We start from the raw sequence: 54,910 nt of genomic DNA on the forward strand, positions 1-54,910 counted from the left end.
CGACGCCGAAGGTCTCCACGTGCGCGGCGGCCAGTTCGATGGCCAGCGGCATGCCGTCGAGGCTGGCGCAGAGCATGACCACGCCGGGCGCGTCGGCGTCCGGCAGCTGGAAGGTGTCGGCGCTGTGGATGGCGCGCTCGACGAATAGCTGCACGGCCGGGTAGCGCATCGCCTCGTCGGCGCTGATTTCGTTGCGCGGGGAGGGCAGGGCGAGCGGCGGCACGCGTTGGACCCATTCGCCCTCGCATTGCAGCGGCTCGCGGCTGGTGACGAGCAGGTGGACGTCCGGCGCCCCCTGCAGTAGCGCCAGCACCAGCAGGGCCACGGCGTCGATCACATGCTCGCAACTGTCCAGCACGATCAGCATGCGCCGGTGCCGCAGCGCATCCACCAGCGCCGCGCGCGCGGTGGGGCCGGCCGTCATGCCGAGCGTGGCGGCCAGCGCGGCGTCCACCAGTCCCGGGTCGGCCACGCGGCCGAGATCCACGAAGCGCACGCCGTCCGCATAGTCCGGCAGCAGCCGTTCGGCCATGGCCAGCGCGATGGTGGTCTTGCCCATGCCGCCCGCACCGCACAGCGTGAGCAGGCGCCGCTGCGGCAGGCTCTGGGCGAGCGCGGCGATCAGGGTTTCCCGGCCGATGACGCGGGTCACGCGGGCGGGGAGGTGGGCGTCATGGGCGGGGGCTGCCGGGAGTGCGCCGGGCGCACCTTCGGCGGTGGCGCGTGCCACCGGCGCGACGAAGCAGTAGCCGCGTCCGGCCACGCTGGCGATGTAGCGCGTGCCGCCCTGGCCATCGCCGAGCACCTTGCGCAGCGCACCCATGTGCACGCGCAGCGTGGCTTCCTCGGCATCGCCGTCGGGCCAGGCATAGGCGATCAGCGCGGCCTTGCCCACTACCTCGCCGGCACGTTCGACCAGCGCGGCGAGGATGCTGCGCGCACGCGCACCCAACCGCACGGGGCGGCCGGACTCCAGCAAAAGGCGCTGCGCGATATGCAGCGTAAACGGACCAAAGGCGACCGGTGGGTCGGCTTTGACGGCAGGGGCGCGGCTAGTCAAGATGGATTCCTCGCCGGCGGGGGCGAGCCGGACGAAGCGCTATTCTGAATGGCCTGCCCGCGATGAGCAAATCCACCGCACGATGGAGGATAAAAAAATAGCCCGGCACGTCCTTGCGGGCGTGCCGGGCTTGCCGGGTATCAGGCGCCGGATGTCACGGGCGGCTGGCTTGCCGCCTGACGGTTGGCCTTACTTCTTGGCGCCGTCCGTGTACGGATCGGGCTTGCCGGTCTTGGCGCCGTCCAGGTACGGGTCGGGCTTGCCGCTCTTGGCGCCCGAGGTGTACGGGTCCGGCTTGCTCGGCGCCAGGTCGGTCTTGGTCGACGACTTCGCGCCATCCGTGTACGGATCGAACTTGCCGGACTTGGCACCGTCGGTGTACGGATCGGGCTTGCCGACCTTGGCACCTTGCGTGTACGGGTCCACGGGCTTTTGTTGGGCGTGGGCCAGCGGCATCGCGACGATGGCAGCGGCGGCGACGAACATGCTGGAGATAAGGGTCTTGCTCATAAGGGCCTCGCGGGATGGGGCGCGATTCAGATACCTGCCTCGACTGCGCCCTCAACAGCTTTATAAGCCATCGGGCAGGTGGCGCTTTGTGTCTCGATCAGCATACTGACTAAACAGTAGACGCATCAATCGTGCCGATCGATTTGTGATGCAAACGTCGCGTCAGGGCCGTGCGTTGCAGAAAATACCGTGTAAAGCCCGGGGAACCTGTCGGCTTCAGTGACGGTTTTCAGACACTTTTGCCCTTGCGCGGGGTCTCGCGCACGGCCACGGCCGGTACGTCGACGATGTCCCCTTCGGATGTCGCCACGGCGGCGATGTCGGGCATCACCGGCATCGCGGGCAGCAGCGTCGGCATACCGAACATGCCGAACATGCGGCCCCAGTTGTCGAGCCAGGCGCGCTGCATGGCCGCGCCTTGCTCCAGCATGGCGGTGGCGTAGTGCATCGGGATCGAGAAGAAGGGCATCTGGTTGGTCCACTGCCGCGCGTACAGTTCCTCGGGGTCTTGCGGCATGAAGCAGGAGGCCCAGTCGAACTGGGCTTCATCCATCCAGGATTTCGCGAAATCGGAGTTCAGGCCCATCATCTTGCGCCAGTTCTCGATCATCTTGTCGTCCAGCGCGTAGGCGCCCTGGAACGAAAAAGCGGGGAAAGGCCACAGCGTCGGTGGAAGGCTGTTCATGGTGGAAAGCTCCGGTGGATACCTTGGGTGGAAGGTGGGTCCTGCGCAGGGGTTGCCTACATGCTTATCCAGTATGGACGCTCGGTCAACCAGCGTATGGATGACTTCTGTGAAGTTTGGTGATCCTGGCCCGCTTTGTCCGCCCAGGCGGCCCGGCACAGGCACAATACCGGCTCCGCGTGACAGATCTGGGATGAAGACGATGGAATTGCGCCAATTGCGCTACTTCGTGCATGTGGTGGAGTTGGGCAGCATGGGCCAGGCGGCCCAGCGGCTGGGCGTGGTCACGTCCGCGCTGAGCCAGCAGATCAGCCGGCTCGAAAGCGAACTGTCCACGCGGCTGCTCCAGCGCACCTCCACCGGCGTGGTGCCGACCGACGCCGGGCTCGCCTTCTGGCGCCAGGCCCAACTGGCGCTGCGCCATGCCGATGACGCCGCTCGCGCCGCGCGCACCGCGCGCCTCTCGGGCCATGTCAGCGTGGGCATGGCGCCGAGCACACTCTCCGTCATGGGCCCGCCGTTCATGCTGGCCATGCGCGAGCGCTACCCGGACATCCGCCTGCATCTGGTGGAGAGCCTCTCGGGCAACCTCGCCACGATGATCGGCGCGCGCCAGCTCGACCTCGCCGTGCTGTTCCAGCTCGAACCCGGCCAGCGCTGGAGCGTGGTGCCGCTGCTGGAGGAACGGCTGTTCGTGATCGCCCGGCCGGACCAGCCGGGCCTGCCGACCACCGATCCGGTGCATCTGGAGGCACTCGACGGCCTGCCGCTGATCCTGCCCAGCAACGCCCACGGGCTGCGCGCGGTGCTGAACGCGGCCTTCGCGCGTAGTGAGCGCTCTCTCAACGTGGTGGCGGAGATCGACGGACTGGCCGTGCTGATGGATGCGGTGCGTGCCGGCCTCGGGGCGACCATCCAGCCCGGCGCGGCCGTGGCGCGGCATCTGGGCGAGCCGCTGGTGCTGATCGAGATTGCCGATGCGGGCGTGCGCCGGCCCAACCTGCTGGTCAGCCTGTCCGACGACGAACTGTCCCCGGCCGGCCTGGCCGCCCGCAGCGTGCTGGACAGCGTGGCGCGCGGGCTGGTAACGGCGGGCCGCTGGCCCGGGGCGACCCTTCACAAATCCTGAAGACCTCCCGCCGGCGTGGGGCTGGTTGTGACGCGGACGTCTCAGTACAGTGGGGGGATTACATATCCAGAAAGTCCCCCGGAGACCCGCATGACCATCCGCATGCCGCGCCGTGCCGTGCTCAAGGCCTGCCTTGGCGCCGCCGCCACCCTTGCCGCCCTCCCTGCCATCCCCACCTTCGCCGCCGATAGCTGGCCGTCCAAGCCGATCACGCTGGTCGTGCCTTTCGCCTCGGGCGGCACCACCGACATCATCGGCCGGGCCGTGGGCCAGAAACTGGGCGAGGCGCTGGGCCAGCCGATGGTGGTGGACAACCGCCCTGGCGCGGGCGGCACGATTGGCGGGTCCATCGTGGCGCGCGCCAATCCGGACGGCTACACCTTCCTGCTGGCCACCGTCGCCCACACCATGGCGCCGGGCATCTACAAGACCCTGCCGTACGACTTCCAGAAAGACCTGGAGCCGATCGGCATGGTGGCGCTGACGCCGAACGTGCTGCTGGTCAATCCGTCGATTCCGGCCAAGACGGTGCAGGAGCTGATCGCCTATATCAAGGCGCATCCGGGCAAGGTGAACTACGGCTCGGCGGGCATCGGCAGCACCGAGCACCTCTCGGGCGAGTTGTTCCGCGCGGCGACCGGCACCGACATCGCCCACGTGCCGTACAAGGGCGGCGCGCCGATGATGACCGACCTGATCGCCGGCCAGATCCAGATGGCCATCGAGACCAGCCCCTCGGCCAATCCGCATGTGAAGAGCGGCAAGGTGAAGGCGCTGGCAGTGACCACGGCCAAGCGCTCGGCGGCCTATCCGGGCGTGCCGACCGTGGCGGAAAGCGGCGTGCCGGGCTACGAGGTGACCACGTGGTACGCGCTGATGGCGCCGCACGGCACGCCCGAGGCCGTGCGCCAGCGCATGAGCGCCGAGCTGGCCAAGGTGCTGAAGCAGCCGGACGTGCAGAAGCGCTTCGAGGAACAGGGCGTGACCGCCGGCGACATGACGCCGCCGCAGCTCGCCGGCTTCATCAAGACCGAGACCGTCAAGTGGACCAAGGTGGCCAAGGACTCGGGGGCCAAGGCGGAGTAAGCGCCCAACGCGCCTAGATCGACCGCCGGATCTCCGCCACGCCGAACGCGGCCAGCGCGAGGCCGGTGACGCGGTCGATCCACTGCCGCACGCGCTGGCCCAACGCGTGGCGGGCGCCGGTGACCATCGCCACCAGCACGCACCACCAGGCAATCGATCCGCAGAACACCCCCAGCACCGTGGTCAGGGCGATGGGGGTCGAGAACGGCCCGCGCGGCGCCAGTGTGGCGAACAGCGCGGCGAACATGATGATGGTCTGCGGGTTGGTCAGCGTCAGCAGCAGGGCGCTGGCGAAGGCCCGGCGGCGCGAGCCGTTGCCGCGCAGCGTGGCCACGGTCTCGGTCGGCGTGTGGAAGAACGTGCGCAGGCCCAGGTAGACCAAAAACAGCCCGGCCGCCAGGTGGAGCGGCTTGTCATAGGCCAGCATGAACTGCGAGATGCCGACCAGCCCCAGCGCCGCCACCATCCCGTAGACCGCATCGCCGCAGGCAATGCCAAGCCCGATCGCCAGCCCGGCACGCGGCCCCTCGGCCAGCGTGCGGCGAATGCAGAGCATGCCCATCGGGCCGACCGGGGCGGCCACCGCCAGGCCAACGCCGGCAGCGGTCAGGAACAGGGTGGACAGGGACATCGGGCCTCCTTTTTTTATCGATCTTGGGGTTTGCGTCAGGCCGGCGCCGGTGCCGCCGGCGCGGCGTTCTTGCTCAGGAACTGGGCCAGCTCCACGGCCGGCACGGGCCGCCCGAACAGCCAGCCCTGCCCGTAGTCCACGCCCTGCTCGCGCAGGTAGTCGGCCTGGGCGCTGTCCTCGATGCCTTCGGCCACCACCTCCAGCCCGAGCGAGCGCGCCATGGCGATGATATGCGGCGCCACCGTGCTGGAGGCCGCCTCCTGCCCCATCGTATCCACGAAGGACTTGTCGATCTTGAGCGCATCCACCTTGAAGCTCTCCAGGTAGGAGAGGCTCGAGTACCCCGTGCCGAAGTCGTCGATATAGACCGGATGGCCGGCGTCCCGGAAGGCCTGGATGGTGTCGCGCGCCACGTCCGGCTCCAGGAAGCCGCGCTCGGTGGCCTCGATGCGGATCTGCGCCGGCGCGATGCCGGTGTCCCGCAGCCGCGCGTCGAGCACGCTCAGGAAGCGCCGGCTCTTCAGGTCCTCCGCGCCCACGTTGATCGAGACATAGAACGACGGATGCCGCCGCAGCAGCGTGCCCAGCTCGGTCAGCACGATGTCCAGCACCTGATCGGTGATCTGCTGGATCAGCCCGGCGTTCTCGGCCATCGGGATAAACAGGTTGGGACGCACCAGCCGGCCGTTACGGCGCCAGCGCACGAGCGCCTCCACGCCCACGCAGTGGTTGTCCGAGAGCGCGACGATGGGCTGGTAGTGCACCGCCATCTCGTGGCGCCGCACCGCGCCGCGCAACTCGCCCTCCAGGCTGAAGCGCCGCGTGGCGCGCCGCCAGACCAGGATGCCGAATGGCACCCCGGCGGCCAGCCCGACAATCAGCCCGCCCACCAGCAGCGCCTTCCAGTTGGTCAGCAGTGCCGCGCGCGGGGCCAGCACCACCACCGCGAACGGCATCGTGCGTGACTTGCGCAGCACTACGGCGGCGTCGTCCTCATGCTCGGCGGCGCCGCCGGTGCCGTAGGCATGGTCGGCGTAGGCGCGCTGCAGCCGGGCGAGGTTGGCGCCCTGCGTGGTGGCGAAGATGCGGCCGGCATCGGTATGCACCACGGCCAGCATGCGCGTGTCGCGGTCCACCACATCGACGAAAACCTGCGGATCGATCGACACATGGTTGCCGTTGCGGCCCATCAGGATGGTCCGGCGTGGCGCGCTGAACGGGTTGGCGAGGTCGAACCAGAAGTCGTAGCCATCGGGCGTGCGCCAGTCGGGCGGCGGCAGCGGCAGGGTGCGCGCCTGCACCGGGCCCAGCAGCGCCGAGCACAGGCGGCGGCCGCGGCCATAGACGCCGGCGTCCTGGAGGAAGCGATAGCTGTAGGTGATGCGCCGGAGTTCGACGAGATTCGACGGGGAGCAGGGCTCGTCGCGGAGCTGCTCCATGTCCTGGATGGCGCTGATGGCCTGGCTCATGACCGCTTCGCCGCGCCGCAGCGCCGCGTCGGCGAACACCGCGAGTTGGTCGGCTTCGCGCCGATTGGCCTCCAGCTGCGCCATGAACACGCCGATTCCCACCGGGAACAGCGTAGCCAGGGTCGCCAGGGCAATCGTCAACGCGAGAAACCAGCTGCGCTGCATCGGAGAACATCCCCTCCTGGAGAACCGCGCCGAACGCGGCGCTCCCAAGGATGCGCCGCTCCCCATGATGTACCGGATCGCCAACGCCCGGTTGATCGGCAGGCCATCGGCCCGCCCCTGGGGAGCATAACTAACAATTACGGGTCATGTCTGGTCATTGCCGTGGATTTTGCATTTTTTCCATGGCGGGCATTGATGGAGACCTTGGCCGGATGGTGGATGGCGGCCGGAGGCCAGGGGGCCTACAGCCGCACGCCAGGGATGAGCGCGGCGGCGCGGGCGCTGCCTGCCTCCGGGGCGGCCTGCTCGCCCTGGCCGGGGGGAGGGGGCGGGCGGCGGCCATCGCGGGACAGCGGCGGACGGTCCGGCGGCGGATGATCGGGAAACCCCTCGCGCGGGGCGGTGCCGGCGGGGTCCACCACCAGCGTCAGCGTGGCCACGTAGCGGTCGTGCGCCTCGCGCACGGCGCCGAGCACGGTCTCGCCGGCCATCAGCGCGATGCCGTCGTTGCTGTTCAGCGTGCCGCGCACCTGCCGGCGCCGGTAGGCGGGGAGCTGGCTATACAGATACTCGTTGAGCGCATCGGGCAGGAAGCACTGCGTGGTCAGGTGCGCCCGGCCGGCCGGGTCGAGCACCTTCATATGCAGATGGGTGGCGCGCCCGGCGTACCAGCCGGGATAGATCGTGCGGAACATCGCCACGCCATCGGCGCCCACTGGCTGGCTGCCGCGCAGGAAGGTCTGGCCGCGCGTGGCAATGCGCTGGCCCTTGTCGTCGCGCTGGCCGTCATAGCCCGAGTACACGCCGGCGGCGTTGCAGTGCCAGAGATCCACGCGCTGGCCGGCGAGCGGGCGGCCCTGCACGTCCACCACGGCGAAGCGCACCTCGAGCGGCACGCCGGGCTGGCCTTCGGTGATGTCCTGCCGGATCTTGCCCGCATCGAAGTAATACGGGCCCTCGGTGGTCTGGGCGGTCAGGGGGAGCGTGGCGGCGGTGGCCGGCTGGCGTTCAGCGGCGGGTGCCACGCGGGCCAGCGCGGTCAGGCCGGCGCTGCCCAGGCCCAGCGCCAGCAGGTGGCGCCGGCGGGGGATCGATGGTTTCGATTGTGTCGATGGTGGCGAGGCAGGAGAGTCGGGCATCGCACGCTCCGTAAAAAGCTGGAATGCCCAGTGTAGTCCCGGGGGTGCCCCGCCAGTGTTTCGCGTCTGTGTCGCCCCGGCTACACGTGGTAACGGGGCGACCAAGGGGGCGATCGGCGGATCAGAGCGCCGATTTCACCACCGCGCCGGAGGCGAAGAAGCTCTCCAGGTTCTCGAACACGAGGCCGGCCATGGCTGCGCGCGTCTCGTGCGTGCCGCTGGCCACGTGGGGCAGCAGGACCACGTTGTCCAGGCCGAACAGCGCCTCGGGCACGTGCGGTTCGTTCTCGTAGACGTCCAGCCCGGCGCCGGCGATGCGCTTGTGGGTCAGGGCGTCGACCAGCGCGGCCTCGTCCACCACGGTGCCGCGCGCGATATTGATCAGGTAGCCCTGCGGCCCGAGCGCTTCCAGCACGCCGGCGGAGATCAGGTGGCGCGTCTCGGGCCCGCCCGAGGTGGCCACGACCAGGAAGTCCGCCCAGCGCGCCAGCGCCTCCACGGACGGCTCGAAGCCATAGGCCACGCCGTCCTGCGGCTTGCGGCCGAAGTAGCGCACCTCCATGTCGAAGCCCGACGAGCGCTGCGCGATCACGCGCCCGATACGCCCCATGCCGACGATGCCCAGCCGCTTGCCGCTGACGCGCGTGGTCAGCGGATACGGGGCCTTGGGCCACTCGCCGCGCCGCACGTAGCGGTCTGCCGCGCTGACCTGGCGCGCCGCGTCCATCAGCAGGGCGAACGCCGTGTCGGCCACGCAGTCATTGAGCACGTCCGGCGTGTAGCCCACCGCGATGCCGCGCGCGCGGGCGGTGTCCAGGTCGAGCTTGTCCAACCCCACGCCGAAGCTGGAGATCACGCGCAGGTTCGGCAGCGCGGCCAGCATCTTGCCGTCCACGCCGGTGGCGGCCCGGGTGGTCATCGCCACGAACTCGGCGCCGTGGGCGGCCAGGTAGCCGGCGGGGTCGGTCTCGGCCCAGAGCGGGTGCACGTCGAAAGATTCGGCCAGGCGGGCTTCGGTTTGTTCGGGCAGGCGGCCGTGCTGCAGGAGGCGGGGTTTCATGCGGAATTGGTCCTGTCTGGGAGAGATCTGGGAAGAAGGGCGGGGCGCGGCCGGGGGCGGCGCGCCCGTCATTATCGGGGAGGATGCTTGCGGAAGGCTTGCGGTCAGTAGATGCTCGGCTCGCCCACGGGGTCGCCGAAGTCGGTCTGCAGGAAGTCGAAGTCGCAGCCGTCGTTGGCCTGGCGGATGTGCTGCGAGAACATGAAGCCGTAGCCGCGCGCATAGCGGGGCGGCGGCGGGGTCCAGGCGGCGCGGCGGCGCGCCAGTTCTTCGTCGGATACCTCCAGGTGGATGCTGCGCTGGTCGATGTCCACCGAGATCAGGTCGCCGGTGCGCACCAGCGCGAAGGGCCCGCCGATGTACGCCTCGGGCGACACATGGAGGATGCAGGCGCCATAGCTGGTGCCGCTCATGCGCGCGTCGGACATGCGCAGCATGTCGCGCACACCCTGCTTCACCAGCTTCTTCGGGATCGGCAGCATGCCCCATTCCGGCATGCCGGGACCGCCCTGCGGGCCGGCGTTGCGCAGGATCAGGATGTGGTCGGCGGTCACGTCGAGGGTCTCGTCCTCCACGGCAGCCTTCATCGACGGGTAATCGTCGAACACCAGCGCCGGCCCGGTATGGCGGAAGTAGCGCGGGTCGCAGGCGCTCGGCTTGATCACGCAGCCGTCCGGCGCGATATTGCCGCGCAGCACGGCCAGCGCGCCTTCCCGGTACAGCGCGTTCTCCGTCGTACGGATCACATCGTCATTGTGGACTTCGGCCCCGGCGATGTTCTCGCCCAGCGTACGGCCGGTTACGGTCAGCGCGGTCAGGTCGAGCTTGTCCCGGATGCGGCTCATCAGCGCCGGCAGCCCGCCCGCGTAGTAGAAGTCTTCCATCAGGTACTTGTCGCCGCTGGGCCGGATGTTGGCGATAACCGGCACGTGCCGGCTGGCGGCGTCGAAGTCGTCCAGCCCGATGTCATGCCCGGCGCGGCGCGCCATGGCAATCACGTGGATGATGGCGTTGGTGGAGCAGCCCATGGCCATGGCCACCACGATGGCGTTCAGGTACGCCGCCCGGGTCTGGATGCGCGCCGGCGTGAGGTCTTCCCAGACCATGTCGACGATGCGCCGGCCCGACTCGGAGGCCATGCGGATATGGTTGGCGTCTGCCGCCGGAATCGACGACGCGCCGGGCAGGCTCATGCCCAGCGTCTCGGCGATGGCGGTCATGGTGCTGGCGGTGCCCATCGTCATGCAGGTGCCGTGGCTGCGCGCGATGCCGCCCTCGATGCCGATCCACTCGGCCTGGCTCAGGTTGCCGGCGCGGCGCTCGTCCCAGTATTTCCAGGCGTCCGAGCCGGAGCCGAGCACGTTGCCCTTGTAGTTGCCGCGCAGCATCGGCCCGGCCGGCACGTAGATGGCGGGCACGCCGGCGCTGGTGGCGCCCAGCAGCAGGCCCGGCGTGGTCTTGTCGCAGCCGCCCATCAGCACCGCGCCATCCACCGGATGCGAGCGGATCAGCTCCTCCGCCTCGATGGCGAGCAGGTTGCGGTAGAGCATGGTGGTCGGCTTGACCGAGCTTTCGGAGAGCGAGATGGCGGGCAGCTCCACCGGGAAGCCGCCGGCCTGCAGGATGCCGCGCTTGACGTCTTCCACGCGCTGGCGGAAGTGGGCGTGGCAGGGGTTGATGTCCGACCAGGTGTTCAGGATGGCGATGAGCGGCTTGCCCATCCACTCGTCGGGCGCGTAGCCCATCTGCATGATGCGCGAGCGATGGCCCGAGGAACGCAGGTCATCGGGGGCAAACCAGCGCGCGCTGCGCAGCGCGTCGGGCGTCTTTCTTCGAACCGTCATGTGTCTCCACCGTTGCTGTCGTCACGGCGCCTGCCAGGCAGCACGCCGTTGGGGTGTGGGTTGGAGGCACTAGTGTATTGGCACGCACACCGACCCGCAACGCCGGAGACCTGTGGCGGCGCCGGCTACTCTGCCTCGAGGATCGAGAGGATGTTGCCGGCCGGGTCCTTGAACCACGCGATGACGGGGCCGCCTTCGCCCCGGCAGATGCCGCGCGCGTCGGTCTTCAGGTCGGGTTCGTCATACATTTCAAAGCGCACGCCGTGGTGCGAGAGGTCGTCCACGGCCTTGTCGACGCTGGGGACCGGGAAGTTCAGCACCGTGAACGTGGCTGGCGCGTGGTTGGGTTTGGGGTAGAGCAGCACGTGGTTGCCGCCGGCCAGGTTGAGCGCGAGCATGCCGTGCTCCTCCGTGACCACGAGGCCGAGCGTGTTGGCGTAGAAGTCCTTGGCCATGGCGAGGTCGTTGACCGAAAATCCGCTGAAAGCATGGCTGTCCCTGAGCATGTTGGTCTCCTGGGTCGGGCTGGTGGGGGGCGCCTGCATGGGCGCATCATGGCCCAGTATGGTTCATCGGCCCCCTTCCCCCAAATGACAAATCGATGATGTCCCGCCCGCCGTCCACCCCGCCGTCCACCCCGCCGTCCACCCTCCCGGCACCCCCCGCCACGGCAGCCACCACGGCCGCCCTGACCGCGCTGGCGATGGTCGCCTTCGCGGCCAATTCGCTGCTGGCGCGGGCGGCGCTGAAGGGCACCGGCATCGACGCGGCCACGTTCACGCTGGTGCGGGTGGCTTCGGCCGCCCTTGTGCTGGGGGCGATCCTGCACCTGCGGGCGCGGGGCAGGGCGCGCATGGGGGGCGACTGGATTGGCGCGGCGGCGCTACTGGTCTACGCGTGCGGCTTTTCGTTCGCCTACCTGCGGCTGGCCGCCGGCACCGGGGCGCTGGTGCTGTTCGCCAGCGTGCAGGCGACCATGATCGGCGACGGCCTGCGGCGCGGCGACCGCCTGCGCGCGGTGCAGTGGCTCGGCATTGCGCTGGCGCTGGCGGGGCTGGTCTGGCTGGTGCTGCCGGGTTTGCAGGCCCCGCCGCCCGGGGCGACGCTGCTGATGGCCGTCGCCGGCATCGGCTGGGGCGTCTATTCGCTGCGGGGCCGGGGCGCGCCGGACGCGCTGGCCGCCACCGCCGGCAACTTCGTGCGCGGGGTGCCGATAGCCTTGGCGGTGAGCGTGGTGAGCGTGGTGAGCGTGGGGGCGGTCGCCCAGCTTTCGGTCGACTGGCGCGGGGTGGTGCTGGCGGTGGCCTCGGGCGCCGTGACGTCCGGCATCGGCTATGTGATCTGGTACGCCGCGCTGCGCGGGCTGGCGTCCACCACGGCGGCCACGGTGCAACTGAGCGTGCCGGTGCTGGCCGCGCTGGGCGGCATCGCCTGGCTGGGCGAGCCGATGACCGCGCGGCTGGCCGTCAGCGCGGTGGCCATCCTCGGCGGGATCGCGCTGGTCATTGCCGCGCGGCGGCGCTGATTCCCCTTCTTACTTCTCTTCCACGGCGCGCGGCTCGTTCTCCACGCTCGGCACCGCGTCGCCGCTCATCGGTTCGGCCATCTTGCGGTGCTGTTCCGCCAGCACATCGGACGGCGTGACCATGGCGATGGCCGCGCGCAGCTTGTTCTGCCAGCCGGTAATCACGTCGCCCTCGCCCCGCATCATGGCCTCGAAGCCGATGCGCGCCACCTCGGCCGGATCGGCCTTCTTCTCCTGGGCGATGCGCGTGTCGAGCATGTCGGCGCGGTCGAAGAACTCGGTCTCCGTGGCGCCCGGCATCAGGCAGGTCACCGTGACGCGGGTATCGCGCAGTTCGTGGCGCAAGGCGAACGAAAACGAGTCCAGGAAGGCCTTGGTGGCGTTGTAGACCGCCTGATAGGTGCCCGGCATGAAGCCGGCGATGGACCCGGTGATCAGGATCCGGCCCTCGGCGCGCTCGCGCATGGTCTGGCCGATGTGATGGAGCAGGTAGAGCGTGCCGGTGACGTTGGTTTCCACCACATGCTCGATATCGGCAAATGCCTGGTCCAGGAAGGCGCGGCCCAGGCCGCGCCCGGCGTTGGCGCACAGCACGTCCACCTGCCGCCCGCGCGTGGCGGCCAGCAGCTTGTCCACGCCGGCCGGGATGGAGAGATCGGCCTGGATGGCCTCGATGGTGGTGCCTTCGGTGCGCAGTGTCTGCGCCGCCGCTTCGATCTGCGGCTCGTCCGCCGCGATGATCAGGTCCATGCCGTGGTCCGCGCAGCACTGCGCGAGGTGATAGCCAATGCCCGTAGAGGCACCGGTGACCACGGCCAGCCGGCGCGTGCCGGTGACCGGGGCGCGCTCGGGATCGTCCAGGCGGTCGATGGGGGTCTCGATCGGGTCCATGGGGGTGTCTCCGTTATCGAATAGGAATTCCCTGACCGCCGCAAGCTTCGTTCCACGCCGCCGGCGCCCGCCCGGAGGGGGCCGCCTCCCTCCGTTTGTAGGGATTGCCACGGCGCGCTGCTCGGGCGAGCGTTTTATTTTGACAACATTACAAACCGCGAAGCGGGTACTTACCTATGGCATGCGTAGCCGCTTGATGTTGCGCTAGGAGGTTTTGTCAATCATTGGTCAGAATTGATAGATTTTTAACTTTTCCTGGATGACCGCGATGCTGAGAGTCATGATTTCCAACCCAGATCAGCTTGGACAAGTGCTGCAAGGCGCACGCAAGGTCGCCGGCCTGACCCAGGCGGAAGCGGCTGCCCGGCTCGACATCAGTCAAAGCCGGATTTCGCATATGGAGCTGAACCCCGAGACCATCAGCGCGGGGCAACTGCTGGCGCTGCTCGGGGCCTATGACCTCGATCTCGTCGTGCAGGACCGCGCGATCGGGGAAGCGGAAATTCAGAAGTTCGAGTGGTAAGGCCCGGATCAATCCGCCCGGCTCAGGGCAACAGCGTTTCGCCCTCGCGCAGCGCGGCAAGCGTCGCAAGATGATCGGCAAAGCCGCCGGCCAGCCGGCCACGGGCGCGCGCGCTGGTGGTCACCTGCGGCAGCGTGCTCCAGGCGATATGCGCGTTGATGGCCTGCAGGGCCTCGATCAACGCCACGTCCTCGCTGACCGGGTGCGGCAGGAAGCCGCCCGCGCGCCGGTAGGCATGCGAGCAGACCCCGAGGTTGGCGCCGTGGACATGCCGGTGCCCCTCCTCGCGCCGGTAGCGCGCGGCAAACCGCACGGCCACGTGCGGCGGCTGGGGGCTCCAGTCCTCCACCGTCACCAGTCCGCAGACCGCATCGGCGCGTAGCGCAAGCTGCGCCACCAGCCAGTCCGGCGCTACGCGGCTGTCGGCATCGGTAAAGGCCAGCCAGCGCGCCTGCTGGGCCAGCAGGTGCTGGGCGCCGGCACGACGCGCCTCGCCCACGTTGCGCGCGGCAATCGTCAGGCAGGTGATGCGCTCCGGCGCGTGGCATTGGGCGATGGCGGCCGAGCCGTCGTCGCAGGCATCGAGCACAATCACCACGCGCACCGCCTCGCCGCCGAGCGCCGGATGGGTGGCGGCCATGGTCAGCGCCCGCAGGCACGCCTCCAGATGGTCTTCCTCGTTGTGAACAGGCACGACCACGCCGATCATGGCGCCTCCCGCTGGCGGAGTGGCCGCGCGTCGCGCGACCAGACTTCGAGCAGGAAATCCGGCTCCAGATGCCGCACATGGCGATGCAGCCCCGGCTGCCGCGCGATGGCAGCGTGCACGTGCCGCGTGGGCTGGGTGCGCTCGGCGAACGGCCGCAGCCAGTGGCACGCCAGGATCACGCCCGCATCGGTCAGCGCGCCGGCCGCGCGTTGCGCGGTCTCAAGCCAGGCATCCGGGGCGAAGAAGTAGCCGATCTCGCTGAGCACGATCAGGTCGAAGGCGGCCTCGGGGCCGTTCGGCCATTCCGCAGGCAGGTTGGCGGTGGCCACCTTCACGTGCCTGTGCCGCGCCACGCGCTCCTGCGCGCAGGCCACGGCGCGGGGCACGAGATCGACGGCCAGCAGGTGGTCGCAGCGCGTGGCGAGGCGATCCGTCAGCATGCCGGTGGCGCAGCCGGCCTCGAACGCCGCGCCGTAGCGCGCGTCAGGCAGCGCGGCGAGCACCACGTCGCGCTTGCGGGCCTCGTACCAGAGCGACTCGAAGCCCCACGGGTCGGGGTTGTCGAACATGGCGTGGAAATCCGTGGCGGTTGCGGTCATAGCGCCCCCATATCGCTATCGTCCTGCGCCAGCCGCTGGCCCAGCGCGGCGAGGTCGCGTTCGGCATGGCTCTGGCGCAGCAGCACGGGCAGGTCGGCGTACAGCGCGGCCAGCGTCGGGTTGCGGCACAGCGGGCCGGCGCCGAGCGTGTTGCCGGCGTGCTGGATCACGCGCAGCACGGCGGCCTCGATCACGGTGCGGGCGCGCATGGCCGGCACGAAGGCGTCTTCGGTGGGATGGGCGTCGATCCATTGCGCGGTCTCGCGCAGCAGCGCGGCGCTGGCGTGCAGGTCGCCGTCGATGGCGGCGAGGTGGGCGGCGGCGTGGGGATCGTCCCGCTTCTTCAGCGCCGCGCGCACGGCGTGGGCGAGCGGCAGCGCCGCACCATGCCAGCAGGCCGCGATGCCGGCCCCGCCGTGCCAGAAGCCGGGGCGGCGCAGGTAGGCATCGGGCGCGGTGAGCAGCAGCGCGGGGCAATCGTCGAACAGGACATCGCCGCTATCGGTGGCGGCCATGCCCACGGCGTGCCAGCCCTCGCGCGTGACGGTGACGCCGGGTCCGGCCATGTCGACGATAGCCAGCCGCTGCGGACCGGGCTCCGCCTGATCCAGCCAGCAGGTGACGAGCGCGTGCGAGACCTCCCAGGCGCCTGAACACCAGGCCTTGCGGCCGGTGAGGCGGGCGGGGGTGAAGGTGTCGGTGCCGCTGTCGGTGCCGCTGTCGTTGCCGGTCAGGCCGGCAATGTGCGGGATGCTGGGCGAATCATCGGTCTGCACGCGCAGGCGTGCATCGGGCGGTTCCGCCGCCCAGATCGCCCAGCTTGAGTCGGGAGCCGGCGTGGCGCCGGCGACTTCGGCGAGGATGGCCAGCGCATCGGCATGGGCCTCGAACAGCTTGATGGCTACCGCGCCCCGCCTGGCGGCGATGGTGGCGAACAGGTGCCAGCGCGCCAGCGTCTGGCCATGGCCGGGGAGGGGGATGCCATCGTCTCGGACGAACTCGGCAATCAAAGCCCCGAGGTGGGCGTGCGCGCCGCGATCGTCCGGAAAGTCGCCCATGGTGCCTCCATCCTCGTGCCAGCATCGGAATCTGTCACTTTGGAGGGTACGCATGACGCCCCGCGGCGCCTGCCGGCAAACGGCGCGCCGCGATGTCAGCCGAATCCCACAGGGCGTGGCTTACGGGAGATAGCCCAGCACGCGCCACCAGAGGTAATCCAGCGGCAGCAGCACCACCACCGTGATGGCCGCCAGCGCCAGGCACAGCCGCGTGCCGTGCCGCAGGCCCACGCCGCCCAGCTGCATGGCGATGACGATGGGCGGCGACTGGTAGGGGAAGAACACCGTCGAGAACACCGGTACCTGCAACATCAGCACCGTTTCCAGCGGCAGGCCGGTGGCGGTGGCCAGGTCGCGCGCCAGCGGCGTCATCACGGCGGGGAGCGCGGGCAGCGTCGACATCAGCCCGAGCACGGCGCCCATGGCGCCCAGCGCGCCGACATTGCCGGCGGTGTGGCCCGGCGCCAGCGGCAGCCAGTGCAGCAGCGCTGCGCTGATGGCCGTGCCGAGGCCGGTGTGCTCGACCACCGCGCCCAGGCCGAGGAAGCCGGCCACGTAGAGCAGTGGCACCAGATGCACCTGCTCGGTCAGCGCCTTGGGCGAGACCAGTCCGATGCCGGGCAGCAGGCAGACGATGCACGCCGCCAGCGAGATCCAGGCGGGCGAGATGCCGTGCCAGGCGTCCGTGGCGAACGCCGCCACGGCCAGCGCCAGCAGCACCGCGAGCAGCGTTTCGGGCTTGCTCATGGCCGTGCGCGCGGTGGCCGGCTGCGGCGTCATCGCCGCCGTTTCCGGGAACAGCTTGCAGACCAGCCAGACCAGCACCACGGTCTTCAGCGCGCCAAGCACCGGGAAATGCAGCAACAGGTAGCTGCCATAGCTCAGGTTGATGCCATAGAGCGAATTGGCCGCGCCGAGCAGCACGCTGTTGGGAATGTTGGCCGGCAGGATCGACGTGGGCGGCATGTAGCTGGCCGCCGCCACGGTCAGCACCATGCCGATGCGCCCGTTCGAACCGGGCCGGAAGCCGAGGCGGTCCGACAGCGCCAGCACGATCGGCATCAACAGCAGCACCCGGCCCGTGGTGGACGGCATCAGGAACGCCAGCCCCACCGCGCTCATGGCCACCGTGGCAATCACCTGCGGATAGGTGTTGACGCGCTTGTGGAAGATGATGTCCGCCAGCCGCAGCGCCAGCCCCGTGCCGCGCAGCGCCACGCCGGTCACCGCGCCGCCGAACATCAGCCACCAGGCTGTGGACGTGAAGCCGGAGAAGACCACCGGCGCGGGCGCGATGTGGAGGACCACTGCGCACAGGAAGAACAGCAGCGTGGCGGTCGGTTCGGGCAGTGCGCCGGTGGCCCAGCAGCACACGGTGGAGACCACCAGCGCGCCGGCCCAGATCAGCGCCGGCGGCGCCCCGGCGGCCTGGCCGGCGATCCAGACCGCGGCGATGCTGGCGGCGATCAGCAGGGCGGCGCGGATGGAGTCTGCGGGGCGGCCGGTGAACTGAGGGGCGGGTGGTGTTGCCGTCGGCTTGGCGGTGGGATTGGCGGGATTGGCGGGGGTCGAATCGGCAGGCATCGCGGGTGTCTCTTCGGAGGCCGGTCGCGCGATTGTTGACGTCTGGCGCCGGCAGCCATTTGTCGTGGTGCCGTATCGTACTGCACGCCGCAAGGCCCGTGCTGGATGCGCAACTTGTGCCCGGCGCGAGGATTTGTCGCTTGTGTTTTCCCGCTCAGCGTGTCTTGCGGAAGGTCAGGTTGATGCGCGTGCGCCCGGTGAGTGCGTGATCGTCATCGGCCAGCGGCGCAATGCCGTGGAAGACCAGCCGCGACGGGCCGCCCCACACCACTACGTCGCCATGGGCGAGCCGGATGCGCGCCGGCTTGTCGGCGCGGCGCAGGCCGCCCCAGAGGAAGGTGGCGGGCAGGCCGAGCGAGACCGAGACGATGGGCGCCCGCAGGTCCAGTTCGTCGCGATCCTGATGGAGCGAGAGCCGCGTGCCGGGCAGGTAGCGGTTGATCAGGCAGGCATCGGGCGCGAAGCCCGGGTAGCCGGCGCTGGCGGCGGCGCGCTCGGCCAGCGCGCGGAACACCTCGGGCATGGGCGGCCACGGCACGCCCGAGTCGGGGTCGACGGGGTCGTAGCGGTAGCCGGCGCGGTCGGAGACCCAACCCGCCTCGCCACAATTGGTCATCGCCACCGACATGCGCAGCCCACCGGGGGTGATCAGGTGGCGGAACGGGGCCTGTGCGCCGACCTGGTCGACGGTGGCCAGCAGGCTGCTATCGACATCCCGCGCAAAACCACGCAGCACCACGGCGCCCGGGCCCAGGGGCTCGGTGGCGGACGGGGTGTCGGGGTCGGCGGGAAGGGCGTCGAAGAGGTCGAAAGTCATGATGAGGTGAGGCGGGGCATGCCGATGATAGCGGCTCGCCGGGATGCCGGGTGGCGGGGCGTGCAGCGCGTTCACGCTATCTGGGTGCCATCGCGCATCGACCAGCGTTGTAAAAGGGCAAACCGGCACGGATTCCGAGTGCGCTTCCGTTATCATCCGCGAGTCCTGTCAAGGGACGGTAGCGCGGATCGACAAAAACATAGCGCGCACGGGAATAACCAGAAGGGGTCAATACGATGGAAACCAAGCAATTCGCGCCATGGCGCGGGATGACACTTGTCCGGCGCTTGCTGGGCGCGGGACTGATCGCCGGCATGCTGGCACTGGCCGCCTGTGGCGGCGGGGGCGAGGAGGCGACCAACGGCTCGCCTGGCGCCGGGGCGCCGCTGACGCCGTCCAACCCACAGGTGCCGCAAGTGCCGCCGGTGACCCCCGGGGACCCCGGCACGCCCGGCGTGACCAAGAGCGCCAAGCGCGGGGTGGCCTACGATCTGGTCAGCGCGCAGGACTTCGCGGCGCTCGCGCCGGGGGTGTCCTGGTGGTACAACTGGGCCGCCAAGCCCAACGGCACGGCGCCCGCCGATGCCACCACCAAGTACAGCATGGACTTCATCCCCATGCTCTGGAACGACAACTTCAACGACGCCGCCATCGAAGCCTGGCTGCTGGCCAATCCGCGCGTGAAGTACCTGCTGCTGATGAACGAGCCGAACCTCACCGATCAGGCCAACCTGACCCCGGCGCAGGCGGCCACCGTCTGGCCGCGCTACGAGGCCATCGCCGCCCATACCGGCGTCAAGCTGGTCGGCCCGACCATCACCTGGGGCACCATGCCCGGCTACCAGGACCCGGTGATCTGGATGGACGCGTTCTACGCCGCCTATCGCACCGCCAACGGCAACCGCGACCCGCGCATCGACTACCTGGCCTTCCACTGGTACGACTACGGCCTCGGCGGCCAGCTCGACCGGCTGATGAAGTACAACAAGCCGTTCTGGGTGACCGAGTTCGCCAACTGGCACAGCAACGCCGACGGCGCCCAGATCGACACCCTCGAGAAACAGAAACAGCAGATGAAGGAAATGGTCGCCATCTGCGAACAACGCGCCGACGTGTTCCGCTACGCCTGGTTCACCGGCCGCTGGAACAACGACATGCACTTCACCAGCCTGCTCGGCGGCGATGGGCAGTTGACGGAACTGGGCAAGTACTACATCGGGCTGCCGTTCTGAGCGAGGGTTACCTCGGCCGCGCCATCCCCTCCAGCAACGCCTTATGGAACGCCGCCGGGTCCTGCATCTGGGGGGCGTGGCCGAGTTCGGGGAATTCCACCAGTGTGGTGTTCGGAATGGCCTTGGCAGTGATTTTGGCCAGTTCGGGGTAGCGGCCGAGCTTGGCCTGGACCTCTGGCGGGGCGGCGTCCTTGGCGATGGCGGTGGTGTCCTTGTCGCCGATCAGCAGGAGGGTCGGGGCCTGGATCGCGCCCATTTCGTAGACCACGGGCTGGGTGTAGATCATGTCGTACAGCAGGGCCGAATTCCATGCCACGGTCTGCTTGCCCGGGCCGCGGTTGAGGCCGGTGAGCATCTGCACCCACGGTTCGTAGTCGGCGCGCCATTGGCCCGCGTAGTACGTGGCCTTCTCATAGTTGCGGATGCGGTCGGCGGTGGTGGCCAGTTCACGCGTGTACCACTGGTCCACGGAGAGCGGCGGCACGCCCTTGGCTTTCCAGTCCTCGAGCCCGATCGGGTTGACCAGCACGAGTTGCTGGGTCTCGCGCGGGTACATCAGCGCGTAGCGCATCGCCAGCATGCCGCCCGTGGAATGGCCCATGACCGTCACGTTGCTGACGCCGATGGATGCCAGCAGGTCGTGCGTGTTGCGGGCGAGTTGCTGGAAGGTGTACTGGTAGCGCGCCGGCTTGGTCGACTTGCAGAAGCCGATCTGGTCCGGCGCGATCACGCGGTAGCCGGCGCCGCTGAGCTGGTGGATGGTTTCCTGCCAGGTGGCGGCGCAGAAGTTCTTGCCATGGAGCAGGACCACCGCGCGACCGTTGGGTTTCTCGGGTTTGATGTCGAGAAAGGCCATCTGCATGGCTTCGCCCTGGGAGGTGAAGCGGTAGCGCTGGACCGGGGCGGGGTAGTCGAAGCCTTCGAGTTCGGGGCCGTAGGCGGGGCCGCTATCGGCAGTCGGCGCGGATGCAGCGGCATCGGCGGCGTGGGCGAGCGGCGCGGCGAATGCAGAGAACGCGGCGACAGTCGCAGCGGCAAGCAGGGTCTGGCGGAGCAGGGACATGGCGGGGGCGGGGTGCGAGGAAGAGACAGGATCGTCGCACAACTGACCGCCCCGCGTGCGGGGAAGTTCCGGACGGCGGCGGGCGTGCAGGCGCTGCCCCTCTCCCCCGGCCCCTCTCCCGCAAGCGGGCGAGGGGCGCAAACCCGCGGTGTTCGCCCCTCTCCCTCTGGGAGAGGGGCGGGGGGAGAGGGCAGGCGTCTGCAGTACCCGATCAGGCGAATGTATCGACTTCGCCGCGCGCCAGCGGGCGCGGGGTGCGGGGGGCGGGCGTAGCGGCCACGGCGGGTGCCGTGTCCTTGCCGAAGCCGGTGGTCTGGGCGAAGGCGCTGCCGCCGTTGGACTGGCGCTGTGGTTGCTGCTGGCCGCCGTTGCCGGCCTGGGCGAAGCCGTCCGAGCCGACCGATGCCTGGCCGAGCTGGATGCCCGCTTCGGCCATCGACGTCCGCAGGTGCGGCAGCGCAGCTTCCACGGCGGCGCGTACGGCCTGATGCGGCGACACGAACTGCGCCTGCGCCTGATCGTTCACCACGTTCAGCACCACCTTCAGCGGGCCGAGGTTGGGCGGGTTGAGATCGAGTTCGGCGGTCTGGTTGCCTTGCGTGGACAGGCGCACCATCTGCTGGCCGAGGGCCTGCGCCCACTGGCTGTCGCCGACGTTCGGCGCGACGGCCGGACGCGCGGCGGCTGCTGCAGCCGCTGCCGGCGTGGCATGCACGGCAGCCTGCGCGGCGATGGCCGAGGCCAGCGTGGCGGCGCTGCTGGCATTCGTGGCGCCGGTATCGGCCGATTCGCCGGTACGCGCCGCAGCCGCAGCGGCGGCAAACGGGTTGGCGGCCGGGGCGTTGGCGTTCGGCGCGGCGGCGGCTTGCAGTGCCGGCTGTGCGGTCTGGCCGAGGTTCGACTGCTGGCTGCCGGACTGGCCACCTGCGTGGCTGCCCGACTGGCCGCGCGCGTCCTGCGCGCCGGCGACCGGCACCTGCTGCGTGGCGGCGGCGATCTTGTCGGCGGTGGTCGGCGCGGTGCCCTGGAGCGCGGCGCGCTGCTGGGCGATGGTCGCCAGCGTGTCGGCCGGGCTCGGCGTGGACGCCTTGGCGGTGGCGTCGGCGGTGGCCGTGGCCGGCAGTTGCGCCAGCGGGTCGGTCTGGGCCGGGGCGGCGGCATCGCCAGCCGCTGCGGCGGCTTGTGCGGCTTGTGCGGCCTGTGCGGCGGCTTGCGCGGCAGCCTGGCCGGTCAGCGTGGCCGGGCCATTGAGACCATTGAGACCGCTCACGCCATTCATACCATTCAGGCCAGCCAGGCTGTTCAGCCCGGTGGGGTCGGCAGCGGTCTTGTCGGTCGGGGCCGGTTGCTGGGGCAGCGGTTGCAGCAGCATCGCGGCGGCCAGCGCGGCGGCAGCGGCGGCGGCGTCAGACGCCACGGTGCTGTCTTCGCCGTTCTCGGCATCCTGCGTGGTGTCCGTGGCGGTATCGGCCTTGCCGGTGGTCTTCCCGTCGGCATCCTTGGCCGGGCGCGTATTGGCCTGCGCCGTCTGGGTGTCGCCCTTGTTCTGCGTCGATGGTTCGGCCGACTTGTCCTTGGCTGCCGTGTCCCTGGCGTCCGCCTTGTTGCCGGTCGGCTTGGCGGGCACGCGCACGGCGGGCTGGCCGCTGTCGCGGGCGCGAGTCAGCGCGTCCTTGAACGCATTCGCTTCGGCGCTGGCGCGGGCGTCGCCGGCCGTGCCGGAGGTCGGGGTCTTCAGGCCGGCGTTGCCGACGAGCTGGCTGATATCGATCATGTTCTTGTTGGCAGGTTAGTTCTGGCCGCTGGCCGGCTGGCGGGCCATGCGGGCGGCGTATTCGTCAGTGGAACGCTGCTCGCGCCGCGCGGAGACCTGCTGCTCGCGCACTTCGGCGCGGGTGATCAGCGTGTCGAACGAGTTCTGGCGGCGCTTCTGCTGCTGCCAGTTGGCACGGCCAGCCAGCAGGTCGGCCTCGGCCTTGGCCAGCGCGCTGGTCTGCTGGCGGATGGCGTGGTCGAGCGAGTCGAGAAAGCGCGAGAAGTCCTGCCAGCGCCCCGAGGTCATGCCCTCCGCCGCGATGGCCTGCATGCGCGTGCGGTACTCGTGACGGTATTCGGTCAGCGCCAGGAGCTGCTGCTCGGCTTGCGTGCGCAGCCCCTGCAGCCGGCCCAGCTCGCGCGTGGCCTTGTCCGTGTTGTCCTGGGCCAGTTCGGCCAGCGTGTTGAGCGGGGTGGGCTTAGCCATGGTGCGTCCTCTCGAAGAGATCGTGCAGGCGGGCGATGGAACCCTCGTAGTCCGCGCGCTCATGGATGTCCTGTTGCAGGAACGACTCCATGCGCGGGTGCATGCGGATTGCGAGGTCCAGTTCCGGATCGTTGCCGGGCACGTAGGCGCCCACGCTGATCAGGTCACGGTTGCGCTGGAAGCGCGACATCAGTTGCTTGAAGCGCCGCACGGAGGCGAACTGCGGCGGCTCGATCAGCGCGGTCATGGCGCGGCTGATCGAGGCTTCCACGTCGATGGCCGGATAGTGGCCGCTCTCGGCCAGGCTCCGCGACAGCACGATGTGGCCGTCCAGAATCGCGCGGGCGGAATCGGCGATGGGATCCTGCTGGTCATCGCCCTCGGTCAGCACGGTGTAGAAGGCGGTGATGGAGCCGCCGCCCTCGGGGCCGTTGCCGGTGCGCTCCACCAGCGTGGGCAGCTTGGCGAACACCGAAGGCGGATAGCCCTTGGTGGCGGGCGGCTCGCCGATAGCCAGCGCGATCTCGCGCTGGGCCATCGCGTAACGGGTGAGCGAGTCCATGATCAGCAGCACGTGCTGGCCCTGGTCGCGGAAATATTCGGCGAGGCGCGTGGCGTAGGCGGCACCCTGCATGCGCAGCAGCGGGGAGGTATCGGCCGGCGCGGCCACCACGACCGAGCGCTTGCGGCCCTCTTCGCCCAGGATGTTCTCGATGAAGTCCTTCACTTCGCGGCCGCGTTCGCCGATCAGGCCGACCACGATCACGTCGGCGCTGGTGTAGCGGGCCATCATGCCCAGCAGCACGGACTTACCCACGCCGGAGCCGGCGAACAGGCCCATGCGCTGGCCGCGTCCCACGGTCAGCATGCCGTTGATGGCGCGCACGCCCGTGTCCAGCACGGTTTCGATCGGGGCGCGCATCAGCGGGTTGATCTGCTGGCCGGCCAGCGGGACTTCGGTGGCGGCGGTGATCGGGCCGAGGCCGTCGAGCGGACGACCGGCGGCGTCGAGCACGCGGCCCAGCAGGCCGTGGCCTACCGGCAGGCGCTTCGAGCCGGGTTCGCGCGGCGAAGCCATGCCGGACGGTTGCGGCGACGGTTCGAGCGGATAGACACGGGCGCCCGGCACCAGGCCGGCCACGTCCGATTGCGGCATCAGGTAGAGGCGGTCGGCGCCAAAGCCGACCACTTCGGCCTCGGCCGTGCGCGGGCCGCCATGGGCGTGCTGCGTGCCCGGCAGTTCGATCAGGCAGTCGCTGCCCACCGGCATGCGCAGCCCCACGGCTTCCAGCACGAGCCCGGCGGCGCGCGTCAGGCGGCCGCAGGCGCGCTTGCTGTCCACCTCGGCGATACCTGCCGAGGCGCCGGTCAGCGCGTCGCGCCAGCGCGCGGTGTGCAGCGCGGCAGAAGCGACATCGGCGAGTGCCGACGGGGGCATCGGCTGGGCCGGCGCGGCGGGCTGGGCGTCATGCATGCGGGGGCTCCCACGGGTCGTTGCGGCCCAGGGCCTTGATCACACGGCTCCAGCGGGTGGCCAGGCTGGCGTCCAGTTCGCCGCTGGCGGCGCTGGCGATGCAGCCGCCGCGCGCCACGGTGGCGTCGGCGCGCACGGTCCAGCCGGCGGCTTCCAGTTCGCCGGCCAGGTGGGTTTCCACCAGCGACACGTCTTCGGGATTCAGCAGCAGGCAGGGCGAGCCGGACAGCCGCGGCTCGGCCGCCAGCAGTTCGCGCGCGGCGGGCAGCAGCGCGGCGGGATCGGTCTCCATGGTCTTGCGGACCAGCTGGCGGGCCACATCGAGGGCCAGGCCGACCAGTGCGTCGGCAATCTCGGTATCCACGCGGCCAAGCGCGTCGCGGAAGTTGCCGGCCAGCTCCTGCAGCCGGGCGGCTTCATTGCGGGCCGATTCCAGGCCGCGCGCATAGCCTTCGCGGTGGCCGTCGCCATAACCCTGGGTCTGGCCCTGGGTGTAGCCCTGCGCATAGCCTTCCTTGCGGGCGCCTTCGCGCATCGCATGCAGGGCTTCGAAATCGATGGACGGCGGGGGCGGCGGTTCGGCGGGGAGCTGGACGGACTCAAGCGCCCGCTTCAGCGCGTCGCGCGGGTCCAGCGACACCATCTGCCAGCGCTGCCAGGCGTCCCCGCGCGAGCGGGCGCGCACCGGGCTGGGCGGCTCGAACGCGCTGAAGTTGTCGAACGGGTCGCTGGCACCGGCGCCACTGCCATTGCCGATGCTGGTGCCGGTGTCGCCGCGGGCAGGCCCGCGGCTGGCGGCAAAGCCGCGCTCAAACGTAGGCATCGTCGCCTCCGCCAATCTGGATTTCGCCCGATTCCGCCAGGCGTCTCACCACCTGCAGGATGGCCTTCTGCTCGGCCTCCACCTGCGACACACGCACCGGTCCCAGCGCTTCCAGGTCTTCGCGCAGCATCTCGCCGGCACGGGTGGACATGTTGCGGATGAACTTGTCGCGCAGTTCCTGCTGGGCACCCTTGAGCGCCACGATGAGCGATTCGGTAGCCACTTCCTTGAGCACGCGCTGGATGCCGCGGTCGTCCACTTCCAGCAGGTTCTCGAACAGGAACATCTCGTCGATGATCTTCTGGGCCAGGTCGGTGTCGTGCGTGCGCACGCCGTCGATGACCGCTTCCTCGTGGGCCGTGCTCATCAGGTTGATGATCTCGGCCGCCGTGCGGACGCCGCCCATGCGGCTGCGCTTCAGGCTCTGGCCGGCCAGCAGCTTGGTCAGCACGTCGGTCAGCTCCTGCAGCGCGCCCGGCTGCACGCCGCCGAATGTGGCGATCCGCAGGATCACGTCGTTGCGCAGGCGGTCCGTGAAGAAGCCCAGAACTTCGGACGACTTCTGGCGGTCCAGGTGGATCAGGATGGTAGCGATGATCTGCGGGTGCTCGTCCTTGATCAGCTCGGCCACCGAGGTGGCGTCCATCCAGTTCAGGGAGTCGATGCCGCCGCCCGGATCGCGCGATTCCAGGATGTCCTCGATCACGGACAGCGCGCGTTCCTCGCCCAGCGCCTTGTTCAGCACGCTCTTGATGAACGAGCTGGAGTCCACGTTCAGCGCCAGGTACTGCTCGGTCTCGCCGCGGAACTCGGCCAGCACCTCGGCCATTTCCTCGCGCGTCACCGACGACAGGTTGGCCATCGCCGAACCCAGCCCCTGCACTTCACGGGGCGACAGATGCTTGAAAACCTCGGCGGCAGCGTCCTCGCCAATCGCCATCATCAGGATGGCACTCTTCTGCAGGCCCTGTTCGGGCATTCCCTTACTGGCGTTCGTCATGGGCCATCCAATTCTTGATTACGCTGGCGACCAGGCGCGGGTCGCGTTGCGCGGCGTCGCGCACCAGGGCGAGATCGCTTTCGTACTTCGCGGCCAGGCGCAGGACTTCCGGATTCTGGGCTTCTTCCGGCGGCAGGAGCACGGCCTCGCTGGCTTCCGTCGTCTCGGAGGGCGCGGGCAGCGGCGGCGCGGTGTACTTGCGCAGCACCGGACGCGCCACCTTGAACCACAGGAACATCGCCAGGATTGCCAGCAGCAGGTAGCCGACGCCGGTCTTGGCCAGGTCGATCATCTGCGGTTGCTTCCACAGCGGCAGCTCGGGTTCCTTCTCCGCGTTGTCGGTGAACGGGCTGTTGACCACGTTCAGCGAGTCGCCGCGGTCGGCCGAGTAGCCCATCGCTTCCTTGGTCAGGTTCTCGATCTGGGCCAGTTCCTTGGCGGACAGCGCCTCGGTCACCGGCTTGCCCTTGGCATCGAGCTTCTGGCGGTAGTTCACGACCACGGCCACCGACAGGCGCTTCACGCCGCCCGGAGCCTGCTGCACGTGACGCACCACGCGGTCCACCTCGTAGTTGGTGGTGGCGTCGCGGCGGCTGGTGCTCGGGCCGGTCTTCTCGGCGGTCTGCGTGGCCTGGTTCGCGTTGGCCTGGGCCGGCGGATTGGGCTGGCCCGGCTGGCGCGGCGGCTGCGGCGTGGTCACCGGGGCCACGGCGGCGGCCGGCGGCTGGTTCGACAGCGCGCCCGGCACGCCGCCCACGGGGGTGGCGCCCTGCGTGCTCGACTCGCTGGTCTGCTGGCTGCGGATGACCGCCTTGGTCGGGTCCTGGTTCGGCTTGTAGCTTTCGTCGGTGTGCTCGACGGACGAGAAGTCCACGTCCGCGGTGACCTGGGCGTGGACGTTGTCCTTGCCGAGGATCGGCGCGAGGATGGCTTCCACGCGCTTCACGTAGTTCTGTTCCACCTGCTGCACGAACTTGAGCTGGCTGGCATCCAGCGAGCGGTCGTTGGTGCCGGAGAGCAGGTTGCCGTGCTGGTCGACGATGGAGATCGACTTCGGCGTGAGTTCGGGCACGCTGGACGAAACCAGGTGGCTGATCGCGGCGACCTGGCCTTCATCGACGGCGCGGCCCGGGTAGAGCTGCAGCACGATCGACGCGGTGGGCTTCTGGCGCTCGCGCACGAACAGGGTGGGCTTGGGGATGGCCAGGTGCACGCGGGCCGACTGCACGGCGCCGATCGACTCGATCGAGCGGGCGAGTTCGCCTTCCAGGCCACGCTGGTAGTTGACCTGTTCGGCAAACTGGCTGATGCCGAATTTCTGGTTGTCCATCAACTCCATGCCGGTGTTGCCGCTCTTCGGCAGGCCCTGGCTGGCCAGCTTGAGGCGCATTTCGTGCACCTTGTCAGCCGGCACCATCAGCGCACCGCCGCCTTCGGCGAACTTGTACGGCACGTTCATCTGCTGGAGGGAGGCCACCACGGCGCCGCCGTCGCGCTCGGACAGGTTGCTGTACAGCACCTTGTAGTCCGGCGTGCGCGACCACATCACGCCCACGGCGATGGCCGCGACCAGTGCCGCCCCGCCCAGCATCATGGGCAGGCGCGGATTGGCCTTGAGCTTGTCGACCAGTGCCGCGCCGTTCGGCAGGGTAGCTGCCGCGTTCATGCGCGCGACTCCGGCGCGGCAGGGTTAGTCCTGCCCTTGCCACTTTCGCCTTGGCTGCCGTTAATCATTTCGGCTTGGCTCACATTACGCTGCTGAAAAAACACGCGCACTCCCCGCTGGTTGATAACAGGCCGGGGGCGGTGCGTCGATACGCTTGGATCCGCCAGATCCGGCACGGTAGCGATGATCGGCCAGAAGGCTGATGGACAATCGGCTGAATAGGCTAGGTTTTCCCGCCGAATTCATCCTTTGGGCCGGGAGCGGGGGTGGGTACAGTGCGAGCACTGAAAACGGACTGCGTGTGATGTATCAGGCGCGTGGCTCCGGAAACCCCTCTCACAGAACCGGACGCGTCATGACGATCTCCTCGATTGAAGGCATGCTCCAGCAACTGCGCGGCCTGGCGCAGGTGGCTGGCGGCGGCAGCACCAACCAGGCCCCGGCGGCCTCCACCGAAGGCTTCGCGGGCGAACTGCAACGCTCCATGCAACGCCTGAACGCCGTGCAGGACCGCGCCTACGGCCAGGCCGAAGCCTTCGAAATGGGCAAGCCCGGCGTGGCCCTGAACGACGTGATGATCGACATGCAGAAAGCCAACGTGTCGTTCCAGACCGCCGTCCAGGTCCGCAACCGCCTGGCGGCGGCGTACCAGGAAATGATGAATATGCCGGTTTGATGGCAGTTCTCCGACCCGCGCAGCGGTTGGGGCGTGGGTCGGGAACGACAAAAAGGCCATGTTGCGCTGCCGCGACATGGCCTTTTTGCCGTCTGTCACCCCCTCAGACCCTGAAATACTCCGTCGCCGCCCGCTCGTAGGCGGGCTTGCAGATCAGGTCGCCGGCGTCGCCGGCGTAGACCAGGCAGTCGCCCGGGGTGTCGCGGTTCAGCACGCTGACGCCCTGCGAGATCACCGAGCCGTTGCGGACGTGGCTGCGGCCGATGATGGCGGTGTTGGGGTACATGACCACGCCGTCGCCGATGACCGGGGCCACGCCGTGGTTCTTGCCCACGGTGGAGTTCTGGTACAGGACGAGGTAGTTGCCGTAGGTGGCCTTGGCCAGCACGATGCCGACGGAGTGGCCGATGAAGAACACCTCGGGCATCTCGATCTCGTAGAACAGGTCGATCGCGTTGAGCGCCTTGTTGAGCAGGAACAGCTTGGTGCAGGCCTCGCCGTGGCGCTCGTTGCGCCAGATCGTGTTCGAGAGGTAGTACAGGTACTGGCAGTACTGCGACGAGTGCAGGTAGTTGAACTGGCCGGGGCGCCACATGCGCACGGCGTCGATGCAGTGGCCCACGCGGGTCAGGGCCTCGTCCATGTGCCGGGACACCACGGGCAGCAGCGCCGCGTGGCGGCCGTCCGGCACCAGGTTGGCCACCTGGGCGCAGGTGTAGGCGGCCAGCGACTCGCGGGTATGGCCGATCAGTTCCATGGCTTGATCCCCTCCAGATAGCTCGCCACCACGTCGCGTACGTCGCGCGGGGCCACGCCGAGGCCGCGCAGTGCCTCGGTGCTGCACACGGCGGCCCGTTGCACGGGCGAGGCGCGGGTCAGCCCGATGTCCCAGCCGAGCCGGCTGAAGACCTCGGCCAGCTCGCCGTTGGACACATTGGCGCCGCTGGCCAGGTTGAAGATGCCGCTCGCGCCGCCCGTGGACATCGCGGTCAGTGCGCCGACCACGTCGTCCAGGTGGATGTAGTCGCGCACGAAGCCGGCGTCGCTGTCGAGCGTGAACGCGCGCTCGGTGGTGGCCCGGATCAGCCATTCGGACAGGAAGCCCGGCGCTTCAGGCGCCCAGTCGAACACGCACGAGAGCCGCGCCACGGCGGCGCGGCCGGCGGCCACGGTCAGGCAGAGGTTTTCGCCCAGCCCCTTCGACAGGTCGTACAGCGCGCGCGGGCTGGCCGGTTGCAGCGTCAGCGCGGCGGCTTCGTCGCCCACGGGCAGCTGCGAGGTGTCGTAGAGCCGCGTGGAGGACAAATACACCAGATGCGCGAAGCGGTTCGCGCGCAGCACATCGGCCAGCAGCGAGACGTGCGCCGTGACGGTGTCGAACGGGCGCGCCGCGAAGTCGGCCGTCAGGCCGGCGCAGTAATACACATGGCCCAGGTCCCGGGTGAAGAGCGCGCGGTCGCCGCGCGCGGGCACCCAGACCTCATGGCCGGCACGCCGCAGCGTGTCCGCCAGGCGGCGGCCGACAAAGCCGGCCCCGCCGATCACCGTACAGCGCATTGCTTTCCTCGGTGTCGATCAGTTGACGGGATGGTGGAGCGCCGGGTCACGGTGCCACAGCAGCTTGGGGCTCACGCCCGGCACGACCGCGAAGTCCTTGCCCGCCAGCAGCGCCGGGTCCTTCACGGCCACCATGTTGAAGCCGTGCGCCGGGCCTTCCAGGTAGACCTGGTCCACCGGCACCAGCTCCACGGGGCGGCCTTCCATGTTCACGTTCGAGTTGAAGTCGCGCACGGCGTAGACGTGGTAGCCGAAGCCGGTGAGCATGCGGATGATCTCGGCGTTCTGCAGGCCGGCGCTCCAGTCCACGTAGTGGCGGTGCACTTCGAACACGAGGTTCGGGGCTTCGCCGGCCGGGCGGGCCAGCTGCTTCGCCGCGCCCTTGAACACGTTCAGTTCGGCGCCTTCGATGTCGAGCATGATCAGGCCGAGCTTGTCCACGTTCTGCTGGGCGCAGTACTCGTCGATGGTGATCGTCGAGAAGCTGTCATCATCGGCGGGGCCGTCGGTGTGCTCGGCATGGGCGAACGAGTCGTGGCCCACCAGGCGTAGTTGCGTGGTGCTGTCCGACCACAGGCCCAGGCGCCAGCTACGGATGTTTTCCACGTGGTTCAGCGAGGCGTTGTTGCGCAGCATGCCGAGCTGGTCGGCATTCGGCTCGAACGCGTGGCAGGTGCCGCCGGCCTGCGCCAGGCGGCGCGCCATCAGGATCACCTGGTCGCCGAAGTAGGCGCCGCCCACCACGGCATGGCCGCCGCGCTCGCACAGCTTCAGCAGCAGCTTGGTGGTCTGCGGCTCCCACACGTGGTCCGGCTGCGGCGGCGTGCTCATCAGGAAGTCGCGCGCGATCTTGGTGCGGTACAGGAATTCGAACACCGTGCCGTCGGCCAGCGTCTTGCGCAGGCGCGACTGCTCGTTGTACATGGCGTCGACGATCGGGCCGGTAATGTCGTCACGCACGCTGCCTTCGTAGGCGTCCAGGTCTTGCTCGATGCTCTTGCACAGGGCGATGACCTTGTCGCGGGCGGCGGCGCTGCCGCCCACCGTGCGCAGGGCGTCGGACAGCTTTTGCAGATGTTCAGTCGTCATGGGTGGCTCCGCTTGGATTGTCAGGATCGAATAAAAGGGGTTGTCAATGCTCGCCAAGCCCGGCGAGCAGGGGAAGCGCCAGGTCCTTCGCGGAGACCATGCGGTCCGCGCAGTCTGGCCAGTCAATGCCGATGGCGGGGTCGTCCCAGCGTACGCCGGCACTGCTGCCGGGCGCGAACGGCACCGTCATCTGGTAGAACACCTCGGAGAGCGCCGTGCGGGTCTGGAACCCGTGTGCGACGCCCTTCGGGATGTAGATCGCCCGTTGGTTGTCCGCCGACAGCTCCACTGCCTGCCATTGCAGGTAGGTGGTGGACGCGCGGCGCAAATCGAGGATCACGTCGTACACCGCACCGGTGGTCACGCGCACGAGCTTGTCCTCGGCATGCGCCCCGGTCTGGAAGTGCATGCCGCGCAGGATGCCGGCGCGCGTGTTGCGCGAGACGCTCTGCTGCAGGAAGTGCGCGTCGAGGCCGTGCTCGGCGAACGCCGCCACGCAGACCGTGCGCGCGAAAAAGCCTCGCGCGTCGGGCAGCGGTTCGGGGTCCACCAGCCAGGCGCCGGCGATGCGGGTCGGGGTGAAGATCACGGCAGGACCACGGTATCGGGAATGGGCACCACGAAGCGGCCGCCCCAGGCGCGGATGCCGGCCATCTGCTCGATCACCTCGTCCTTGATGTTCCACGGCAGGATCACCAGGTAGTCGGGCCGGCTGGCGTAGATGGAATCGGGCGAGCGCACCGGAATGCGCGTGCCGGGCAGCAGCTTGTTCTGCTTGGCCGGGTTGCGGTCCACCACGTACTCGATCAGGTCGGCGTCGATGCCGCAGTAGTTCAGCAGCGTGTTGCCCTTGGCGGCGGCGCCGTAGGCGGCCACGCGCTTGCCGGCGCGGCGCGCCTCGATCAGGAAGGCCAGCAGGTCGCGCTTGGCCTGGCGCACGCGCTCGGTAAAGCGGGCGTAGCGGTCCGGCGAAGTCAGGCCGCCGGCGACTTCCTCATCCAGGCAGGCTTGCACGGCCGGCGTGGTGGCGCGGCGCGAGGCCTGGTGGCAGGCAAACAGGCGCAGGCTGCCGCCGTGCGTGGCCAGGTGCTCGATGTCGAACACGCGCAGCCCGGCGCGAGCGAGGATCGGCACCAGCGCCGTCAGCGACAGGTAGGAATAGTGCTCGTGGTACAGCGTGTCGAACTGGTTCTGTTCGAGCAGGCGCAGCAGGTGCGGGAACTCGAGCGTGATCACGCCTTCCGGCTTCAGCACGATCGGCATGCCGCCCACGAAGTCGTTGATGTCCGGCACGTGGGCCAGCACGTTGTTGCCGAGCAGCAGGTCCACCTCCCAGCCTTCCACGCGCAGCGCGCGCGCGGTGCGCTCGCCGAAGAACAGCTCGCGGCTGTCGATGCCCTTGGCGCGCGCGGCTTCGCCGGTATTGGCGGAAGGCTCGATGCCCAGGCACGGCACGCCGTTCTGGTGGAAGTACTGGAGCAGGTAGCCGTCGTTGCTGGCGAGCTCCATCACGCTGCTCGCCGGTGTCAGGTCGAAGCGCTCGGTCACCGCCGTCACGTAGCGGCGGGCGTGTTCGAGCCACGAGGTGGAGAACGACGAGAAGTAGACGTAGTCGTCGTGGAAATGGGTTTCCGCCGGTGTGGCGTCGCGCAGCTGCACGAGCCAGCACTTGTGGCACACCATGGCGTGCAGCGGATAGAACATCTCGCCCTGTGCGATGTGCTCCGGCCGGATGAAGGCATTGGAGACCGGCGACAGGCCGAGGTCCACGACGGTTTGCGTCAGCGGTGCGCCGCAGGCGCGGCAGCAAGGGGTAGGAGCGGTGGCAGCAGTGGTCATGCGCAGAATTGCTCGATCTGTTGTTCGGTGATGGCGCGGGCCTGGCCCGGCTCGTGCTGGACCGTGCGATACCAGCGTGCGGTGGCGGCCAGCGCCTCCTCCAGCGTCCAGCGCGATTGCCAGCCCAGCAGCGTGTGCGCCTGGGAGGAATCGAGGTACAGGTTGCGGGCCTCGTGCGGCGCAGCGCCCGGCGGCGGGCAATGCGCCCACTGGAGTTCCGGCCAGTGTTGCTGCAATCCGCCCAGCACGCGCGCTACCGGGAGGTTGTCGCGCGCTTCCGGGCCAAAGTTGAAGGCGGTGGCCAGCGCGGCGTCGCCGGCCAGCAGCCGGGCGCCCAGCAGCAGGTAGCCGTGCAGCGCTTCCAGCACGTGCTGCCACGGCCGCGTCGCCTGTGGGCTGCGGATCTCAAGCGTGGCGCTACGGGCGGCAGCGCGCGCGGCGTCGGGAATCAGGCGGTCTTCGGACCAGTCGCCGCCGCCGATCACATTGCCGGCGCGCGCGGTGGCGAGCAGCACGCCACGCTCGGCCAGGAACGACTTGCGATAGCTGGCGGCCACGAGTTCGGTGCCGGCCTTGCTCGCGCTATAGGGGTCATGGCCGCCGAGCGGATCGGTCTCGCGGTAGCCCCATAGCCATTCCTTGTTGTCGTAGCACTTGTCGGTGGTGACGATGATGACCGCGCGCACGGACGGGCAGGTGCGCACCGCGTCGAGCAGGTTGACCGTGCCCATGACGTTGGTGGACCACGTCTCGGCCGGGTCGCGGTAGCTCGCGCGCACGAGCGGCTGCGCTGCCAGGTGCAGCACGATCTCGGGTTCGGCCGCGTGCAGCGCGCGCGTGAGCGCGGCGGCATCGCGGACATCGCCCACCGTATGCTGCGCGAGCGCCGGCGCCACGCGCGCGGCGTCGAACAGGCTCGGCGTGGTGTTGGGCGCGAGGGCGTAGCCGCTGACGCGCGCATCCAGCCGCGCGAGCAGCAGCGCCAGCCAGGCGCCCTTGAACCCGGTGTGCCCGGTCACGAAGACGCGCCGGCCTGCGAAGGCGGAAAGCGCCGCCGACGGGGAAGCAGTCGACACCATTACCAGCGCTTCCAGGGCGCCTTGCCGGATTGCCAGAGGTCTTCCAGCAGGTTCTTCTCGCGCAGCGTGTCCATCGGCTGCCAGAAACCGGTATGTTCGAACGCGGCCATCTGGCCGGAGCGGGCGAGCTGGCGCATCGGCGCTTCTTCCCAGCTCGTGGTGTCGTCCGGAATCAGGTCGAGCACTTCCGGGTGCAGGATGAAGAACCCGCCGTTGATCCACGCGCCATCGCCACGCGGCTTCTCGGTGAAGCCGCACACCTTGTCGTTGTCGCGCTCGAGTGCGCCGTAGCGGCCCGGCGGCTGCACGGCGGCCACGGTGGCACGGCGGCCGTGCTCGCGGTGGAACGCGATCTCGGCCGTGATGTCGATGTCGGACACGCCGTCGCCGTAGGTGAAGCAGAACGGCTCTCCGGGCGTTAGGTACTCGCGCACGCGGCGCAGGCGGCCGCCGGTCATCGAGTCCTCGCCGGTATCGACCAGCGTCACGCTCCACGGCTCGGCCTTGCGGTGGTGCACGGCCATGCGGTTCTCGCGCATGTCGAACGTGACGTCGGACATGTGCAGGAAGTAGTTGGCGAAGTACTCCTTGATGACGTAGCCCTTGTAGCCCAGGCAGATCACGAACTCGTTCACGCCGTGCGCCGAGTACATCTTCATGATGTGCCAGAGGATGGGCTTGCCGCCGATCTCGATCATCGGCTTCGGCCGCAGGTGCGATTCCTCGGAGATGCGGGTGCCCAGGCCCCCGGCCAGGATGACGGCCTTCATGCTGCCACCTCCTCGGCGGCGGCTTCGGGGGCGGCCAGCGTAGCCACCTCGATGCCGATCACCTCGAACACGGTAGGCGGCGGGGAGGCTTCCAGCACTTCCAGTGCCAGGCCGAACTGCTCGTCCAGCAACTGGGCGAGCGCGGACTTGTCCAGGCCGAGTTCGTCGAGCCAGAGCGCCAGCTTGCGGTACAGCGGCAGCGCGTATGGGCGCATGCCGATCGCTTCCACCAGCAGGTCGATGGCCGCGTCAGCCTCGCCGTTGTGGTACTTGAATTCGGCCAGGCCGTAGGCCACCACCCAGTTGCGGTACCAGGTGGACGTCAGGTTCTCCAGCACGTTGAGCAGCGGCACCCATTCCTTCAGGTGGATGTGAGCGGCCACCGACATCACGAGGTCCTCGGCGGGATACCACGCGCCGGCGAAGAACAGGCCGGAGCGGCGCGGTTCGGTGCGGGCGGGAATCGGCTTGGTCTCGCTGCAGATCTCGGTCAACTGGTCCTCGAACCAGGCGGCGAAGCGCTGCGCGTCGAACATCTCGCTCTGCTCGGCACGCGGACGGATCGACATGCGGATCTCGTTGAGCTGCTGCACGTCCGAAGCCAGCGCGCAGGCCACGTCGACGTACTGGGCCTCGGTCTCGCAGATCAGGTCGTCCAGGCCGGCGGCGTGCAGGAACGGGGCCGACACGCGCTGGTGGAAGGTGTCGCCGGAGAAGGTCACCACGGGCACGCCCATCCAGATGGCGTCGCAGGTGGTGGTGCCGCCGGTGACGGGCGCGGTGTCCAGCGCGATGTCGATGCGGTTGTAGGTCACGTACTGCGCGGCGCCGTCACGGTTGATCAGCTCCACACGGCTGGTGTCGATGCCATGGGCGACCATGCGCTCGTAGAGCATCTCGCGCACGTTGTCGCGGTCGCAGCCGGTGGCTTCCACCAGCATGCGGGCGTTCGGGCAGCGTGCCAGCACGGCGCTCCACAGCCGCATGGTCTTGGGACCCAGCTTGGCGATGGTGTTGCACGAGCCGAATGTGATGTAGCCGTTGTTCAGCGCCGGGGTCGGCTGCACGCGGAATTGCGGGTCGTAGATCTTCAGCGGGTTGGTGACGATCGGGTGGTAGGCGCTGAACACCGGCGCACGGAGCAGTGTCTCCGTGTAGTTGTGGTCGAAGCCCTCCGGATCGGCGGTCCAGTCGGTCACGCGGTACTCGATCTGCTCCATGCCGGTGGTGCCGGGGTAGCCCAGCCACGTCAGCTGCTTCGGGGCCAGGCGGTGGACCATGTAGGTCAGCGGCGAGGCGCCCGTGTAGCCGCCCAGGTCGATCATCACGTCGCAGCGCTGCGCGCGCACGGCCTTGACTACCTCGGCCTCGGACATCCTGTAGAGGTCGTGGAAGCCTTCCGCGTAGACGCGGATCTTCCTGGTGATGTTGTCGTTGACGTTCGACAGCGAGAACAGGTGCACCTCGAAGCGCGTGCGGTCCAGGTTGGCGATCAGCGGGATCAGGAAGTAGGCGCAGGCATGGCGGCGCAAGTCGTTCGACAGGATGCCGATGCGGATCCGCTCGCCCTGGCTGGCCTGCAGCGCCGGGGCTTCGACGGGCGTGCGGGCCAGCGTGCGGGCCCAGTCGGTGGCCTCACGGCGCAGTTCCTCGGCGCCGATGGTTTCGTCGTAGAGCAGCGAGAACAGCAGGTTGGAGCGGTTCACGCGCTGCAGCGGGTCCAGCGCACAGGCGCGGCGGAACACCGGAATGGCTTCGATGGTGCTGCCCGATTCGCGCAGCGCCGAGGCGTAGTTGCCCACCGCCACCGGGTCGTTCGGCAGCAGCGCGGCGGCTTTCTCGCCGGCCAGGCGGGCGCCGTAATAGTCGCCGGTATAGAACATGGCCGTGCCGAGCACCTGCCACAGATGGGCCGAGCCAGGCTGGAGTTCCAGGCTGCGCTGGAGCAGCGGAATGCCGGCGGCGTAGTTTTCCAGTGCCACGTCGAGCGCGCCGACCAGGCCCAGGAAGCCCGGATGGTTCGGGAAGCGTTTCATGCCGGCTTCCGCCAGCCGCTTGGCTTCCTCGCTATGGTTCATGCCGGACAGGCACAGCGATTCGATGTAATACGGTTCGGGGAGCGTGCCGGCGCTGCGCTTGGCGGCGCGGGCGAGCTTCAGCGCTTCCGCATACTTGCTGGCGTTGTAGGCAGTCCAGGCCTGCTGGATCGTCCGCTGCGCGGGACTCGAAACGTTCTTGGTCATGGCGTTGTGCTTTGCAAAGGCGCGGTGTCAGCCCGGACAGCAGACGGGCTGATCGATGCATGCACAGTAACAAGGGACGTTCCGCGCCATCGGCCGGAACACGGGCCGAAATTGGCGCTATTTCAGCGGGGGTGCCGTTTTCGGCGCCTCGGGGGCCGGGTCAGATGAGGGGCAGGCGGGGGTCAGGTGAGGGCCGGAAGGGATGCCGCCGCATCCGGCTGCTCCATCCGGTGCAGCCAGACCAGCAACTCGGCCACGGCTACATAGAGCTGCGGGGGAATCTGGCTGTCGAGGTCCACCTGCATCAGCAGGTTGACCAGCGCCGGGGAGCCGTGCACGTAGACGCCAGCCTCGCGGGCACGGGCGATGATGGCTTCGGCGGACAGGCCGTAGCCCTTGGCCACCACGCGCGGGGCCTTGTCGGCGGACTGGTAGGAGAGCGCGACGGCGGCGCCGCGGTTCGGATCGTTCTCGCTCATGACTGGGCTGCGGGAATGGCGTCCAGACGCGCTTCCACCTCGGTGGCCGCGCTGACGTTGAGGTTCAGCAGGGAGATGCCGTGGGCTTCGAGTTGGCCGCGGAAGTCAGCGCCTGCTTCGGCCAGACGGCCAGCGGTGGCGCGGTCGTCGGCCACCAGTCGCGCTTCCAGACCGTGCGCGCCGAGAGTCAGCACGGCATCGACATGCCCGAGCCGGGGCAGATCCAGCCGCAGCCGGGTGCTCCAGGTCGCGGCATCTGCCGATGTGGGCGAGTGCTCACCTTGCTGCTCGCGCGTGACTTCCCAGTCCATCGGCATGCCGGGCCAGGCTTCCACGGTCCAGCGGAACTGCTGCGTGGCGAGCAACTCGAGCTGGTGGCGCACCACGCCTTCGCTGGCCGGGTGGACTGGCGGGCCGACGTCTGGCTGCGGCGCGGCGGCGGGCTGGTCGGGCGCATTCCAGCTGGCGATGATCGCCGCGCGCTGGGCCTGGGCGATATGGTGGCCTTCGTGCGACACCTCGGCCGTGATCTGGTAAGCATGCGCCGCCGCATTGGCGTGCGCGGCACGGCGCTGTTCGGCGGCCGGTGTCGAGGGCGTGGCCTGGCCGGGCGTGGCGCCGGCGGGCTGGCCCGGTTGGCCGGCCTGGCTCCCTGCGTCGGCGCCATGGCCGCGCGCTGGCTGCGCCGGTACGCCGGTAGTCAGCGGAAAGATGGTCGGGCGCGTCAGTTCTGCCAGGATCGCGGCGCTCGGGGCCTGCGCGGGCGCGGCGGGCGGGCCGCCATAGGGCAGCAGCGCCACCGGCGCACCGGCGCCGGGCGCGGGCTGCTGCGGTGGCGTCGCGGCGGGCGGGGCCGTCTGGGCCGGCGGGGCGGGCTGGCGCAGGCCGGCCTGCGGCTCCTGCAGCAGGGCCGACAGCGGGCGCTGGCCCACTACCCATTGCGCCACATGCGATTCGTAGAACAGGCCGCTCTGGTCGACCAGCGTGGCGAGCGCGGCGGACAGCGTGGCGGCCGACGCGTTGCCCGCGCCGGGCGCGGTGGCCAGCAGCGGGGCGCGCGTCTGCAGCGGCTGCGCATCGCCCGATTCGAACAGGTCGAGGATGGCGCGCGCCGCGAAGCTCAGGGTCTCGCGCGTGGAGGTGGTCAGCGCGTTGCCGCGCGCGTCCATGGCGCCGGGGCCGACCGCGCTGGGCGGCCGGGCCTGGACGGTCTCGCCCGTGGACGACTGCACGTCGCCCTGCGAGACGTCGTGCACCGGCATCAGCGCCGCGAGCTTGTCGATGGCCAGCGCCGGGCGCGAGAGTTGCGTGTCCGGTGCAGCGTGGGGCACCAGGGCCGCCGGGATTTGGATGCCAGTCATGGGCGCGTGTCAGCGGATGGCGATGGACGTGATACGCGTCGGTCGATCCCTTCCGCAAGCACGGAAGGGCAGTGGATTCAGGCGGCGGCGCCGTAGGCGGCGGACAACTCGAGCTTGCGGCGCGAGCTGTTCAGCAGTTCGCCCAACTGGGCCAGGCGCGGCATGGTCAGGTCGCGGATCCGGGCGTCGTAGGCCAGGATGCGCTCCAGCAACTGGAAGCGGCGCAGGCGTTCGTTGTCGGAGAACGGCTTGGTGTGGTCGAGCAGGCGCAGGCGATCCACTTCGGCCATGTAGACCTGCTGGAGATCGTTGAGCGCATCCCAGTTGGACGCGCGCGCGGCTTCGAGCATCTGCTCCGAGAGCACCAGCAGCTCTTCGTAGCTTCTGACGATGGGGGACATATCGAACATCTCAGGATTCCTGCAGGGCCGGCTGCGTGATGGCGGTCGGTGCAGCGGGCTCGGCGTCAGTGGGCGCTGCCGGGTCGATGGCGGTCCAGGCCGAGGCAAGATTCTCGAGCAGGGCATCCACTTCCGACAGCAGGGTAGCGTCGCCGCGCAGGTTGGCCAGCATCAGGCGACGGGTCATGTATTCGTACAGCGATTCGAGGTTGGCGGAGATTTCCCCGCCCGCCTCGTGGTCCAGCACCGCGCGCAGCCCGTTGTCGATGATGTTGATAGCCTTGGAGATGGCATTGCCGCGCGCCTCCAGCTCGCCGTTGTCCAGGTGGAACCTGGCACGGGCGATGGCCGAGCGGGCGCCGTCGTACAGCATCGCGATCAGCTTGTGCGGGCTGGCGCTCATGACCCCGGTCTGTACACCGACCTGGGCATAGGCATTGATGGCTTGGCGCGCGAACATGGTGAACTCCGGTGACTTACTTGCTGCTTGTGCCGTTCATGGCCGCGAACTGCTGCGTCAGGTAGCTGCTGGTCTGGTTCAGCTTCGACACCAGCAGGTCCAGCTGCGTGAACTGCGCGCGGTAACGGTCCATCGTCGACGTGACGCGGTCCTGCGTCGCCGTGTACTTGTCTTCCAGGTCCTTCAGCGTGGCGGTGATGCCGTCGGTGGCTGCCGTCAGTGCGCCGGAGGTGCCGTTCAGCGAGTCGACATAGTCGGTGATGGTCTTGCCCATGCCGGCCGAACCATCCACACCCGAGAAGAACTTGGTCAGGTCCTGGAAGTTGTCCGAGAGCGCCTTGTTCAGCTTGTCGTCGTCGATTTCCAGCTTGCCAGCGTTGCCGGTGGTCACGTTGAACTCGATGCCGAGATCGGACAGCGTGACCGAGCCGCCGTTGCCGTCGGACATCGGGGTGGTCAGCATCGAGCGCAGGCGCGTGGCGATATTGCGCAGCGTGCCGTCGCCGTTCAGTGCGCCAGCCGTGCCGGCATCGGTGTCGAACGTGGTCAGCGAGCCGACGGCCGACAGGATGTTGTTGTACGCGGTGACAAAGCCTTGCACGCTGGCCTTGATCGACGCGTCGTCGCGCGTCACGTTCATGGTCGTGGTGCCGGTGGACTTCAGCGTCAGGGTCACGCCCTGGGCCGCGCCCTGCACGGTGTTGCTCTGGCTGGTGACGTCGATACCGTTGATCTTCAGCGTGGCGTTGGCAGCGGCCACCTTCTCGGACATGCCGTTCGGCTGCGTGGCCACGGCCGGGTCATAGGCCACGATGTCGCTCACGGCGCTGTCGCTGGCGCTGATACGCATGCCGGACTGGGTGCCGGTCTTGTTGGACGTCAGCACGATATGGTAGGGCGTGCCGCTGCCGTCGTTGATGATACTGGCGGTGACGCCGATATTGGCCTTGTTGATCGAGTCGCGGATGCCTTCCAGCGAGGTATCGGAGCCGATCGTCACCGTCTTGGTGCTGGTGGGCGTGCCGCCCGTGGCGAGGTCGGCGCCGAAGTCCACCGTGATGGTGCCGCCGCCGATGGCAGCGGTCTTGTCGGCCACCGACTTCGAGACCAGCGATTGCGCCGCGGCCAGCGAGGACACGTTGATGTTGTAGCTGCCTGCCACGGCGGTAGCGTCGGTGGCGGCGCTGAGCACGCTATCCGAGCCCACGGCGGCCTTGACGGCGCTCCACGTGGCGGCGGTGTTCAGCGTCTTGGCGGCGGCCGAATAGGCATCCAGCACGCTCTTGATGGTGCCGTAGCCGGACAGCTTGGCCTGGTAGCTCTTGGCCTGGTTGTTGATCTGCGTGAGCGGAAGTTCTTCCGCTGCCTGGAGCTTGTCGAGCAGCGTTTGCAGCTCGAGGTTGGAACCGATACCGATGGAAGAGATTGCCATGACTGTTCTACCTATTGTTATTTGTCTTCAACTGGGTGATTGCAGAGGTCAGACGGCGTGGCTCACGAACAGGCCCTGGAGCTTGTCGATCGCGCGCGCCAGGCGCACAACGTCTTCATTCGGCATTTGCCGGATGATCTCGCCCGTCTCCTTGTCGAAAACCGTGGTGATGACGCGGTGCGTCTGGTCGTCGATGGCGAAGCGCAGGCCAATGGAGGTGGTCTTCAGCACGTCCACCAGCTCCTGCACCGCGGTGGCGGTGTTTTCAGGCGCATCGGCGGCGGGCCGGGTGTCCGCGCGGTCGGCTTCACGCGACGGGCGAACGGCTTTTACCGTGGCGGTCGGGGCGGCGGAAGCCGGCGCGATGGCCACGGTGTCGGCGGGAATGCGGGCCGCCGGAGTGGAAACGGGATTGGGAGTTGCCATGGTTTGCTCCGTCCGGTGAGGCGAGGGGTTCTGCTCGGTTGAAACGCTTTGCAGGCAGTGGGCTGCCTGCAAAACATTCCGGCAAAAAAGCCGGGCCTTGCGGCCCGGCCTTCTTGCGGCGCGGCGATTAACGCAGCAGCGACAGCACGTTTTGCGTGGTCTGGTTTGCTTGCGACAGCACCGAGGTACCAGCTTGTTGCAGGATCTGCGCGCGGGTCATGTTCGACACTTCCGTTGCGTAGTCAGCGTCTTCGATGCGCGAACGCGAAGCCGACAGGTTGTTCACCGTCGTGCTCAGGTTGTTGATCGTCGACTCGAAGCGGTTTTGCACAGCACCCAGGCTCGAACGCAGGCTGTCAACCGAAGCCAGTGCGGAGTCCAGCGTCTTCAGCGGGTCAACCGTGGCAGCTTGTTGGAAGTCCGAAGCTTGCAGCGAAGCGCCCTTGATCGTGAAGCCGGCGGTGGAACCCGACACCGAAGCGTCGCTCGGCTTGACGGCGATGTACATCGTCGTCGAGGTAGCCGTACCGTTGCCAGCCAGGCCCTTCGAGGACAGAGCGGCGTCGTCGGCGGCGGTCAGGCCGGTCATGCTCACTTGCACGAACCAGTTGCCCTTCGAATCCGTCACGACGGATTGCGAGTTGATGGCTGCCGAGGTGTTCAGGCCCAGAGCGCGCTGGATGTCAGCGGCGGCGATGCCGGTTGCCGAAGCAGCCGTCACCGGGGTAGCGGAACCCAGAGCCGTTTGAGCGGCGGCGGAACCGATCGAAGCCGTGGCACCTTGCGGGCCGGCAACGCTGAAACCAGCGACGCCCAGGGTCTTCGAGGTGATTTCCTTCAGGGCGATCGAGATGGTTTCGCTGTCGTTGGCGCCAACCTGGATCGACATGTTCTGGTCCTTGGCCAGAACCTTGACACCGTTGAACTGGGTCTGAGCCGACACGCGGTCGATTTCCGACAGACGTTGCTTGATTTCGTCCTGGATCGACTTCAGGTCCGAACCCGAGTTCGTACCGTTGGCGGCTTCCACCGACAGTTCACGGATACGTTGCAGGTTGTTGTTGACTTCGCTCAGGGCGCCTTCGGTCGTTTGCGCGATCGAGATACCGTCGTTGGCGTTACGCGAAGCTTGCGTCAGGCCCTTGATGTTGGCGGTGAAGCGGTTGGCGATGGCTTGACCAGCAGCATCGTCCTTGGCGCTGTTGATGCGCAGGCCCGACGACAGGCGCTGGATCGCGGTGTTCAGCGACGATTGCGACGTGTTCAGGTTGCTCTGCGTTTGCAGCGACAGAATGTTGGTGTTGATGACTTGCGCCATGGTACGACTCCTATATGCAATGTTTTAGGCATTCCGGCGGGTGCCGTAACGTTGGCTGCCTGCGTTGCAGGGCGTAGAGTGCCTCCGTTGCAAGGGTTATCGACAGGGCGGTAGGAGACTTTAGAGTGATCTTTGCGAGAGTTTGCGGGCGCTGCCCGGAACCCCCGGCGTTATTGCGGATGGCGGCCGGCCCGGGGAATGGGCGGGGCGCCGCCGGCGCGGGCCGGCCTGGCGGCGTCAGCGGCGCTTGCGGGTGCGCGGTATATATAGACGCACAAAATCCGGCGACGCCTCGGCGTCCAGCACCGCTGCGTCGGCTTCCGGCGCGTGCGCCGGCGTCACCACGGTAATGGCGCGCTTGTAGACCACCGTGGGCATGGGATCCTCGCCCGTTTTGCCCAGCAGAATCATGTAGTTGTCCGAGGCCAGCACGATCCCGGTCAGCCGCGTGCCATTCGAGAGGTGCACGATGACGGTATTGCGGCTGGCGCTGTGGGCCGCAAAGTGCAGATGCTGCAACTTTCGGCTGGGACGGGGAACCTTTTTTTCCTGCTTCACAACTTCTCCGGAAGAGCCCGCGAGGGTTCTGGCGGCGGTCAACGGTCCGAGGACCAGGCGCATGGATCGAGGTCGCACTAAAAGTGACGGATGGCGCGCCCTGATCCCGGCGAGATATGAAACATTCGCTCTCGGAGCCGGGGCAGGGGCTCACCTTCATCACGTTAACGGGCGCGCACACCGAACGGTTGAATGGCGCCATCCGGCCGAGCAATTCGGCCGGCCTTGCGAGGAGAGAAGGGGAATACTTCAGCCGGGAGGGTAACAAAGTTTTACAAGTGTTGACAAAGTTGGCCCGCGAACAATGCCTAGAGGTAAAGCTCTATTTATTTTATTGATGCAGTCGGTGTGATTGAAGTAGCACCTTCGTTGTCGCGGCCAGACAGAAAAGCAACGTTTGCGCCGCAATCCGCTCGCGCTAAAGCTTTCCGGGACGCTGCCGATAACTGCCGATATGCCCGAATGTGCGGCATGGCACGACATGGAACGCGAAAGTGCTCAATTCGTTACAGCCGCCATCAGGGCATTCCCTGATAGAAGCCTCATTTACACCTCATGTAAGCAGGTTTATATTCCGGGGTTCGGACCGGTTTACCCCCGGTCTTTCACAGCAGTCCTGAAAGCCTACGAGCACCCCGCGCGTGGGCTTCTTTTTTTTGCCCTCGTCGTTTCGTCGCGGTCTGTCGCCGCAGTGGCCGTGGTCGGCCGGGCCGGAGTGCCCGGAACAGATTAGACGCCAGTCGTTGACGCGGCAATTTGACGAACTGCCGGCACTTTTCCCCCTATTTCGATTTTCCGCTCAAGAAGCGCACCGGCCTGCCCGATAGCGCTGATGGCGACACCCGGATTCCGGTGGACGCTAGACGTACATCCAACATCGAAAAAGAGAGAAAGGTACGCTGAGATGGGCTTGCGAAACATGGGTATCGGGGCACGACTGTCCCTGGCATTCTGTGCGGTGGTGTTGCTGCTGGCGGCCGTAGCGGCCGTGGGCGTGACGGCGCTGCGCGGGATGAACGATGCGATGCACCAGGCGGTGGAGCAGCGCCTGCTGCGCGTCATCGACCTGAACCACGTGAAGGAAGGGGCGCTGCAGATCGGTGTGCTGGTGCGCGACGCCACGCTGACCGAGGATCCGGCGCTGGCCGCCCAGAACATCGACAAGGTGAACAAGCTGCGCGACGAGATGCGCGCCAGCCTGGAAACCCTGGCCAAGATCATCGAGGCCAGTGGCCGGGCCGAGTCCAAGGCCATGTTCGAGCAGCTCAACCAGACCCGGACCACCTACAACGGCCAGCTCGACCTCGTCATGCAGCAACTGCGCGGTGGCGACTTCAATAGCGCCCGCGCCGGCCTGATCGTGACGCTGCCGGCGGCGCAGGGCGCCTATTTCGACAAACTCGACGAAGCCGCCGCGTCTGGCCGGAAGATGGCCATCGACGCCGTGGCCGAGGCTTCCGACCACTATGTCTTTGCCCGCAACCTGCTGATCGGCCTGGCGGCCGCCGCCGCCGCGATCGCCGCGCTGCTGGGCCTGGCCATCACCCGCTCGGTGACGCGCCCGGCCGGCCAGGCGCTGGACGCCGCCGAGGCGCTCGCCCAGGGCCGCCTGGGCCACGCCATCGCCGTGCGCACCCAGGATGAGATGGGCCGCATGCTTGGCGCGATGGAACGCGCCTTCGGCCAGCTTGGCGTGCTGGTACGCGGCATCCAGCAGGCCGCCGGCTCGATCGACACGGCAGCGCGCGAGATTTCCAGTGGCAATACCGATCTCTCCCAGCGGACCGAGCAGCAGGCGGCCTCGCTCGAGGAGACCGCCGCCTCGATGGAGGAATTGACCTCCACGGTGCGCCAGAACGCCGAGAACGCCCGCCAGGCCAACCAGCTGGCGGTCAACGCCTCGGATGTGGCCACGGAAGGCGGCCGGGTGGTGCGCAGCGTGGTCGACACCATGGATGGCATCTCGAAATCCTCCGCACGCGTGGCCGAGATCATCAGCGTGATCGAGGGCATCGCCTTCCAGACCAACATCCTTGCGCTGAACGCGGCTGTGGAAGCGGCCCGCGCCGGCGAGCAGGGCCGGGGCTTCAGCGTGGTGGCGGCCGAGGTGCGCAGCCTGGCGCAGCGTTCGTCGTCGGCAGCCAAGGAGATCGGCGAACTGATCAACAGCTCGGTGCGCCAGGTGCAGGACGGCGCCAAGCAGGTGGAAGTGGCCGGCAAGACCATGGACGACATCGTCGGCGCCGTGCGCCGCGTGACCGACATCATGGGCGAGATCAGCGCGGCCAGCGAGGAGCAGACCGCCGGCATCGAGCAGGTCAGCCTGGCGATTACCCAGATGGAATCGGTGACGCAGCAGAACGCAGCGCTGGTGGAGCAGGCCAGCGCGGCGGCCGAGAGCCTGATGCAGCAGGCCGGCGGGCTGGTGTCCGAGGTGGCGCGCTTCGACCTGAGCGGCGTGCGCGCCCCCGAGGCACGCGCGCCCCAGGCCGTGATGACGGCCGCGCCGCGCATGGCCGCCCCGGCCAAGCTCCCGGCCAAGCTCCCGGCCCTGGCTGCGCCAGCCCCCGCCCGTGTGCGGGCCATCAGCCGTCCGGCAGCGCCTGCGCTGCCGGCCAAGGCATCGCCTGCCCCGGCCCCAGCCCCCGCACCCCGCAGCGCTCGCGCCCCGGCCGTGCCGGCGGCGGTGCGTCCGCCGGTGGCGCGCAAGCCGCAGCCGTCGGTGCTGGCCGCGCGCCAGCCGGCCACGCCCGCCAAGCCGCGTCCGGCAGTGACGCCCCAGCGCAAGGAGCCCGTGCTGTCCACGCCGGCCCGCCGCCGTCCCGCAGCCGCGCCCGCGCCTGCCACGGTCGAGGCTGGCGACTGGGAAACGTTCTGATCGACCGTCCCCACTTTCAGGCGGCGCCAGCGTCGCCTGAAAGCCGCCTGTAAGCCGGGCGGCACTTCGGCAAGCAGGGCCGGCGGCATGCGCCTACAATACCGGCTCTCCTTGACCAGACAAGAGCAGACACGGCCGGTCGCGCCGCCGTCTGCCACGCAGGCCTTCCATGTCCGCCCCTTCCGTGCCGCCTCCCCAGCAGTCATCCCCCCAGCCGTCCCTCCGGTCACCTGACGCCTCGCCGCCAGACGTGCCCGTCATGCAGGTGCTGTTCGGCCTGATGCTGGCCATCCTGCTCGGCGCGCTGGAACAGTCGATCGTGGCCGTGGTGCTGCCGGACATCGCGCTGCAGCTCAACGGCTTCGAGGATATGGCCTGGGTGATCTCGGCGTATCTCGTTGCCTCCACCGTGGTGACGCCGATCTACGGCAAGCTGTCCGACGTGCTCGGGCGCCGCTCCGTCCTCTCGTTCTCGATCGTCCTGTTCCTGCTGGCGTCGATTTTCTGCGCCATGGCCACGACCATGCCGATGCTGATCCTCGCCCGCATCCTCCAGGGCCTGGGTGGCGGCGGGCTGATCTCGGTCTCGCAGGCGACCATCGCCGATGTGGTGCCGCTGCGCGAGCGTGGCCGCTATCAGGGCTATGTGAGCGGGGTCTGGGCCGTGGCGAGCATGGCCGGGCCGGTCATCGGCGGCTACCTGGCGCATTTCCTGTCCTGGCGCTGGATCTTCTGGATCAACATCCCGCTGTCCCTGCTGGCGCTGGTGGTGGTGCGCCGCGCGCTGCGCCACCTGCCCGTGGGCGGGCGCCGGCACCGCATCGACTACCTCGGCGCGCTGCTGTTCGGCGGCGGGCTCTCGGGCGTGCTGGTGTTCCTGACCCGTCTGGGGCAGGGCCACTCGCCGCTGGAATTCCAGACCCTCGGCCTGCTGGTGGCCGGCGTTGTCGGCATGGTGCTGTTCGTCTGGCAGGAGCGGCGCGCCGTCGACCCGGTGATTCCGCTGTCGATGCTGCGCGTGCCCACGGTGGCCATCTGCTGCACCACGCTGTTCCTGTGCTTCTTCCAGCTGATTGCGATGTCGGTGCTGCTGCCGCTGCGCTTCCAGGTGGTGGGCGGCGCCCATGCCGACACCGCCGCGCTGCGGCTGGTGCCGCTGACGCTGGCGATTCCGTTCGGCGCCTATATCTCCGGGCGGCTGATGTCGTGGAGCGGCCGTTACAAGCCGATGCAGCTGGCCGGCTCGATCATCGCGCCGCTGGCCATCGTGGCGCTGGCGTTCATGCCGCCGCAGGCCGTGATGGCGTCCGCGCTGGTGATGATCGTGCTCGGGCTCTCCATCGGCCTGCAACTGCCGAGCGGGCTGGTTGCCACGCAGAATTCGGTGCCGCCGCAGCAGGTGGGCATCGCCACGGCGCTGACGGCTTTCTCGCGGCTGCTGGGCGGGGCGGTGGGCGTGGCCGTGCTGACCACGGTGCTGATCGCCCTGCTGCGTCATAGCGGGATGGCCGTGAGCGACCTGAGCGGCGGCGAGGATGTGCTGATGAGCATGTTCCGGCGCGCGATGGGCGCGGCCAACGATGGCGACGCCGCGGCGGTGCGCGTGGCGGCCGAGCAGGCGTTCCGCACGCTGTTCCTGTTCAGCGCGGCAGTGTCCGTGATCGCCCCGTTCCTGGTGATGCGGCTGCGCGAGACCACGCTGCGCGGCAGCCCGGTTGCCGCTACGGCCGCGGCCAGCGCGGCGGAATAACCCGGCTTACCTGTTACGCGCTGCGCGCCACGCGCCGCCGGGCGCGGGCTGCCAGCCCGGGGCCGAGCACCCAGCGCAAGGTGGGCGCCAGCGCGCCCATCGCCGGCACGGCCAGGGTCCGGCGCACCGAGCGCCGGTGCAGCCCGAGCGCCTCGCGCGCCCAGGACGGCAACAGCGCCACGCCGGCATCGGCCATGGTCCGCACGGCCGGCACCAGCATCGGATTGGCCACCGGCATCGCCATCACCAGTCGCACCACTTCACGCGTGCGCTCACTGTTAACTAAATAGGGACGCTGGGCTTCCAGGTAGGCGTGTACCTCGGCGCGGGATCTCGGCACGTCCGGCGCGCCCAGCAGGGCGGCCACGGTGGCTTCCTCGGCGTAGTAGCGGTCCTGATCGGCGGCCGAGAGCGGGCCGACATAGCGCAGGTATCCCGCCAAGAAACTCGACACTTCGGCCACATGCACCCAGGTCAGCAGCGCGGGGTCGTCGGCGGCGTAGGGCTGGCCGTTTGGCGCGAGGCCGCTGATATTGGCGTGGATGTGGCGCACGCGCTCGATCAGCCGCATGGCGTCCGCACGGCTGCCGTAGGTGGTGCCGGCGATGAACTGCGCGGTGCGGCCGAGCCGGCCCTGCATGTCCGTGCGGAAGGTGGAGTGGTCCCACACGCCGGCCAGCGCCAGCGGATGCAGCGCCTGGAGCAGCAGCGCGCTGACGCCGCCGGCCAGCATCGCCGGGAAATCGCCATGCACGCGCCAGCAGACTGCATCGGGGCCGAACAGGCCGGGATCGCCCGGCGGGTTGTCGTAGTCGATCGACAGGCCGGAGTTGCTGCGTGTGAGCGCGCGCACCTGCGCGCCGGCATGGCTGCGCAGGCGGGTCAGCAGCGGAGGGGTGGCGGGTTCCGTGGGGGGGCCGGGGACGCGTGAGGACATGCCGCTGGGGCGCCTCCCTGGCGCCCGGGGCCACGGGTCAATGAGTGGGGACGGATCAGTAGTAAATCAGTAGTAATGCAGGTCCGTGGCCTTGCCCCAGAATACACGGTACGCGTAGACCGTGTAACCCAGGATGGTGGGCAGCACCACCGCCGCGCCGATCAGGATCACTGCCAGCGATTCCGGTGCGCTGGCGGCCTGCCAGATGTCGATCTGATCCACCACGAGGTAGGGGAACAGGCTGTAGGCCAGGCCGTTGAACGCCATCAGGAAGATCACCGCCGTGCCAGCGAACGGCACCCAGCACCAGCGGTCGTTGCCGCGCGCGTGCAGGTCGCGCATCTTGCGCAGCAGCCGCTCCACCCCCACGAACACGCCCAGCGTAATCAGCGGAATCGGCGCCAGCAGGATGATGTTGGGCAGCGAGAACCATTTCTCGAAGATCCGCGCGCTGACCAGCGGCGTGACCACCGAGATGGCTGCCACGCCCAGCGCCGTCAGCCACAGGCTGCGCCGCGCCCAGTAGATGGCGCGCAGTTGCAGGCTGCCGGTGGTCTTCATGATCAGCCAGCTCGCGCCGAGCAGGCAGTAGCCGGCCACCAGGCACAGCCCCACGGCCACCGCGAACAGCAGGTTCGGCAGGTCGTAGCGGAAGCCGGTGATATAGAGGCCGAGCATCAGCCCCTGCGAGAAGCTGGCCAGCAGCGAGCCCGCGTAGAACGCGAAGTTCCACCACGGCTTGTGCGGATCGCGCGCCTTGACGCGGAAGTCGAACGCCACGCCGCGGATGATCAGCCCCGCCAGCATCATCGCCACGGGCAGGTAGAGGTGGGTCAGGATGGCGCCGTGCGCGAGCGGGAAGGCCGTCAGCAGCAGGCCCACGCCGAGCACCAGCCAGGTTTCGTTGGCATCCCAGAACGGGCCGATCGAGGCGATCATGCGGTCCTTGTCCGCATCGTCAGCCCGGCGCAGCAGCACGCCCACGCCGAGGTCGTAGCCGTCCAGGATCACGTAGATCAGCATTGCCAGCCCCATCAGGGCCAGGAAGACCAGCGGCATCCAGCCGGCCGGCTGGGTCAGGTCGGGAAGGGTGGCCGGGTTCATGACTTGCTCCTGGGTTGGCCGGGAAGGACGGGTTGCGGTGTCTGGAAGGCGTCGGGCGCGGCGGTATCCTCCGGCGGGGCGCCGGCCTTGCGGGCGAGGTGGAACACCACCGAGATATAGGCCACGATCAGCGCCAGATAGAGCGCCAGGTACATCGCCAGCGTGCTGGCGATCATCGCGGCGGGCACCTTGGAGGCGGCCTGCGCCGTGGTCAGCACGCCATAGACCAGGTACGGCTGGCGGCCGATCTCGGTCACGTACCAGCCGGCGACGAGCGCCACCCAGCCGGAGAAGGTCATGGCCACCAGCGCGCGGGCCATCCACGGTGCGGGCTCGCCGCGCCGGCGGAACTGCCACGCGCCGATCCACGACACGGCCAGCATCAGCAGGCCCACGCCGACCATGATGCGGAAGGCGAAGAACAGCGGGGCCACGGGGGGATGGCGGTCCGGGAAGGCGTCGATGCCCTTGATTTCGCCCTCGAGGTCATGGGCGAGGTAGAGCGAGGCCAGCTTGGGAATGGCGATTTCGAAGTCGTTGGTCTGTGTGCGGGCGTTGGGAATGCCGAACAGCACAGCCGGCGCGCCCTTCTCGGTCTTCCAGATGCCCTCCATCGCGGCGATCTTGGCCGGCTGGTGATGGAGCGTATTCAGGCCGTGGAGGTCGCCCGCCACGATCTGCAGCGGGATCAGGATCGCCGCGAGCACCACGCCGGTCCGCATCGCATGGATGACATCGCGCCCATGGTCCCCGCGCAGCCAGCGGTAGGCCGAGACGCCGGCCAGCAGGAAGGCCACGGTCAGCCCGGACGCCAGCAGCATGTGGGTCAGGCGGTAGGGGAACGACGGATTGAAGATGACTTCGAGCCAGCTCGTGACGTGGGCGCGGCCATCGATCATCGCGAAGCCGGCCGGGGTCTGCATCCACGAATTCAGCGCGAGGATCCAGAACGCCGACAGCGTGGTGCCGCCCGCCACCAGCAGCGTGGCGATAGTGTGGGTGCGGTTGCTGACGCGCCGCATGCCGAACAGCATGATGCCGAGGAAGGTGGCCTCCAGGAAGAAGGCGGTCAGCACCTCGTAGGCCAGCAGCGGGCCGGCGATGTTGCCGACGGTTTCCATATAGCCAGGCCAGTTGGTGCCGAACTGGAAACTCATGGTGATGCCGCTGACCACGCCGAGCGCGAAAGTCAGGGCGAAGATCTTGACCCAGACGCGGTAGGCGGCCATCCAGCTTTCATCGCCGGTCTTGCCGTAGCGCAGCTTGAAGAACAGCAGCACCCAGCCCAGCGAGATGCTGATCGTGGGGAAAAGGATGTGGAACGTGATGTTGGCGGCAAACTGGATGCGCGCCAGCACCACGGGGTCGAGACTGGCAAACACGGGCTACTCCTTGCGGGGGCGGGAGGACTTTGCGGGGGTCTTGGGGGCTTTCTTGGGGGCGGCGGCGGGGGACTTGTCGGCGCCCTTGTCAGCGCTCTTGTCGCCGCCCATGCCGATGGCACTGGCGAAGCGGTCCTTGACGTCGAGCAGCTTGGCCACACGGGAGCCGAGCCGCATGAGCTTTTCCAGCGTGGCGACGTCCAGCCGCTGCATGTCGCCAAACCACGTGGTCACCAGCAGGATCAGGCCGTACATCTCCTTCATGCGCGCCTGGGCGTGGCGGTCTTCCGGGGAGGTGGCCGCCTCGAGCTGCACTTCGCGCAGCATGGACAGCGTGGGATCGATCTCGCGGCGGCGGCGCTCCTCGGCCAGCGTGCGGAAAATCGCCCAGACGTCATCGGGCGCGGAAAAGTACTCGCGGCGGTCGCCCGGCTGGTGGGAGAGCTTCACCAGACTCCAGGATTCCAGTTCCTTGAGGCCGATACTGACGTTGGAGCGCGAGAAACCGAGCGATTCGGCGATTTCATCGGCATTGAGGGGGCGCGAGGCGGTGAAGAGCAGGGCGTAAATCTGACCGACCGTCCGGTTAATACCCCAGCGGCTACCCATCTCACCAAAGTGAAGGACAAAGCGCTGGATCAGGGGCGAGAGCTGCATGAACGTTTCGAACTTTCAGTAATTTGTGAAAGTTTAATACGGATCAAGGGGGCATGCAGGAGTTTTTGCGGTGCGTCAAAAGGTCACAGAAGCCATCGTCAGCATGATCTTCCCCACATTCTGGTTGGATTCCATGCGGTGGTGCGCATCAGCTGCATTCTTCAACGGAAACGTGCTGTCGATGACGGGCATCAGGCAGTGGCTTGCAAATCGAGGAAGCCACGTATCTGCGAACCGGCGAGTCATGGCATGTTTCACCGCTGGCGGGCGCGATTTCATGACCGTTCCCATGATTTGCAGGTGTCGGTAGAGCACTCGATCCAGCGGAAGCTCGGCGCCTTGGATGCCGCCAAGGATGCCAACTTGAACCAGCCGGCCGCCAAAGCCCAGGGAGCGAATGTTGCGTGCCAGGTAGGGCGCGCCGACGAAATCGATAATCACATCGACGCCGCGCTCCTCGGTGACTTTATTCACCACCGCCTCGAAGTCTTCGGTCTTGTAATCAATGGCGACATCGGCGCCGAAACCGATTACGGCTTCGCGCTTGCTGCCGTCGGCCGTTGCCAGCACCCGGGCACCTACCGCGTGCGCCAGTTGCACTGCGGCCGAGCCGACGCCACCAGCCGCCGCATGGATCAGCACCGACTCGCCTGATGCCAGCCGACCAAGGTGACCAAGCGCCTCCCAGGCGGTGACGAATACTTCTGGCAGCGCGCCCGCATGCACGTCGTCCAGCCCATCGGGAATGTGCATGGCCATGCGATAGTCGATGCGTGCCAGCTCCGCGTATCCGCCGCCGCCCACGATTCCCATGACGCGATCCCCAATGGCGAAACCCTGCACCTCTGAGCCGATTGCAATCACCTCGCCGGCAATCTCCAGGCCCATGATGTCCGAATCGCCGAAGTTCGTGCGCCCGTACCCCCCACGCCTGTGCGTCAGATCCGCTCGGTTCAGACCGGCAGCACGATTGCGCACCAGCAAGTCATGGGGCCTGACCTCCGGATCCGGCACATCGGTGAGTTGCAGAACGTCGGCGTCGCCGAATTCAGCGAAGGTGATGGCTTTCATGGTTTGTCCCTGGTGGATCGCGCTTGCGCCGGACGACAGCCGCCCGAACATTGGTAGCCAGTATAGAGTTGCACACCGATGAATCGATGCGGCAATATTCAGCTTCTCCAATGCAAAAACGCATCACAAGGCCGACAGCATGAACTGGGATGACACACGGGTATTCCTCGCCGTGCAGCGCGAACGTACGCTGCGCAAGGCCGCCAAAGTAGTGGGGCTGGACCAGGCTACGGTCGGACGGCGCATTGCCGCGCTTGAGCATGCATTGGGCGCCACGTTGTTCTTTCGGGCGTCGGATGGCTACGCCCTGACATCTGCTGGCGAAAGTGTCCTGAAAGCAGCGGAGAAGATGGAGCAGTCCGCGCATGAACTGGCCAGGCAGGCACAAGGTGTGGACAATCGGCTGGCGGGTGAGGTGAGGGTGACCACGACAGATTCGCTCGCACTCGCGTTCGTGATCCCGGCGATTGCCAGCTTGCACGTCGAACATCCGGACGTCAGGGTGCAATTGAGCACCTCCACACAAGTGCTCAACCTCGCTCGGCGCGAATCGGACATCGCCATTCGTACCCAGAAACCGGAAAGCCCCGACCTGGTGGCACGGCGGCTGGCCCGCTGGCGCGTGGGGCTCTATGCAACGGAGCATTACCTGAGTCGCCACGGCGAGCCTGAACGTGGGACGGGATTCACGGGGCACGATCTCGTGCTCTATCAGCCGTTCCTGTCGGGCAGCAGTAGGCCCACGCTGGTGGGCGAGCCTATCCATGCGGGACGCATTGTCGCCAGTGTGCACTCAAGCCTGATGCTGCGAGCGATGATCCGTGCCGATATCGGTATCGGCGAGGTGCCGGTGCATATGGGCGAACGGGATGGGCTGGTAAGGATCTGGCCCGAGCTTTCAAGGGCGGCAGCCTACGAAGTCTGGCTAGTCACCCACCAGGACCTCCGTCATACCGCAAGGGTTCGGGCGATGATCGATGCCATTGCGGCGCGCTTTGAGGCCGAGGGATGAGGTGCAACGGTGTCTATAGCGCTATTTTTGCGTGCGCCTGATTGGTGGACCGGTTTTACCTGGGCGCCCAGCCCAAGGCAGTCGGGCCGCCCCGGGCAATGAATTTCTGGTCTCGACCCATAGTGGCCGGTTGTCTTGCTCCGAACCGGACGCTCAACGCTCATTGACGCGTGCTGAATGTGTCGCTGTCGAGTGAAGGGCAGCGCAGTTTAATGAATTGAGGAAGGCCGTTATTGGCTTCTGGCCGAACTCGTCGTCTGGCCCGCCGCGTCCCGCGCATCGGCGCGGAGGACCACATCCGACCGAGGCTGTGTGAAAACGTCTTGATGACCTAGACTGAGTCAACGCATTCGGATTGGGGGATCGGATGAAGCGATTCATAGAGGGAGAAGATAGGAAGCAAGCCACGCTGCTTCCAGAATGTCTCGATGACTTCATCGCCGAGGA

Annotated in this window: 53 protein-coding genes (1 of these 53 running past the window's edge); 10 read left to right on the forward strand and 43 right to left on the reverse strand. The window is 68.3% G+C overall.

Annotated features, from left to right (window positions below):
• The 3 genes from AC1DP9_RS14705 to AC1DP9_RS14715 form a co-directional block, all read right to left on the reverse strand.
• Positions 1-1,060 carry the beginning of an ATP-binding protein gene (locus AC1DP9_RS14705; protein ID WP_477107762.1) on the reverse strand. 1,865 nt of this gene lie to the left of the window's left edge, so only the first 1,060 of its 2,925 coding nucleotides appear in the window; the start codon lies at positions 1,058-1,060; the stop codon falls past the left edge of the window.
• 189 nt (positions 1,061-1,249) lie between these two features.
• Positions 1,250-1,570, reverse strand: a complete 321-nt coding sequence (locus tag AC1DP9_RS14710; RefSeq protein WP_092295539.1) for a hypothetical protein — start codon at positions 1,568-1,570, stop codon at positions 1,250-1,252.
• A gap of 229 nt (positions 1,571-1,799) precedes the next feature.
• Positions 1,800-2,255, reverse strand: a complete 456-nt coding sequence (locus AC1DP9_RS14715; protein ID WP_477107763.1) for a polyhydroxyalkanoate granule-associated phasin — start codon at positions 2,253-2,255, stop codon at positions 1,800-1,802.
• 202 nt (positions 2,256-2,457) lie between these two features.
• Here AC1DP9_RS14715 and AC1DP9_RS14720 point away from each other — a divergent pair, with 202 nt between their 5' ends.
• Both AC1DP9_RS14720 and AC1DP9_RS14725 read left to right on the forward strand, forming a co-directional pair.
• Entirely contained in the window at positions 2,458-3,384 is a 927-nt protein-coding gene (locus tag AC1DP9_RS14720) for a LysR family transcriptional regulator (RefSeq protein ID WP_092296191.1), read from the forward strand.
• Between the two features lie 90 nt (positions 3,385-3,474).
• Positions 3,475-4,470, forward strand: coding sequence for a Bug family tripartite tricarboxylate transporter substrate binding protein (locus tag AC1DP9_RS14725; RefSeq protein WP_092295533.1), 996 nt, complete (start codon positions 3,475-3,477; stop codon positions 4,468-4,470).
• A gap of 13 nt (positions 4,471-4,483) precedes the next feature.
• Here AC1DP9_RS14725 and AC1DP9_RS14730 read toward each other — a convergent pair whose 3' ends face one another.
• From AC1DP9_RS14730 to AC1DP9_RS14755, 6 genes are all read right to left on the reverse strand, one after another.
• Complete coding sequence (locus tag AC1DP9_RS14730) at positions 4,484-5,101, reverse strand: LysE family translocator (RefSeq protein ID WP_092295530.1); 618 nt, start codon at positions 5,099-5,101, stop codon at positions 4,484-4,486.
• A gap of 35 nt (positions 5,102-5,136) precedes the next feature.
• Positions 5,137-6,735 (reverse strand): EAL domain-containing protein, encoded by a 1,599-nt coding sequence (locus AC1DP9_RS14735; RefSeq protein WP_477107764.1) that lies wholly within the window; start codon positions 6,733-6,735, stop codon positions 5,137-5,139.
• Positions 6,736-6,977: 242 nt separating this feature from the next.
• A complete protein-coding gene (locus AC1DP9_RS14740) occupies positions 6,978-7,874 on the reverse strand; it encodes an intradiol ring-cleavage dioxygenase (protein WP_477107765.1) in 897 nt (298 codons plus the stop codon).
• Positions 7,875-7,995: 121 nt separating this feature from the next.
• The gene (locus AC1DP9_RS14745) at positions 7,996-8,934 is read right to left on the reverse strand and encodes a 2-hydroxyacid dehydrogenase (RefSeq protein WP_477107766.1); all 939 of its coding nucleotides are present in this window, start codon (positions 8,932-8,934) and stop codon (positions 7,996-7,998) included.
• Positions 8,935-9,038: 104 nt separating this feature from the next.
• On the reverse strand, positions 9,039-10,778 hold the full coding sequence (araD, locus tag AC1DP9_RS14750; RefSeq protein ID WP_477107767.1) for an L-arabinonate dehydratase: 1,740 nt from the start codon (positions 10,776-10,778) through the stop codon (positions 9,039-9,041).
• A 125-nt stretch (positions 10,779-10,903) separates the two neighbouring features.
• Complete coding sequence (locus tag AC1DP9_RS14755) at positions 10,904-11,323, reverse strand: VOC family protein (protein WP_477107768.1); 420 nt, start codon at positions 11,321-11,323, stop codon at positions 10,904-10,906.
• A gap of 158 nt (positions 11,324-11,481) precedes the next feature.
• Here AC1DP9_RS14755 and AC1DP9_RS14760 point away from each other — a divergent pair, with 158 nt between their 5' ends.
• Positions 11,482-12,303 (forward strand): DMT family transporter, encoded by an 822-nt coding sequence (locus tag AC1DP9_RS14760; RefSeq protein WP_255370864.1) that lies wholly within the window; start codon positions 11,482-11,484, stop codon positions 12,301-12,303.
• 9 nt (positions 12,304-12,312) lie between these two features.
• Here the strand turns inward: AC1DP9_RS14760 and AC1DP9_RS14765 are convergent, their stop codons facing one another.
• A complete protein-coding gene (locus AC1DP9_RS14765) occupies positions 12,313-13,194 on the reverse strand; it encodes an SDR family NAD(P)-dependent oxidoreductase (protein ID WP_477107769.1) in 882 nt (293 codons plus the stop codon).
• Positions 13,195-13,474: 280 nt separating this feature from the next.
• On the opposite strand from AC1DP9_RS14765, the gene AC1DP9_RS14770 reads away from it, so the two are divergent.
• Positions 13,475-13,717 (forward strand): helix-turn-helix domain-containing protein, encoded by a 243-nt coding sequence (locus tag AC1DP9_RS14770; RefSeq protein WP_255370847.1) that lies wholly within the window; start codon positions 13,475-13,477, stop codon positions 13,715-13,717.
• A gap of 22 nt (positions 13,718-13,739) precedes the next feature.
• Here AC1DP9_RS14770 and AC1DP9_RS14775 read toward each other — a convergent pair whose 3' ends face one another.
• The 5 genes from AC1DP9_RS14775 to alkB all read right to left on the reverse strand — a co-directional run bounded on the left by AC1DP9_RS14775 (position 13,740) and on the right by alkB (position 18,484).
• A complete protein-coding gene (locus tag AC1DP9_RS14775) occupies positions 13,740-14,426 on the reverse strand; it encodes a glycosyltransferase family 2 protein (RefSeq protein ID WP_092295509.1) in 687 nt (228 codons plus the stop codon).
• Positions 14,423-15,025 (reverse strand): SAM-dependent methyltransferase, encoded by a 603-nt coding sequence (locus tag AC1DP9_RS14780; RefSeq protein WP_441644498.1) that lies wholly within the window; start codon positions 15,023-15,025, stop codon positions 14,423-14,425. The genes AC1DP9_RS14775 and AC1DP9_RS14780 overlap by 4 nt, the downstream gene beginning before the upstream one ends.
• Complete coding sequence (locus AC1DP9_RS14785; protein ID WP_477107770.1) at positions 15,022-16,083, reverse strand: acyl-CoA dehydrogenase; 1,062 nt, start codon at positions 16,081-16,083, stop codon at positions 15,022-15,024. The genes AC1DP9_RS14780 and AC1DP9_RS14785 overlap by 4 nt, the downstream gene beginning before the upstream one ends.
• A gap of 120 nt (positions 16,084-16,203) precedes the next feature.
• Positions 16,204-17,667 carry an SLC13 family permease gene (locus AC1DP9_RS14790; RefSeq protein ID WP_092295503.1) on the reverse strand — a complete coding sequence of 488 codons (1,464 nt, stop codon included), beginning with the start codon at positions 17,665-17,667 and terminating at the stop codon, positions 16,204-16,206.
• Between the two features lie 154 nt (positions 17,668-17,821).
• Positions 17,822-18,484, reverse strand: a complete 663-nt coding sequence (gene alkB / locus AC1DP9_RS14795) for a DNA oxidative demethylase AlkB (protein WP_477107771.1) — start codon at positions 18,482-18,484, stop codon at positions 17,822-17,824.
• Between the two features lie 236 nt (positions 18,485-18,720).
• Here alkB and AC1DP9_RS14800 point away from each other — a divergent pair, with 236 nt between their 5' ends.
• Positions 18,721-19,716, forward strand: coding sequence for a glycoside hydrolase family protein (locus AC1DP9_RS14800; protein WP_441592580.1), 996 nt, complete (start codon positions 18,721-18,723; stop codon positions 19,714-19,716).
• 7 nt (positions 19,717-19,723) lie between these two features.
• Here AC1DP9_RS14800 and AC1DP9_RS14805 read toward each other — a convergent pair whose 3' ends face one another.
• The 7 genes from AC1DP9_RS14805 to fliF all read right to left on the reverse strand — a co-directional run bounded on the left by AC1DP9_RS14805 (position 19,724) and on the right by fliF (position 27,984).
• Positions 19,724-20,779 carry an alpha/beta fold hydrolase gene (locus AC1DP9_RS14805; RefSeq protein ID WP_477107772.1) on the reverse strand — a complete coding sequence of 352 codons (1,056 nt, stop codon included), beginning with the start codon at positions 20,777-20,779 and terminating at the stop codon, positions 19,724-19,726.
• Between the two features lie 211 nt (positions 20,780-20,990).
• Positions 20,991-22,553, reverse strand: a complete 1,563-nt coding sequence (locus AC1DP9_RS14810; protein WP_477107773.1) for a flagellar hook-length control protein FliK — start codon at positions 22,551-22,553, stop codon at positions 20,991-20,993.
• 15 nt (positions 22,554-22,568) lie between these two features.
• Positions 22,569-23,021 carry a flagellar export protein FliJ gene (gene fliJ / locus AC1DP9_RS14815; protein WP_092295488.1) on the reverse strand — a complete coding sequence of 151 codons (453 nt, stop codon included), beginning with the start codon at positions 23,019-23,021 and terminating at the stop codon, positions 22,569-22,571.
• Positions 23,014-24,495, reverse strand: a complete 1,482-nt coding sequence (gene fliI / locus AC1DP9_RS14820; RefSeq protein ID WP_477107774.1) for a flagellar protein export ATPase FliI — start codon at positions 24,493-24,495, stop codon at positions 23,014-23,016. The genes fliJ and fliI overlap by 8 nt, the downstream gene beginning before the upstream one ends.
• Complete coding sequence (gene fliH, locus AC1DP9_RS14825; RefSeq protein ID WP_092295485.1) at positions 24,488-25,318, reverse strand: flagellar assembly protein FliH; 831 nt, start codon at positions 25,316-25,318, stop codon at positions 24,488-24,490. The genes fliI and fliH overlap by 8 nt, the downstream gene beginning before the upstream one ends.
• Positions 25,305-26,318, reverse strand: coding sequence for a flagellar motor switch protein FliG (gene fliG / locus AC1DP9_RS14830; protein WP_092295482.1), 1,014 nt, complete (start codon positions 26,316-26,318; stop codon positions 25,305-25,307). Before fliG ends, fliH begins: the two co-directional genes overlap by 14 nt.
• Complete coding sequence (fliF, locus tag AC1DP9_RS14835) at positions 26,302-27,984, reverse strand: flagellar basal-body MS-ring/collar protein FliF (RefSeq protein ID WP_441592577.1); 1,683 nt, start codon at positions 27,982-27,984, stop codon at positions 26,302-26,304. Before fliF ends, fliG begins: the two co-directional genes overlap by 17 nt.
• 355 nt (positions 27,985-28,339) lie before the next feature.
• Between fliF and fliE the strand changes: the two genes are divergently transcribed.
• Positions 28,340-28,660 carry a flagellar hook-basal body complex protein FliE gene (fliE, locus tag AC1DP9_RS14840; RefSeq protein ID WP_092295476.1) on the forward strand — a complete coding sequence of 107 codons (321 nt, stop codon included), beginning with the start codon at positions 28,340-28,342 and terminating at the stop codon, positions 28,658-28,660.
• Between the two features lie 103 nt (positions 28,661-28,763).
• Here the strand turns inward: fliE and AC1DP9_RS14845 are convergent, their stop codons facing one another.
• From AC1DP9_RS14845 to AC1DP9_RS14920, 16 genes are all read right to left on the reverse strand, one after another.
• Positions 28,764-29,417, reverse strand: a complete 654-nt coding sequence (locus AC1DP9_RS14845) for an LbetaH domain-containing protein (protein ID WP_441645399.1) — start codon at positions 29,415-29,417, stop codon at positions 28,764-28,766.
• Positions 29,408-30,217: an NAD-dependent epimerase/dehydratase family protein gene (locus tag AC1DP9_RS14850; protein ID WP_477107775.1), complete on the reverse strand. Its 810-nt coding sequence runs from the start codon at positions 30,215-30,217 to the stop codon at positions 29,408-29,410. The genes AC1DP9_RS14845 and AC1DP9_RS14850 overlap by 10 nt, the downstream gene beginning before the upstream one ends.
• Before the next feature lie 18 nt (positions 30,218-30,235).
• Positions 30,236-31,306: an FkbM family methyltransferase gene (locus AC1DP9_RS14855; protein ID WP_092295470.1), complete on the reverse strand. Its 1,071-nt coding sequence runs from the start codon at positions 31,304-31,306 to the stop codon at positions 30,236-30,238.
• 43 nt (positions 31,307-31,349) lie between these two features.
• Positions 31,350-31,895, reverse strand: a complete 546-nt coding sequence (gene rfbC, locus AC1DP9_RS14860) for a dTDP-4-dehydrorhamnose 3,5-epimerase (RefSeq protein WP_477107776.1) — start codon at positions 31,893-31,895, stop codon at positions 31,350-31,352.
• Positions 31,892-33,145 carry a methyltransferase domain-containing protein gene (locus AC1DP9_RS14865; protein WP_477107777.1) on the reverse strand — a complete coding sequence of 418 codons (1,254 nt, stop codon included), beginning with the start codon at positions 33,143-33,145 and terminating at the stop codon, positions 31,892-31,894. Before AC1DP9_RS14865 ends, rfbC begins: the two co-directional genes overlap by 4 nt.
• Positions 33,142-34,224: a CDP-glucose 4,6-dehydratase gene (gene rfbG / locus AC1DP9_RS14870; protein ID WP_477107778.1), complete on the reverse strand. Its 1,083-nt coding sequence runs from the start codon at positions 34,222-34,224 to the stop codon at positions 33,142-33,144. The genes AC1DP9_RS14865 and rfbG overlap by 4 nt, the downstream gene beginning before the upstream one ends.
• On the reverse strand, positions 34,224-34,994 hold the full coding sequence (gene rfbF, locus AC1DP9_RS14875) for a glucose-1-phosphate cytidylyltransferase (RefSeq protein WP_092295458.1): 771 nt from the start codon (positions 34,992-34,994) through the stop codon (positions 34,224-34,226). The genes rfbG and rfbF overlap by 1 nt, the downstream gene beginning before the upstream one ends.
• Positions 34,991-37,237: an O-linked N-acetylglucosamine transferase, SPINDLY family protein gene (locus tag AC1DP9_RS14880; protein WP_477107779.1), complete on the reverse strand. Its 2,247-nt coding sequence runs from the start codon at positions 37,235-37,237 to the stop codon at positions 34,991-34,993. The genes rfbF and AC1DP9_RS14880 overlap by 4 nt, the downstream gene beginning before the upstream one ends.
• A 182-nt stretch (positions 37,238-37,419) precedes the next feature.
• Positions 37,420-37,716, reverse strand: a complete 297-nt coding sequence (locus tag AC1DP9_RS14885) for an EscU/YscU/HrcU family type III secretion system export apparatus switch protein (RefSeq protein WP_092295452.1) — start codon at positions 37,714-37,716, stop codon at positions 37,420-37,422.
• Positions 37,713-39,077, reverse strand: a complete 1,365-nt coding sequence (fliK, locus tag AC1DP9_RS14890; protein WP_477107780.1) for a flagellar hook-length control protein FliK — start codon at positions 39,075-39,077, stop codon at positions 37,713-37,715. Before fliK ends, AC1DP9_RS14885 begins: the two co-directional genes overlap by 4 nt.
• 77 nt (positions 39,078-39,154) lie before the next feature.
• Positions 39,155-39,487, reverse strand: a complete 333-nt coding sequence (locus AC1DP9_RS14895) for a flagellar protein FliT (protein WP_092295446.1) — start codon at positions 39,485-39,487, stop codon at positions 39,155-39,157.
• Position 39,488: 1 nt separating this feature from the next.
• The gene (fliS, locus tag AC1DP9_RS14900; protein ID WP_092295443.1) at positions 39,489-39,938 is read right to left on the reverse strand and encodes a flagellar export chaperone FliS; all 450 of its coding nucleotides are present in this window, start codon (positions 39,936-39,938) and stop codon (positions 39,489-39,491) included.
• 16 nt (positions 39,939-39,954) lie between these two features.
• Positions 39,955-41,370 carry a flagellar filament capping protein FliD gene (gene fliD, locus AC1DP9_RS14905; RefSeq protein ID WP_092295440.1) on the reverse strand — a complete coding sequence of 472 codons (1,416 nt, stop codon included), beginning with the start codon at positions 41,368-41,370 and terminating at the stop codon, positions 39,955-39,957.
• 48 nt (positions 41,371-41,418) lie between these two features.
• Positions 41,419-41,796, reverse strand: a complete 378-nt coding sequence (locus tag AC1DP9_RS14910; RefSeq protein WP_477107781.1) for a flagellar protein FlaG — start codon at positions 41,794-41,796, stop codon at positions 41,419-41,421.
• Between the two features lie 127 nt (positions 41,797-41,923).
• Positions 41,924-43,114 carry a FliC/FljB family flagellin gene (locus AC1DP9_RS14915; protein WP_092295434.1) on the reverse strand — a complete coding sequence of 397 codons (1,191 nt, stop codon included), beginning with the start codon at positions 43,112-43,114 and terminating at the stop codon, positions 41,924-41,926.
• A 237-nt stretch (positions 43,115-43,351) separates the two neighbouring features.
• On the reverse strand, positions 43,352-43,672 hold the full coding sequence (locus AC1DP9_RS14920; RefSeq protein ID WP_092295431.1) for an RNA chaperone Hfq: 321 nt from the start codon (positions 43,670-43,672) through the stop codon (positions 43,352-43,354).
• A 116-nt stretch (positions 43,673-43,788) separates the two neighbouring features.
• Between AC1DP9_RS14920 and AC1DP9_RS14925 the strand changes: the two genes are divergently transcribed.
• From AC1DP9_RS14925 to AC1DP9_RS14935, 3 genes are all read left to right on the forward strand, one after another.
• The gene (locus AC1DP9_RS14925; protein WP_092295428.1) at positions 43,789-44,010 is read left to right on the forward strand and encodes a hypothetical protein; all 222 of its coding nucleotides are present in this window, start codon (positions 43,789-43,791) and stop codon (positions 44,008-44,010) included.
• A 581-nt stretch (positions 44,011-44,591) separates the two neighbouring features.
• The gene (locus tag AC1DP9_RS14930; RefSeq protein WP_477107782.1) at positions 44,592-46,550 is read left to right on the forward strand and encodes a methyl-accepting chemotaxis protein; all 1,959 of its coding nucleotides are present in this window, start codon (positions 44,592-44,594) and stop codon (positions 46,548-46,550) included.
• Between the two features lie 169 nt (positions 46,551-46,719).
• Positions 46,720-48,300, forward strand: a complete 1,581-nt coding sequence (locus AC1DP9_RS14935; RefSeq protein ID WP_369823442.1) for an MDR family MFS transporter — start codon at positions 46,720-46,722, stop codon at positions 48,298-48,300.
• 13 nt (positions 48,301-48,313) lie between these two features.
• Here AC1DP9_RS14935 and AC1DP9_RS14940 read toward each other — a convergent pair whose 3' ends face one another.
• The 5 genes from AC1DP9_RS14940 to AC1DP9_RS14960 all read right to left on the reverse strand — a co-directional run bounded on the left by AC1DP9_RS14940 (position 48,314) and on the right by AC1DP9_RS14960 (position 53,451).
• Positions 48,314-49,237, reverse strand: coding sequence for an oxygenase MpaB family protein (locus AC1DP9_RS14940; protein WP_441592379.1), 924 nt, complete (start codon positions 49,235-49,237; stop codon positions 48,314-48,316).
• 66 nt (positions 49,238-49,303) lie between these two features.
• Positions 49,304-50,341 carry a cytochrome d ubiquinol oxidase subunit II gene (locus AC1DP9_RS14945; RefSeq protein ID WP_092295417.1) on the reverse strand — a complete coding sequence of 346 codons (1,038 nt, stop codon included), beginning with the start codon at positions 50,339-50,341 and terminating at the stop codon, positions 49,304-49,306.
• On the reverse strand, positions 50,338-51,723 hold the full coding sequence (locus AC1DP9_RS14950) for a cytochrome ubiquinol oxidase subunit I (protein WP_477107783.1): 1,386 nt from the start codon (positions 51,721-51,723) through the stop codon (positions 50,338-50,340). Before AC1DP9_RS14950 ends, AC1DP9_RS14945 begins: the two co-directional genes overlap by 4 nt.
• Positions 51,724-51,726: 3 nt before the next feature.
• Positions 51,727-52,380 (reverse strand): GbsR/MarR family transcriptional regulator, encoded by a 654-nt coding sequence (locus AC1DP9_RS14955; protein WP_477107784.1) that lies wholly within the window; start codon positions 52,378-52,380, stop codon positions 51,727-51,729.
• A 75-nt stretch (positions 52,381-52,455) separates the two neighbouring features.
• Entirely contained in the window at positions 52,456-53,451 is a 996-nt protein-coding gene (locus tag AC1DP9_RS14960; protein WP_477107785.1) for an NAD(P)H-quinone oxidoreductase, read from the reverse strand.
• A gap of 139 nt (positions 53,452-53,590) precedes the next feature.
• On the opposite strand from AC1DP9_RS14960, the gene AC1DP9_RS14965 reads away from it, so the two are divergent.
• A complete protein-coding gene (locus AC1DP9_RS14965) occupies positions 53,591-54,463 on the forward strand; it encodes a LysR family transcriptional regulator (RefSeq protein ID WP_092295408.1) in 873 nt (290 codons plus the stop codon).
• The last annotated feature ends 447 nt before the right edge of the window (positions 54,464-54,910 follow it).

The organism is Cupriavidus sp. 01L43 (assembly GCF_056399925.1).

Coding starts and splice junctions, on each gene's coding strand:
- AC1DP9_RS14710 (WP_092295539.1), bottom strand. CDS start 1,570: ATGAGCAAGACCCTTATCTCCAGCATGTTCGTCGCCGCCGCTGCCATC.
- AC1DP9_RS14715 (WP_477107763.1), bottom strand. CDS start 2,255: ATGAACAGCCTTCCACCGACGCTGTGGCCTTTCCCCGCTTTTTCGTTC.
- AC1DP9_RS14720 (WP_092296191.1), top strand. CDS start 2,458: ATGGAATTGCGCCAATTGCGCTACTTCGTGCATGTGGTGGAGTTGGGC.
- AC1DP9_RS14725 (WP_092295533.1), top strand. CDS start 3,475: ATGACCATCCGCATGCCGCGCCGTGCCGTGCTCAAGGCCTGCCTTGGC.
- AC1DP9_RS14730 (WP_092295530.1), bottom strand. CDS start 5,101: ATGTCCCTGTCCACCCTGTTCCTGACCGCTGCCGGCGTTGGCCTGGCG.
- AC1DP9_RS14735 (WP_477107764.1), bottom strand. CDS start 6,735: ATGCAGCGCAGCTGGTTTCTCGCGTTGACGATTGCCCTGGCGACCCTG.
- AC1DP9_RS14740 (WP_477107765.1), bottom strand. CDS start 7,874: ATGCCCGACTCTCCTGCCTCGCCACCATCGACACAATCGAAACCATCG.
- AC1DP9_RS14745 (WP_477107766.1), bottom strand. CDS start 8,934: ATGAAACCCCGCCTCCTGCAGCACGGCCGCCTGCCCGAACAAACCGAA.
- araD (WP_477107767.1), bottom strand. CDS start 10,778: ATGACGGTTCGAAGAAAGACGCCCGACGCGCTGCGCAGCGCGCGCTGG.
- AC1DP9_RS14755 (WP_477107768.1), bottom strand. CDS start 11,323: ATGCAGGCGCCCCCCACCAGCCCGACCCAGGAGACCAACATGCTCAGG.
- AC1DP9_RS14760 (WP_255370864.1), top strand. CDS start 11,482: ATGGTCGCCTTCGCGGCCAATTCGCTGCTGGCGCGGGCGGCGCTGAAG.
- AC1DP9_RS14765 (WP_477107769.1), bottom strand. CDS start 13,194: ATGGACCCGATCGAGACCCCCATCGACCGCCTGGACGATCCCGAGCGC.
- AC1DP9_RS14770 (WP_255370847.1), top strand. CDS start 13,475: ATGATTTCCAACCCAGATCAGCTTGGACAAGTGCTGCAAGGCGCACGC.
- AC1DP9_RS14775 (WP_092295509.1), bottom strand. CDS start 14,426: ATGATCGGCGTGGTCGTGCCTGTTCACAACGAGGAAGACCATCTGGAG.
- AC1DP9_RS14780 (WP_441644498.1), bottom strand. CDS start 15,025: ATGACCGCAACCGCCACGGATTTCCACGCCATGTTCGACAACCCCGAC.
- AC1DP9_RS14785 (WP_477107770.1), bottom strand. CDS start 16,083: ATGGGCGACTTTCCGGACGATCGCGGCGCGCACGCCCACCTCGGGGCT.
- AC1DP9_RS14790 (WP_092295503.1), bottom strand. CDS start 17,667: ATGCCTGCCGATTCGACCCCCGCCAATCCCGCCAATCCCACCGCCAAG.
- alkB (WP_477107771.1), bottom strand. CDS start 18,484: ATGACTTTCGACCTCTTCGACGCCCTTCCCGCCGACCCCGACACCCCG.
- AC1DP9_RS14800 (WP_441592580.1), top strand. CDS start 18,721: ATGGAAACCAAGCAATTCGCGCCATGGCGCGGGATGACACTTGTCCGG.
- AC1DP9_RS14805 (WP_477107772.1), bottom strand. CDS start 20,779: ATGTCCCTGCTCCGCCAGACCCTGCTTGCCGCTGCGACTGTCGCCGCG.
- AC1DP9_RS14810 (WP_477107773.1), bottom strand. CDS start 22,553: ATGATCGATATCAGCCAGCTCGTCGGCAACGCCGGCCTGAAGACCCCG.
- fliJ (WP_092295488.1), bottom strand. CDS start 23,021: ATGGCTAAGCCCACCCCGCTCAACACGCTGGCCGAACTGGCCCAGGAC.
- fliI (WP_477107774.1), bottom strand. CDS start 24,495: ATGCATGACGCCCAGCCCGCCGCGCCGGCCCAGCCGATGCCCCCGTCG.
- fliH (WP_092295485.1), bottom strand. CDS start 25,318: ATGCCTACGTTTGAGCGCGGCTTTGCCGCCAGCCGCGGGCCTGCCCGC.
- fliG (WP_092295482.1), bottom strand. CDS start 26,318: ATGACGAACGCCAGTAAGGGAATGCCCGAACAGGGCCTGCAGAAGAGT.
- fliF (WP_441592577.1), bottom strand. CDS start 27,984: ATGAACGCGGCAGCTACCCTGCCGAACGGCGCGGCACTGGTCGACAAG.
- fliE (WP_092295476.1), top strand. CDS start 28,340: ATGACGATCTCCTCGATTGAAGGCATGCTCCAGCAACTGCGCGGCCTG.
- AC1DP9_RS14845 (WP_441645399.1), bottom strand. CDS start 29,417: ATGGAACTGATCGGCCATACCCGCGAGTCGCTGGCCGCCTACACCTGC.
- AC1DP9_RS14850 (WP_477107775.1), bottom strand. CDS start 30,217: ATGCGCTGTACGGTGATCGGCGGGGCCGGCTTTGTCGGCCGCCGCCTG.
- AC1DP9_RS14855 (WP_092295470.1), bottom strand. CDS start 31,306: ATGACGACTGAACATCTGCAAAAGCTGTCCGACGCCCTGCGCACGGTG.
- AC1DP9_RS14865 (WP_477107777.1), bottom strand. CDS start 33,145: ATGACCACTGCTGCCACCGCTCCTACCCCTTGCTGCCGCGCCTGCGGC.
- rfbG (WP_477107778.1), bottom strand. CDS start 34,224: ATGGTGTCGACTGCTTCCCCGTCGGCGGCGCTTTCCGCCTTCGCAGGC.
- rfbF (WP_092295458.1), bottom strand. CDS start 34,994: ATGAAGGCCGTCATCCTGGCCGGGGGCCTGGGCACCCGCATCTCCGAG.
- AC1DP9_RS14880 (WP_477107779.1), bottom strand. CDS start 37,237: ATGACCAAGAACGTTTCGAGTCCCGCGCAGCGGACGATCCAGCAGGCC.
- AC1DP9_RS14885 (WP_092295452.1), bottom strand. CDS start 37,716: ATGAGCGAGAACGATCCGAACCGCGGCGCCGCCGTCGCGCTCTCCTAC.
- fliK (WP_477107780.1), bottom strand. CDS start 39,077: ATGACTGGCATCCAAATCCCGGCGGCCCTGGTGCCCCACGCTGCACCG.
- AC1DP9_RS14895 (WP_092295446.1), bottom strand. CDS start 39,487: ATGTTCGATATGTCCCCCATCGTCAGAAGCTACGAAGAGCTGCTGGTG.
- fliS (WP_092295443.1), bottom strand. CDS start 39,938: ATGTTCGCGCGCCAAGCCATCAATGCCTATGCCCAGGTCGGTGTACAG.
- fliD (WP_092295440.1), bottom strand. CDS start 41,370: ATGGCAATCTCTTCCATCGGTATCGGTTCCAACCTCGAGCTGCAAACG.
- AC1DP9_RS14910 (WP_477107781.1), bottom strand. CDS start 41,796: ATGGCAACTCCCAATCCCGTTTCCACTCCGGCGGCCCGCATTCCCGCC.
- AC1DP9_RS14915 (WP_092295434.1), bottom strand. CDS start 43,114: ATGGCGCAAGTCATCAACACCAACATTCTGTCGCTGCAAACGCAGAGC.
- AC1DP9_RS14925 (WP_092295428.1), top strand. CDS start 43,789: ATGAAACATTCGCTCTCGGAGCCGGGGCAGGGGCTCACCTTCATCACG.
- AC1DP9_RS14930 (WP_477107782.1), top strand. CDS start 44,592: ATGGGTATCGGGGCACGACTGTCCCTGGCATTCTGTGCGGTGGTGTTG.
- AC1DP9_RS14935 (WP_369823442.1), top strand. CDS start 46,720: ATGTCCGCCCCTTCCGTGCCGCCTCCCCAGCAGTCATCCCCCCAGCCG.
- AC1DP9_RS14940 (WP_441592379.1), bottom strand. CDS start 49,237: ATGTCCTCACGCGTCCCCGGCCCCCCCACGGAACCCGCCACCCCTCCG.
- AC1DP9_RS14945 (WP_092295417.1), bottom strand. CDS start 50,341: ATGAACCCGGCCACCCTTCCCGACCTGACCCAGCCGGCCGGCTGGATG.
- AC1DP9_RS14955 (WP_477107784.1), bottom strand. CDS start 52,380: ATGCAGCTCTCGCCCCTGATCCAGCGCTTTGTCCTTCACTTTGGTGAG.
- AC1DP9_RS14960 (WP_477107785.1), bottom strand. CDS start 53,451: ATGAAAGCCATCACCTTCGCTGAATTCGGCGACGCCGACGTTCTGCAA.
- AC1DP9_RS14965 (WP_092295408.1), top strand. CDS start 53,591: ATGAACTGGGATGACACACGGGTATTCCTCGCCGTGCAGCGCGAACGT.